At 64.7% G+C, this 57,160-nt stretch carries 52 protein-coding genes and 2 pseudogenes (1 of these 54 cut by a window edge); 36 read left to right on the forward strand and 18 right to left on the reverse strand.

What is annotated here, in order from left to right; genetic code table 11:
* The first annotated feature begins 92 nt into the window (after positions 1–92).
* The 11 genes from DC366_RS16465 to DC366_RS16515 are packed head-to-tail and all read left to right on the forward strand — an operon-like array spanning position 93 to position 9,278.
* A complete protein-coding gene (locus DC366_RS16465) occupies positions 93–1,358 on the forward strand; it encodes a 4Fe-4S dicluster domain-containing protein (RefSeq protein WP_207768756.1) in 1,266 nt (421 codons plus the stop codon).
* A complete protein-coding gene (gene nrfD / locus DC366_RS16470; RefSeq protein ID WP_108693317.1) occupies positions 1,355–2,686 on the forward strand; it encodes an NrfD/PsrC family molybdoenzyme membrane anchor subunit in 1,332 nt (443 codons plus the stop codon). Before DC366_RS16465 ends, nrfD begins: the two co-directional genes overlap by 4 nt.
* The gene (locus DC366_RS16475) at positions 2,683–3,195 is read left to right on the forward strand and encodes a DUF3341 domain-containing protein (protein ID WP_108693318.1); all 513 of its coding nucleotides are present in this window, start codon (positions 2,683–2,685) and stop codon (positions 3,193–3,195) included. The genes nrfD and DC366_RS16475 overlap by 4 nt, the downstream gene beginning before the upstream one ends.
* Positions 3,192–3,731: a c-type cytochrome gene (locus tag DC366_RS16480; RefSeq protein ID WP_243405187.1), complete on the forward strand. Its 540-nt coding sequence runs from the start codon at positions 3,192–3,194 to the stop codon at positions 3,729–3,731. Before DC366_RS16475 ends, DC366_RS16480 begins: the two co-directional genes overlap by 4 nt.
* Positions 3,721–4,707 (forward strand): hypothetical protein, encoded by a 987-nt coding sequence (locus tag DC366_RS16485; RefSeq protein ID WP_133176230.1) that lies wholly within the window; start codon positions 3,721–3,723, stop codon positions 4,705–4,707. Before DC366_RS16480 ends, DC366_RS16485 begins: the two co-directional genes overlap by 11 nt.
* Positions 4,697–5,005, forward strand: a complete 309-nt coding sequence (locus DC366_RS16490; RefSeq protein ID WP_108693320.1) for a hypothetical protein — start codon at positions 4,697–4,699, stop codon at positions 5,003–5,005. Before DC366_RS16485 ends, DC366_RS16490 begins: the two co-directional genes overlap by 11 nt.
* Complete coding sequence (locus DC366_RS16495; protein WP_108693321.1) at positions 5,002–5,715, forward strand: thioredoxin domain-containing protein; 714 nt, start codon at positions 5,002–5,004, stop codon at positions 5,713–5,715. Before DC366_RS16490 ends, DC366_RS16495 begins: the two co-directional genes overlap by 4 nt.
* Entirely contained in the window at positions 5,712–6,644 is a 933-nt protein-coding gene (coxB, locus tag DC366_RS16500; protein ID WP_108693322.1) for a cytochrome c oxidase subunit II, read from the forward strand. The genes DC366_RS16495 and coxB overlap by 4 nt, the downstream gene beginning before the upstream one ends.
* Positions 6,641–8,338, forward strand: coding sequence for a cytochrome c oxidase subunit I (locus DC366_RS16505; RefSeq protein ID WP_108693323.1), 1,698 nt, complete (start codon positions 6,641–6,643; stop codon positions 8,336–8,338). Before coxB ends, DC366_RS16505 begins: the two co-directional genes overlap by 4 nt.
* Complete coding sequence (locus DC366_RS16510; protein WP_108693324.1) at positions 8,335–8,961, forward strand: cytochrome c oxidase subunit 3; 627 nt, start codon at positions 8,335–8,337, stop codon at positions 8,959–8,961. Before DC366_RS16505 ends, DC366_RS16510 begins: the two co-directional genes overlap by 4 nt.
* On the forward strand, positions 8,958–9,278 hold the full coding sequence (locus DC366_RS16515; protein WP_108693325.1) for a cytochrome C oxidase subunit IV family protein: 321 nt from the start codon (positions 8,958–8,960) through the stop codon (positions 9,276–9,278). Before DC366_RS16510 ends, DC366_RS16515 begins: the two co-directional genes overlap by 4 nt.
* A gap of 5 nt (positions 9,279–9,283) precedes the next feature.
* Here DC366_RS16515 and DC366_RS16520 read toward each other — a convergent pair whose 3' ends face one another.
* From DC366_RS16520 to DC366_RS20490, 4 genes are all read right to left on the reverse strand, one after another.
* Positions 9,284–10,870, reverse strand: coding sequence for a DHA2 family efflux MFS transporter permease subunit (locus tag DC366_RS16520; RefSeq protein ID WP_207768757.1), 1,587 nt, complete (start codon positions 10,868–10,870; stop codon positions 9,284–9,286).
* 3 nt (positions 10,871–10,873) lie between these two features.
* Complete coding sequence (locus DC366_RS16525; RefSeq protein ID WP_108693326.1) at positions 10,874–11,959, reverse strand: HlyD family secretion protein; 1,086 nt, start codon at positions 11,957–11,959, stop codon at positions 10,874–10,876.
* A 112-nt stretch (positions 11,960–12,071) separates the two neighbouring features.
* Positions 12,072–12,182, reverse strand: a complete 111-nt coding sequence (locus tag DC366_RS20355) for a DUF4396 domain-containing protein (RefSeq protein ID WP_243405188.1) — start codon at positions 12,180–12,182, stop codon at positions 12,072–12,074.
* Positions 12,183–12,190: 8 nt separating this feature from the next.
* Positions 12,191–12,394: a DUF4396 domain-containing protein gene (locus tag DC366_RS20490; RefSeq protein WP_279305768.1), complete on the reverse strand. Its 204-nt coding sequence runs from the start codon at positions 12,392–12,394 to the stop codon at positions 12,191–12,193.
* Between the two features lie 286 nt (positions 12,395–12,680).
* Between DC366_RS20490 and DC366_RS20520 the strand changes: the two are divergent.
* The 3 genes and pseudogenes from DC366_RS20520 to DC366_RS16540 all read left to right on the forward strand — a co-directional run.
* Positions 12,681–12,872 (forward strand): annotated as a pseudogene (locus DC366_RS20520) (molybdopterin cofactor-binding domain-containing protein); the annotation flags it as partial.
* Positions 12,873–14,105, forward strand: a complete 1,233-nt coding sequence (locus DC366_RS16535; protein ID WP_341476704.1) for a xanthine dehydrogenase family protein molybdopterin-binding subunit — start codon at positions 12,873–12,875, stop codon at positions 14,103–14,105.
* 10 nt (positions 14,106–14,115) lie between these two features.
* Positions 14,116–15,099 carry an FAD binding domain-containing protein gene (locus DC366_RS16540; RefSeq protein WP_108693328.1) on the forward strand — a complete coding sequence of 328 codons (984 nt, stop codon included), beginning with the start codon at positions 14,116–14,118 and terminating at the stop codon, positions 15,097–15,099.
* A gap of 206 nt (positions 15,100–15,305) precedes the next feature.
* Here DC366_RS16540 and DC366_RS16545 read toward each other — a convergent pair whose 3' ends face one another.
* The 11 genes and pseudogenes from DC366_RS16545 to DC366_RS16595 form a co-directional block, all read right to left on the reverse strand.
* Complete coding sequence (locus DC366_RS16545) at positions 15,306–16,703, reverse strand: NADH-quinone oxidoreductase subunit N (protein ID WP_108693329.1); 1,398 nt, start codon at positions 16,701–16,703, stop codon at positions 15,306–15,308.
* 1 nt (position 16,704) lies between these two features.
* On the reverse strand, positions 16,705–18,183 hold the full coding sequence (locus tag DC366_RS16550) for a complex I subunit 4 family protein (RefSeq protein WP_108693330.1): 1,479 nt from the start codon (positions 18,181–18,183) through the stop codon (positions 16,705–16,707).
* A 1-nt stretch (position 18,184) separates the two neighbouring features.
* On the reverse strand, positions 18,185–20,080 hold the full coding sequence (locus DC366_RS16555; RefSeq protein WP_108693331.1) for an NADH-quinone oxidoreductase subunit 5 family protein: 1,896 nt from the start codon (positions 20,078–20,080) through the stop codon (positions 18,185–18,187).
* Positions 20,080–20,385 carry an NADH-quinone oxidoreductase subunit NuoK gene (nuoK, locus tag DC366_RS16560; protein WP_108693332.1) on the reverse strand — a complete coding sequence of 102 codons (306 nt, stop codon included), beginning with the start codon at positions 20,383–20,385 and terminating at the stop codon, positions 20,080–20,082. The genes DC366_RS16555 and nuoK overlap by 1 nt, the downstream gene beginning before the upstream one ends.
* A gap of 1 nt (position 20,386) precedes the next feature.
* Positions 20,387–20,989: an NADH-quinone oxidoreductase subunit J family protein gene (locus tag DC366_RS16565; RefSeq protein WP_108693333.1), complete on the reverse strand. Its 603-nt coding sequence runs from the start codon at positions 20,987–20,989 to the stop codon at positions 20,387–20,389.
* Complete coding sequence (locus DC366_RS16570) at positions 20,986–21,879, reverse strand: complex I subunit 1 family protein (protein ID WP_108693334.1); 894 nt, start codon at positions 21,877–21,879, stop codon at positions 20,986–20,988. The genes DC366_RS16565 and DC366_RS16570 overlap by 4 nt, the downstream gene beginning before the upstream one ends.
* Positions 21,876–22,748 (reverse strand): hypothetical protein, encoded by an 873-nt coding sequence (locus DC366_RS16575; protein WP_108693335.1) that lies wholly within the window; start codon positions 22,746–22,748, stop codon positions 21,876–21,878. Before DC366_RS16575 ends, DC366_RS16570 begins: the two co-directional genes overlap by 4 nt.
* The gene (locus DC366_RS16580) at positions 22,745–23,089 is read right to left on the reverse strand and encodes an NADH-quinone oxidoreductase subunit A (protein ID WP_108693336.1); all 345 of its coding nucleotides are present in this window, start codon (positions 23,087–23,089) and stop codon (positions 22,745–22,747) included. Before DC366_RS16580 ends, DC366_RS16575 begins: the two co-directional genes overlap by 4 nt.
* A 343-nt stretch (positions 23,090–23,432) precedes the next feature.
* Positions 23,433–24,026 (reverse strand): plasmid pRiA4b ORF-3 family protein, encoded by a 594-nt coding sequence (locus DC366_RS16585; protein WP_108693337.1) that lies wholly within the window; start codon positions 24,024–24,026, stop codon positions 23,433–23,435.
* Positions 24,023–24,256: pseudogene (locus DC366_RS16590) on the reverse strand (transposase domain-containing protein); the annotation flags it as partial. The pseudogene DC366_RS16590 and the gene DC366_RS16585, both read right to left, overlap by 4 nt.
* A gap of 224 nt (positions 24,257–24,480) precedes the next feature.
* A complete protein-coding gene (locus DC366_RS16595) occupies positions 24,481–25,386 on the reverse strand; it encodes a LysR family transcriptional regulator (RefSeq protein ID WP_108693338.1) in 906 nt (301 codons plus the stop codon).
* A 216-nt stretch (positions 25,387–25,602) separates the two neighbouring features.
* On the opposite strand from DC366_RS16595, the gene DC366_RS16600 reads away from it, so the two are divergent.
* The 21 genes from DC366_RS16600 (at position 25,603) to phoB (ending at position 53,510) form a co-directional block, all read left to right on the forward strand.
* Positions 25,603–26,325, forward strand: a complete 723-nt coding sequence (locus DC366_RS16600; RefSeq protein ID WP_108693339.1) for an isochorismatase family protein — start codon at positions 25,603–25,605, stop codon at positions 26,323–26,325.
* A gap of 107 nt (positions 26,326–26,432) precedes the next feature.
* Positions 26,433–28,505, forward strand: coding sequence for a hydantoinase/oxoprolinase family protein (locus tag DC366_RS16605; RefSeq protein ID WP_108693340.1), 2,073 nt, complete (start codon positions 26,433–26,435; stop codon positions 28,503–28,505).
* A gap of 14 nt (positions 28,506–28,519) precedes the next feature.
* Complete coding sequence (locus DC366_RS16610) at positions 28,520–30,295, forward strand: hydantoinase B/oxoprolinase family protein (protein WP_108693341.1); 1,776 nt, start codon at positions 28,520–28,522, stop codon at positions 30,293–30,295.
* Between the two features lie 64 nt (positions 30,296–30,359).
* A complete protein-coding gene (locus tag DC366_RS16615; RefSeq protein ID WP_108693342.1) occupies positions 30,360–31,865 on the forward strand; it encodes an NCS1 family transporter in 1,506 nt (501 codons plus the stop codon).
* Between the two features lie 216 nt (positions 31,866–32,081).
* The gene (locus tag DC366_RS16620; RefSeq protein ID WP_108693343.1) at positions 32,082–32,669 is read left to right on the forward strand and encodes an ImuA family protein; all 588 of its coding nucleotides are present in this window, start codon (positions 32,082–32,084) and stop codon (positions 32,667–32,669) included.
* A complete protein-coding gene (locus tag DC366_RS16625) occupies positions 32,584–34,068 on the forward strand; it encodes a Y-family DNA polymerase (protein ID WP_108693344.1) in 1,485 nt (494 codons plus the stop codon). The genes DC366_RS16620 and DC366_RS16625 overlap by 86 nt, the downstream gene beginning before the upstream one ends.
* Positions 34,065–37,370, forward strand: coding sequence for an error-prone DNA polymerase (locus DC366_RS16630; RefSeq protein ID WP_108693345.1), 3,306 nt, complete (start codon positions 34,065–34,067; stop codon positions 37,368–37,370). The genes DC366_RS16625 and DC366_RS16630 overlap by 4 nt, the downstream gene beginning before the upstream one ends.
* 348 nt (positions 37,371–37,718) lie before the next feature.
* Positions 37,719–39,356, forward strand: a complete 1,638-nt coding sequence (locus DC366_RS16635) for an amidohydrolase (RefSeq protein ID WP_108693346.1) — start codon at positions 37,719–37,721, stop codon at positions 39,354–39,356.
* Complete coding sequence (locus DC366_RS16640) at positions 39,353–40,294, forward strand: ABC transporter permease (protein WP_108693347.1); 942 nt, start codon at positions 39,353–39,355, stop codon at positions 40,292–40,294. Before DC366_RS16635 ends, DC366_RS16640 begins: the two co-directional genes overlap by 4 nt.
* Positions 40,291–41,184 carry an ABC transporter permease gene (locus tag DC366_RS16645; protein WP_108693348.1) on the forward strand — a complete coding sequence of 298 codons (894 nt, stop codon included), beginning with the start codon at positions 40,291–40,293 and terminating at the stop codon, positions 41,182–41,184. The genes DC366_RS16640 and DC366_RS16645 overlap by 4 nt, the downstream gene beginning before the upstream one ends.
* Before the next feature lie 25 nt (positions 41,185–41,209).
* Complete coding sequence (locus tag DC366_RS16650) at positions 41,210–42,784, forward strand: ABC transporter substrate-binding protein (protein ID WP_207768759.1); 1,575 nt, start codon at positions 41,210–41,212, stop codon at positions 42,782–42,784.
* A gap of 70 nt (positions 42,785–42,854) precedes the next feature.
* Positions 42,855–44,288 (forward strand): amidohydrolase family protein, encoded by a 1,434-nt coding sequence (locus tag DC366_RS16655; RefSeq protein WP_108693349.1) that lies wholly within the window; start codon positions 42,855–42,857, stop codon positions 44,286–44,288.
* Entirely contained in the window at positions 44,285–45,319 is a 1,035-nt protein-coding gene (locus tag DC366_RS16660) for an ABC transporter ATP-binding protein (RefSeq protein ID WP_108693350.1), read from the forward strand. The genes DC366_RS16655 and DC366_RS16660 overlap by 4 nt, the downstream gene beginning before the upstream one ends.
* Entirely contained in the window at positions 45,316–46,380 is a 1,065-nt protein-coding gene (locus DC366_RS16665) for an ABC transporter ATP-binding protein (protein ID WP_108693351.1), read from the forward strand. Before DC366_RS16660 ends, DC366_RS16665 begins: the two co-directional genes overlap by 4 nt.
* Before the next feature lie 63 nt (positions 46,381–46,443).
* The gene (locus DC366_RS16670; protein ID WP_108693352.1) at positions 46,444–47,499 is read left to right on the forward strand and encodes a sensor histidine kinase; all 1,056 of its coding nucleotides are present in this window, start codon (positions 46,444–46,446) and stop codon (positions 47,497–47,499) included.
* A 151-nt stretch (positions 47,500–47,650) separates the two neighbouring features.
* Positions 47,651–48,688 (forward strand): substrate-binding domain-containing protein, encoded by a 1,038-nt coding sequence (locus DC366_RS16675; RefSeq protein ID WP_108693353.1) that lies wholly within the window; start codon positions 47,651–47,653, stop codon positions 48,686–48,688.
* 75 nt (positions 48,689–48,763) lie between these two features.
* The gene (gene pstC / locus DC366_RS16680; RefSeq protein WP_108693365.1) at positions 48,764–49,975 is read left to right on the forward strand and encodes a phosphate ABC transporter permease subunit PstC; all 1,212 of its coding nucleotides are present in this window, start codon (positions 48,764–48,766) and stop codon (positions 49,973–49,975) included.
* Entirely contained in the window at positions 49,972–51,300 is a 1,329-nt protein-coding gene (pstA, locus tag DC366_RS16685; RefSeq protein ID WP_108693354.1) for a phosphate ABC transporter permease PstA, read from the forward strand. The genes pstC and pstA overlap by 4 nt, the downstream gene beginning before the upstream one ends.
* Before the next feature lie 15 nt (positions 51,301–51,315).
* The gene (pstB, locus tag DC366_RS16690; protein ID WP_108693355.1) at positions 51,316–52,113 is read left to right on the forward strand and encodes a phosphate ABC transporter ATP-binding protein PstB; all 798 of its coding nucleotides are present in this window, start codon (positions 51,316–51,318) and stop codon (positions 52,111–52,113) included.
* 3 nt (positions 52,114–52,116) lie between these two features.
* Positions 52,117–52,824, forward strand: a complete 708-nt coding sequence (gene phoU, locus DC366_RS16695; protein ID WP_108693356.1) for a phosphate signaling complex protein PhoU — start codon at positions 52,117–52,119, stop codon at positions 52,822–52,824.
* The gene (gene phoB / locus DC366_RS16700) at positions 52,824–53,510 is read left to right on the forward strand and encodes a phosphate regulon transcriptional regulator PhoB (protein ID WP_108693357.1); all 687 of its coding nucleotides are present in this window, start codon (positions 52,824–52,826) and stop codon (positions 53,508–53,510) included. Before phoU ends, phoB begins: the two co-directional genes overlap by 1 nt.
* 70 nt (positions 53,511–53,580) lie before the next feature.
* On the opposite strand, the gene DC366_RS16705 is transcribed toward phoB, so the two are convergent.
* From DC366_RS16705 to DC366_RS16715, 3 genes are read right to left on the reverse strand one after another with little or no spacing between them, the layout of a single operon-like run.
* Positions 53,581–54,582 carry a YcjF family protein gene (locus tag DC366_RS16705; RefSeq protein ID WP_108693358.1) on the reverse strand — a complete coding sequence of 334 codons (1,002 nt, stop codon included), beginning with the start codon at positions 54,580–54,582 and terminating at the stop codon, positions 53,581–53,583.
* Positions 54,579–55,022 carry a GNAT family N-acetyltransferase gene (locus DC366_RS16710; protein ID WP_108693366.1) on the reverse strand — a complete coding sequence of 148 codons (444 nt, stop codon included), beginning with the start codon at positions 55,020–55,022 and terminating at the stop codon, positions 54,579–54,581. The genes DC366_RS16705 and DC366_RS16710 overlap by 4 nt, the downstream gene beginning before the upstream one ends.
* 5 nt (positions 55,023–55,027) lie before the next feature.
* Positions 55,028–56,455, reverse strand: coding sequence for a YcjX family GTP-binding protein (locus DC366_RS16715; protein ID WP_108693359.1), 1,428 nt, complete (start codon positions 56,453–56,455; stop codon positions 55,028–55,030).
* A gap of 163 nt (positions 56,456–56,618) precedes the next feature.
* Between DC366_RS16715 and truA the strand changes: the two genes are divergently transcribed.
* A protein-coding gene (gene truA, locus DC366_RS16720) for a tRNA pseudouridine(38-40) synthase TruA (protein WP_108693360.1) crosses the window boundary here: on the forward strand, positions 56,619–57,160 show its 5' portion. It continues 268 nt past the right edge of the window; only the first 542 of its 810 coding nucleotides appear in the window; its start codon is at positions 56,619–56,621; the stop codon falls past the right edge of the window.

A 57,160-nucleotide genomic window follows, 5' to 3' on the forward strand; every position in this document is an offset into this window, starting at 1 on the left:
ATAATCAATCACACGAACGAGCCAGAGCCTCCAATGCTCAAGCCGCTCTGATGTCCCATTTTATTTGACGACGGACAGCCCTGCATGACGGCGTGGTCGCGGGAACAGGCCCGGAGGAGATCGCGGCACCCGCGTCTGCCGCTCCCGACCGGCGCGCGCCCCCTGCCGGCGCGTTGGAGGTCTCGCGCCGCCCCTCGCCCTCGGTCCTCGATGGCAGCTTTGCCGGCAACGCCTGGCTGCAGGAATGCCCCGATCCCGTCGCCAAGCAGGTCTGGGGCAATGCCGCCTGGCTCGCCCCCGAGGATGCGGAGGGCATCGAGGATGGCGATCTGGTGGAGCTGACGTCGGGCGGCGCAAGCGTCACCCTGCCCGCGATCGTGGTCGAGGGGCAGGCGCTGGGCTGCGTGACGCTGATGACCGGATATGGCCGCACCGCCGCGGGACCCATTGGCACTGGCATCGGGGCGCGGGTGCAGGATCTCGGCCCGTTCGTCACCCTGCGCCGCGCCGGCGGGCGCGAGGATCTGGCGCGGGTGCAGAGCGATTTCAGCCAGCACGGGCGCGAGCTGCTGAAACTGGCGCGCGACCTGCCGTCCGAACCGCCCCCGCCGCGGCCATCCTTTTACCCGCCCCGCGAAAGCGAGGGTTACGCCTGGGGCATGGTGATCGACACCGACGCCTGCATCGGCTGCAACGCCTGCATGATCGCCTGCCAGTCCGAGAATAACATCCCCGTGGTCGGCCCCGAGGAAATCCGCCGGGGGCGCAACATGCACTGGATTCGGGTGGACCGCTATGACCTCGATACCGGCGGCAGCGGCTTTCAGCCCGTGCCCTGCATGCATTGCGAACAGGCCCCTTGCGAGCCTGTCTGCCCGGTCGAGGCATCGGTGCATGACAGCGAGGGGCTGAACGTGCAGGTCTACAACCGCTGCATCGGCACGCGGTTCTGCCAGGCCAACTGCCCCTACAAGGTGCGGCATTTCAACTTTTTCGACTATGCCGACAAGCAGGCGTTCGAGAACCAGGGCGCCGACCTGCTGCAGGCGCTGCGCAACCCCGATGTCAGCGTCCGCGCGCGCGGCGTGATGGAGAAATGCACCTATTGCGTGCAGCGCATCTCGGCGGCCCGTCGCGAGGCGAAGACCGAGAACCGCGACATCGCCGAGGGCGAGGTGGTGACCGCATGCCAGGCGGCCTGTCCGGCAGAGGCGATCACCTTCGGCGACCTGAACGATCCCGGCGCCGCCGTCACCGCGGCCAAGGCCGATCCGCGCCATTACACGTTGCTGGACGAACTGGGCACGCGGCCGCGCACCACCTACCTGGCCCGGGTGGTGCCGGAGGAAGAGGGATGAGCCGCTACCTGCCCGACCTCGCGCCTGCCGCCATCACCGATGCGGTGGCCGCACCGCTCTTGGAGCCGCATTTCGGGCGCGGCTGGTGGACCGGATTCCTGATCTCGCTGGCGCTGACGGGGGTGATGGTCGTCAGCATCGTCTGGCTGCTGTGGCAGGGGGTCGGCATCTGGGGCGTGAACACCGCCAATGTCTGGGGCTTCGCGCTGGCCAATTACGTCTGGTGGATCGGCATCGGCAACGCCGGCACGCTGATCTCCGCGATGCTGCTGCTGACGCGGCAACGCTGGCGCGCGAGCGTCAGCCGCTTTGCCGAAGCGATGACGCTCTTTGCCGCCGCCATCGCCGGGCTGTTCCCGATCCTGCACCTCGGGCGGCCATGGCTGTTCTATTGGCTCGTGCCCTATCCCGACACGATGGGGGTCTATCCGCAGTGGCGCAGCCCGCTGGTCTGGGATTTCTTCGCCATCGCCAGCTACCTGCTGTTCTCGCTGATGTTCTGGTATACCGGCGCGCTGCCCGACTTCGCCACCATGCGCGACCGGGCCAGGACGCGTGGGCGGCAGGTGGTCTTCGGCCTCCTCGCCATGGGCTGGCGCAACTCGGCGCGGCACTGGAAGATCTACCAGAGCTATTACACCGCCATGGCCGCCCTCGGCGTGCCGCTGGTGGTATCGGTGCATTCGGTCGTCGGCCTCGATTTCGCCGCCGGGCTGATGCCGGGCTGGCAGGAGACGATCTTTCCCCCTTATTTCGTGGTCGGCGCGATGTATTCGGGTTTTGCCATGGTGGTGCTGCTGGCCGCCGCGATCCGGCGCGCGCTGGGGCTGCAGGCGCTGATCACGCGCGCGCATTTCGATGTCATGGGCAAGGTGCTGCTCTTCGGCGCGCTGGTGCTGTCGCTCTCCTATGCCAGCGAATGGTTCTTTGCCTGGTATGCGCAGGAAAAGGCCGACATCTATCTGGTCTGGTGGGAGTTCTTCGGCACATACGGGCCGATCTACATCGCCATGCTGGTCTGCAACTGCCTGATCCCCCAGCTGTTCTGGTTTCCGCTGTTCCGCCGGTCCCTGCCCTGGATCGTCGGCATCTCGATCCTGATCAATGTCGGCATGTGGCTGGAGCGGATCCTGATCGTCGCCGTCACCCCGGCCCGCGGCCATCTGCCGGCGCAATGGTCCATCTTCTGGCCGACGATCTGGGACTGGCTGCTGCTGGCGGGCTCGCTGGGGTTCTTCTCGTTGCTGTTCTTCCTGTTCGTGCGGCTGGTCCCCGTCGCCTCGATGCACGAGGTCAAGGCCCGCATCCATCAGGAGGCCGCGCCATGACCCGCCTGCTGCTGGTCTTCGACGATCCTGCGGCGCTGATCGCGGCGGCGCGGCAGATGCGCGACAAGGGCGTCGCGGACATGGCCGCGCATGTGCCCTTCCACATCCCCGATCTTGACGAACTGCTGGACCTGCCCGAGCCGCCCGTGCGCGCCATCATGCTGGCTGCCGGCGTGGCGGTGGGCGCGCTGACCTGGGGGGTGCAATGGTGGACCTCGGTGCAGTGGTATCCGCTCAATTCCGGCGGGAGGCCCGACAATTCCTGGCAGATCTTCACCTTTGCCGTGTTCGAGATGGGCATCCTCGCCGCCGCCTTTGCCGGGCTGGTCGCCCTGTTCGCCTGCTGCGGGTTGCCGCGCCTGCATCATCCGTTCTTTGCCACGACAGCGACCGAGCGGGCCAGCGATGACCTGTTTTACCTGAGCCTGCCGGACAATGACACGCTGCCGGACCGCATCGCGCTGTCGCGGCTTTCGGGCCTGCGCGAGATCGTCGAGGTGGCGTCATGATCCGCCGCGCGGTGATCCTTATTGCGCTTGCGGCCCTTTCCGCCTGCAAGGAGGACATGGTGGAGCAGCCGAAATTCACCTATCTGGAGCCTTCGGAGATCTGGGCCGATGGCGGCTCGGCGCGCCCGCTGGTGCCGGGCACCGTCGCGCGCGGCGCGCTGGCCGCCAAGGCCGCGCTGGCGGAGCCGCCCGAGATCACGGCGGAGCTGCTGGCGCGGGGACGCGGGCGCTACGACATCTTCTGCGCGCCCTGCCACGGGCTGACCGGCGCGGGTGACGGGCGCGTGGTGCAGCGCGGCTTTCCGGCGCCGCCCTCCTACCTGACGGCGCGGTTGCGCGCCGCCCCGGCGCGGCATTTCGTCGAGGTGATGACGAATGGCTACGGCGTGATGTATCCCTACGCGGACCGTGTGCCGCCGCGCGACCGCTGGGCGATCACCGCCTACATCCGCGCCTTGCAGGCCGCCGCGCCCGAGGTGCCGCCCGAAGCCCCGGCCCGCGCCGCCGTTCCGACCGGAGGGCAGGATGACCGCTGACTCGCGCCATATGCCCGGTCCCGCCGCAGCGGCCCTGCTGCTGCTCGCCGCCGCCGCTGCTATGATCGTCGCCGTCCTGACGCTCGATCCCGTCGCGCTGGCGCGCGGGGCGCTGGCGGGGTGGCTCTTCTGCCTGTCGGTTTGCACCGGCGCGTCGGTCTGGCTCCTGATCGGGGCGCTGACCGGGGGGCGGTGGCTGGTCCGCGCCGCGCCGGTGCTGGGCGTGCTGGCGCGCGGGACATGGGCGGTGGCGCTTTTGGGCGTGGCTCTGGTGCCGCTCGCACCGCTGCTGTTCCCGTGGTGGGAAGGCGAAACCGACCCGGCGCTGTGGTTCGACGTGCCCTTCTTTGCCCTGCGCGGCGCGGCGGTGCTGATCCTGTGGAGCGTTCTGGGCTTCGTCGCCATGCGCCCGCTGCCGCCGGTCCTCGCCGCGCTCGCGCTGACCTTGTATGCGCTGGCCGTGTCCGTGGCCAGTGCCGATTGGGTGCTGTCGCTCGATCCCGGCTTCGTCTCGACCGCCTTCGGCGCGCATCTGGCGGTGCTGCAACTGGCGCTGGCGCTGGCGGCGGTGGCGGTGCTCTCGGGCGGGGATGGCGACATCGGCGGGCTGTTGCTGGTCTGCGTCCTCGGGGTCTTCTACCTTGCCGCCATGGAATATGTCGTCAGCTGGACCGGCAACCTGCCGCACAAGGCCGCGTGGTATCTGGCGCGGCAAGACGGCTGGGGGCCGGGGTGGCTCTGGCTGTCGTTCATCGTCGGCATCGCGGGGCCGTTCGCGGCGCTGCTGTCCAGCCGCATCCGTAAAAGCGCTGCTGCGCTGCGGGTGATCGGCGGTGCCATGCTCGTCGGCGGGCTGGCGCACCTTGTCTGGCTGCTCGCACCAGAGTGCGGCGCGGTCGGCATGGTGGCGATTGCGACAGTTGCAGCGGCCCTGTCGCTGGCCCTCCTGATCGCGGGAGGGCGCCATGAGCGATGATGCGAGAAGCGAGCCGAACGTCTTTCCGGCAGGCTGGACCGTGACGGTGATCCTCGGCATCGCGGGTTTCGCGGGGCTTTGCGTCGCGCTGATCTGGCTGGTCTATCCCGCCGCGCGCGACATGCCGAACAAGGCGGCAGGTTTTGCGCCGCCGGGGCTGGAAACCTACCCGATCGAGGCGTTCCGCAGCTATGAGGCCGCCGAGCAGGCCCGCCTTGCCGGAGCCGGGGGACGCACCCCCATCGAGGACGCCATGGCCGAGGTCGTGCAACGCGGCACGCTGGAGGCCAGGCCATGATCCGCGCGATCCTCCTTCTGCTCGTGCTGGCCGGTCCCGCCGTGGCGGGGCTGACGCAGCAGCAGCTTGACCGGGTGCGCGTCGATCTGCCGGAAGATGCGGCGGTGAATTTCGCGCCCGGCCTGCCGACGGTTTTGATCCTTGCCGATTTCGATTGCAGCCATGTCTGCGATGCCGTGCTGGCGCAGACGGCCGGGCTGCTTGCGGAAGTCGGGCTTGCACCCGGCGAGGATTACGCGCTGATCGTCGTCGGCCTCGATCCGCGCGACGATTCCGCGACGGCGCAGGATTTTATCGCGCGCCAGACCCCGACCGGGATGCGTCCCGCCATTCGCGTCATGCAGCCGGACGGACCCGCGCTGGAGCGCATGACCGCCGCGCTTGGCTATGGCTATGCCCATGACGCGGAAACAGGCCAATTCGCGCATCCCGCCGCACGCTTCGTGCTACGCGCCGATGGCGGCGTCAGCGCGGTGCTGCCCGCCTTCGATGCCGCCCCCGACGCCCTGCGCCGCGCGATCCTCGGCGCGCGTTTCGGCACCGGCGCAATCGCCACGCAACTGATCGTCCTCTGCTACGGGTTCGATCCGGTGACGGGGCGCTATTCGCTGGCCATCTGGCGGGTGCTGAGCCTGCTGAGTGGTCTGACCCTGCTGATCCTCGGCGCCGGGCTGGGCCTCGCCTTCTGGCGTGAAAGGCGGGCGACATGAGCGGCGCATTCTGGTCGCGGGCGGGCGCCCATGCCGAGAGCTTCGACCGCCTCTTTGCGGTGCTGACGGGGTTCTCGGTGCTGATCTTGCTGCTCGTCGCAGGGCTGATCATCGGGTTTTCCATCCGCTTTCGCAGCGGCAGCAAGGTGACGCGCCACAAGGTGTCGCGCCTCGTCCACCGCGAGATCGAGATCGGCTGGATCGCCGCCACCGCCATCGTCGCGCTGTTCTTCTTCTGGTGGACCACCTCGGCCAACCTGCAACAGGCCGGCGCGCCGGCCGATGCGATGGAGATCCATATCGAGGCCAAGCAATGGATGTGGAAGGCCAGCCACCCGGACGGCACGCGCGAGCTTTCGACGCTGCATGTGCCCGCGGGCCGGCCCGTCGCGCTTTATCTCAACAGCCAGGACGTGATCCATTCCTTCTTCGTGCCCGCCTTCCGGCTGAAACAGGACGTGGTGCCGGGGCGCACCGCGACGATGTGGTTCGAGGCGGACAAGCCCGGCACCTATCCGCTGCTCTGCGCCGAATATTGCGGCACGGGCCACTCAAAGATGCTGGGCGAGATCGTGGTGATGGAGCCGGGCGATTTCGCCGCCTGGCTGGACAGTCGCCCGGAGGGCGCGGGGCTGATCGCGGCGGGCCGCGCGCTGTTCACCTCCGCAGGCTGTTCGGGCTGCCACGCGGCGGGATCGGCGGTCCATGCGCCGGAGTTGGCGGGCCTCTACGGGCGGCAGGTGCCGCTGGCGGACGGGCGGGTGGTGACGGCCGATGCCGCCTATATCCAGGATTCGATCCTGCTGCCCCGCCGCGACATCGTGGCGGGTTATGCCCCCATCATGCCCGATTTCGCCGACCTGCTGGACGAGGAGGAGGTCGCGGCGCTGGTCGCCTATATCCGCAGCCTGAAAGGGGACACCCCATGACCGATGCCGCCCATCCGGGAACCCCCGATCACGGCTATTCGCTGCCGCCGAGTTACCTCGGCGCGGGCACCACGCTGAGATCCTGGCTGCTGACCACCGATCACAAGCGGATCGGGCTGCTGTATCTCGCGTCGATCACCGTCTTCTTCCTGATCGGCGGCATCGCGGCGGCGGTGATGCGCACGGAGCTGATGACGCCGACGGGCGATCTGGTGTCGGCCGATACCTACAACCGGCTGTTCACCCTGCACGGCGTCATCATGGTGTGGTTCTTCCTGATCCCGGCGGTGCCGACGACGCTGGGCAATTTCATCCTGCCGATGGCCATCGGCGCGCGCGACGTGGCCTTTCCCCGGCTCAACCTTCTCAGCTGGTATCTCAACATCGCCGGCGGCACGCTGGCGCTGGTCGCGCTGCTGCTGGGCGGCGTCGATACCGGCTGGACCTTCTACACGCCCTATTCGACGCTCTATTCCAACAGCTATGTCACCCTTGCCGCCGCCGGGGTGTTCGTCGCCGGGTTCTCCTCCATCGCCACGGGGCTGAACTTCATCGTCACGGTGCATACGCAGCGCACCAAGGGCATGACATGGATGCGCCTGCCGCTCTTCGTCTGGTCGATCTATGCCACCTCGATCATCCTGGTGCTGGCCACCCCGGCACTGGCCATCGTGCTGGCGATGATCGTCGGCGAGCGGGTGTTCGACCTTGGCCTCTTCGATCCCACCCGCGGGGGCGATCCGATCCTCTTCCAGCACATCTTCTGGTTCTATTCGCACCCGGCGGTCTACATCATGATCCTGCCCGGCATGGGCGTCGTGACCGAGGTGCTGACCTGCTTTTCGCGCCGCAAGGTGTTCGGCTACGAGGCGATGGTCTTTGCCATCCTCGGCATCGCCATCTTCGGCTTCTTCGTCTGGGGACATCACATGTTCGTGTCGGGGCAGTCGACCTTCGCCAGCCTGATCTTCTCGCTGCTGAGCTTCGTCATCGCGGTGCCCTCGGCGATCAAGGTGTTCAACTGGTCCGCCACGCTCTATGGCGGGCATATCACCTTCGAGGCGTCGATGCTCTATGCGCTGGGGTTTGTCGGCCTCTTTACCATGGGTGGGCTGACGGGGCTGTTCCTTGCATCGGTGCCGGTGGACGTGCATGTGACCGACACTTATTTCATCGTCGCGCATTTCCATTACATCATGGTGGGCGGCATGGTCTCGGCCTTCTTTGCGGGGCTGCATTTCTGGTGGCCGAAGATCACCGGGCGCATGTATTCCGAAGGCTTCGCGCGCGCCGCCGCCCTTCTGATGTTCGTCGGCTTCAACGTCACCTTCTTTCCGCAGTTCATCCTGGGCTTCATGGGGATGCCGCGCCGCTACTGGAGCTATCCGCCCGAGTTCCAGATCCTCAACCTGATGTCGTCCTTCGGCGCGATGATCCTGGCGCTGGCCTATGCGCTGCCGTTCGTCTATTTCGCGCTGTCGCTCTGGCGCGGCCGGATGGCGGGCGACAATCCGTGGCGCGCGACGGGGCTGGAATGGGCGACCGCCTCGCCGCCGCCCCGTGAAAATTTCGCGGAGCCGCCGGTGGTGGACAGCGCGCCCTACGATTACCACCCGGCGCATGCCGAACCGACCGAGCGCGAGGATGCACGGGACCGCGAAGATCAGGACGACAGGCCGGAGGACCCTCGATGAGCGGCCTGAACGAGCCCTTCCAGACACTGGCCCGGCAACGCGGGGCGGCGGAACTCGGCATCTGGATCTTCCTTGCGTCCGAGCTGGTATTCTTCGGAGGGCTTTTCACGGGCTACTCCGTCTACCGCTTTCTCTATCCGGACGGCTTCCTGGCCGCGGGGGCCGAGACGAACCTGATCATCGGCACCGCCAACACCGCGATCCTGCTGACATCGAGCGCGACGATGGCCGTCGCCGTCTGGGCGGGCCGCGAAGGGCTGCGGCGGCATGTGCTGTGGGGGCTGTGCCTGACGTCGCTGCTGGGCGCCGGGTTCATGGTGCTGAAGGCGGTGGAATATGCCGAGGATATCCGCAAGAGCCTCGTGCCCGGGGCAGGCTTCGCCTTGCCCGAGCGTGGTGCCGAGATCTTCTTTTCCTTCTACTGGATCATGACGGCGATCCATGCGGTCCACCTGACCATCGGCGTCGCCGCCGTGTCCCTCGCCGCCTGGCGTCTCTGGCGCGGCAGGGTGGACTGGCGCGGCACCGCGTTCCTGCACGTGCTGGGACTCTACTGGCACCTGATCGACCTGATCTGGATCTTCCTGTTTCCCCTGCTTTACCTGTTGGGGAGGGGCGGATGACGGAAAAGACGCATCCCGGCCGCCTCTGGCGCAAGGCCGCACTGGTCTGGGTCGCGCTCAGCCTCGCGCTGGCCGCGACGGTGGTGGGGGCCTACCTCGACATCGGGGCGTGGAAACTGCCGCTGGCCATGGCGATTGCGGCATTCAAGGCGGCGCTGGTGGCCGCGATCTTCATGGAGCTGACCGGCGCGGGCGCCGGAACGCGCATCGCGGCACTGGTCGGCTTGCTTTGGCTCGCGCTGATGCTGTCGCTGACCTTTGCCGATGAGACGACGCGCGCGCAGTCTTCCGACGGCTTCACCCAAGGGGCCGAATGATCGGTTCAGGCGCTGTCCCTTGCCGGGCGCAAAATCAGGATCAGCGGCAGCAGGCCGATCACCAGCCACATCAGGACGTGATAAACCTCGATATACGCCATCATCGCCGCCTGCCTCTGGACCTGGGCATAGAGCAGGCCAAGTGCCGCATCGCGTGATCCGGCCGCCTCGGCCGCGCGGTGCAGCGCATCGGTGAAGGCCGGGTTCAGCTCGTTCAGCCCCTCGGTGACACGGGACTGGTGGAACTGTTCGCGCCGGACCAGCAGGGTCTGGGTGAGCGAGATACCGAAGGCTCCGCCGAGATTGCGGAAGAAATTGATCATCGCCGAGGCCTTGTCGGATTCGTCCGGCTTCAGGCCGACATAGGCGATCGTGGTGATCGGGATGAACAGAAACGGCAGCCCGATGGAGGTCATGAACCGCGCCCAGGCCGCATCGGCAAAGGTGCTTTGCAGGTTGAACCCGGCCAGCCACCAGAAGGCGACGGCCTGCATCGCAAAGGCGGGCAGCAACAGCGCGCGGGTATCCACCTTGCCTGTCAGCACCCCCGCCACCGGCATCATGAAGATCGAGATCACTCCGCCATAGGTCAGCGCAAGCCCCGCGTTGTAGGACGAATAGTGGTAAACCTGCTGCAACATCTGCGGCACGATCTGGATGGTGCCGAAGACAAGCAGCCCCAGGATCATGATCAGCACCACGCAGATCGCGAAATTGCGGTTTGCCAGCAGGTGCAGCGGCACGATGGGATCGGGGTGGTTCAGCTCCCATGCCGTCATCAGGCCAAGGCCGGCAGCGGCCATGATCGCGGTGGTGACGATCAGCGGGCTGTCGAACCAGTTTTCCGACTGCCCCCGATCCAGCGTGATCAGCAGCCCGGCAAGGCCGATGGCAACGAGGATGAAACCGACATAATCGATCTTCAGCCCGCCCTTGCGCAGCTTGCCGGTTTCCTCGACCAGGGCTTCGGGTTCGGCGACGATCAGCCCGACCAGCAACAGCGCCAGGATGCCGACCGGCACGTTGATGAGAAAAATCCAGTGCCACGAAACGACATCAGTGATGTAGCCGCCGATGGTGGGGCCGATGATCGGGGCGACCACGATCACGACGCCGAAGAAGGCGAATGCCTGACCGCGCTTCTCCTGCGGAAAGCTGTCGGCAAGCATGGATTGCTCGACCGGGGCAAGCCCGCCGCCGCCGATGCCCTGGAAGACACGCGCGATGATCAGCATCCCCAGCGAGGTGGACAGCGCGCAGACAAGAGACGACAGGGTGAAAAGCGCGATGGAGATCATGAAATAGCGCTTGCGCCCGATCGCCCGGGACAGAAAGCCGCTGATCGGGATGATGATGGCATTGGCGACGAGGTAGCTGGTGATGATCCATGTGCCCTGATCCAAGGACACCCCCAGCGAGCCGGATATGTTGGCCAGCGACACGTTGGCGATGGAGGTGTCGAGGATTTCCATGAAGGTGGCGATGGAAATCGTCATCGTCATGATCCACGGGCCGCCCATCCCCGCGGCCGATCGTGGCATATCGGGCGTGCCGTCCCGGGCGCGGCCGCCCTCTGTCTCTGCCACCGCCACGCGTCAGTCCTCCGGCCGGATGCGCGGGACGACGGACATGCCGGGCCCGATGGGAAAATCGGACAGCGGCGGGCTGTCGATGGAGATGCGCACCGGCACCCGCTGCACCACCTTTACGAAATTGCCCGTGGCGTTCTGTGGCGGCAAGAGCTGGAACGCCTGACCGGCACCATGCTGGATCGACTGCACCGTGCCCCTGAATTCGACATCCGGGAAGGCATCGACCTCGATTTCCACCTTCTGGCCCGGCCGGATGCGCCGCAGTTGCGTCTCCTTGAAATTGGCCGTGACGAACAGATCGTCCGGCACCAGCGCCATCACCTGCATTCCCGGCGTGACATAGCTGCCGGTATTGACATTCACCTGCACGATCTGTCCGTCAATGGGCGCGGTGATCTCGAGCTTTGCGGCCTCGACCTGCGTCTGTTGCACTCCCGCCTTGGCCGCCGCCAATCGCGCCTGAGCCGATTGCAGCCTTGCGTTGCTGGCGGCGACATCCGCTTCGGCCGTGGTGACGCCGGTCTGTGCGGTCGCAGCCTCGGCTTCGGCCTGTCGCGCGGCGGCGTTCAAATCGTCCAGGCTCTGGACCGATACGGCCGTCTGGCCGGATTTCTCGGCAAGTTCGTCATAGCGATCGGCCTTGGTCCTCGCATTTTGCGCCGCGACGCGGGCCGCGTCACGCTGGCTGCGCGCGCCCTCCGCCGCTGCCTCGGAATGTTTGATCGCGGCGTTCGCTTCGGCGGTCGCCGCCTCTGACTCGGCCACTTGTGCTCGTGCCGATGCGAGCTGTGCTGTGATGGTGGCATCATCGAGCCGTGCCAGAAGATCACCTTCCTGAACCCTGGCATTTCCCTCGACGGCAACTTCGGTCAGGCGCCCGGTCTGCTGCGCCGTGATGCGCACGATCTGCCCATCTATGAAAGCGTCATCGGTCGTCACATACGGCTTCTGATAGAAATAATAACCTATTCCTGCGACAATACCCAGGACGAGCACCGTAGCGACGACCATGATGGTGATCTTGCGTCGGTCTTTAGCGGACCCGCTGTCATCATCCTTGTCCGATGTGGATGTTTCGTTCTCGCTCATTCGCGGACCCACATGAATAATGGACTCCGGTAGCGAACATGGTGCTTGCAAATGAACATCATCTTCGGCCTTCCCTTTTCCAAACGCAAATCGAACGATATTGTTTCCGGTTCTACATCCGTTCCTTTATGCCTGCCCGGATCAGCCACCAGTTCACCAGATAGGTGACAAAACCCGCGAGCATCGTGATCTGCGTGACGAACCAGAGAACGGGATCGGTCACGTCTACTTTCACCTGCAATGCAGCATGCCGAAATGGGCAATCGCCATCAGGCCATACATGCCGATCTGCCGCGCACTCAGCGACAAGGCATCGGCCTTGATAGCAACCCGAGAGCCCTTGCGCATACCAAGTCTTCGCATCCGTACGATTGCAGAATACTGAAAAAGCCAAGCCGATCGCAAATGCGAAAACGTAATCGAGAACCCAAGCACCTGCGGCGAGAGAGGCCAGACTCAGACCTGTCAGCCACCGCGGAACCAAAGAACGTCCTTTTAGAATAACTTGTTTTCGTTACGACAAACGCGTCAACTCGCGGATCGTTCGCGTGAACACACAAAAATTCGGAAAAGCGGAAAGAAAAACCGGAACCTAAAGCCACTCGGTCGCGTTTTTACCTTCGACATTCGCGCGGGGTTGGCCAACGACGGCACTCTGACCGCCTTCGACGTCCGCGCGGTGCTTGCCAATGGCGGTTAAGCCAGCAGCGGCACGCCGGTAAATTCGACTGCCGTCGCAGCATTCTTCAACACCATCAAGACGCCCGCCTCGCGCTATACCGGTTATTCAGTTTACACCAACATGCCCGTGGGTGGCGAGATGCGCGGTTTCGGCGCGCCGCCCGCGTCCTATGCGCTGGCGCTGCACATGGACAAATGCGCCGAGGCGGTCGGCATGGACCCGATCGAGTTCATGCGCAAGAACTGGAAAAGCCCGGGCGACGTGGAAAAACAGGAAGGCGTACCGGATGTCACCATCGGTCCGAACGCGCAGGACGATTGCGTGCGGCTCGGGGCCGAGGCCATCGGCTGGGCCAAGCGAACGCCGCCCGAGGCCAAGTCCGGCCGGATCCGACGCGGGATCGGTATGTATACCGGCGCGCAGCATTCGGGCCGAGCCGACAGCGACGGACTTATCTGGCTCGACCGGCAAGGTCGGCTGCATCTGCCGCTCGGCACCGGCAACATCGGTTGCGCCGCGCATACCGGCATCGCCGGTGTGGCGGCCGAGGCGCTTGGCGTGGAATTGGATGCGATCGACGTGACCTGGGCGGACAGCGACAACGTCGCCTGGACCTTCGTGACCGACGCGAGCCGCTCCAGCAACTGCGACGGCAAGGCCGTCTACAATGCGGCGCAGGACCTGATAAACCAGTTGAAGACCCATGCCGCCGGAATGCTGGATATCCCGGCCGAGGATCTGACTATGCGCGAGGGCCGCATAGAGGGGCCAGACGGCACAGGGCTTGATCTGCCTGCCATCGCGGCGGCGGCGCCGAAACGGACCGAGTTCGCCCCTTACTACGACGCCGAAGCGGATCAGAGCCCGATGCTGAACGAGTCAACCGGCAAGATCGATCAGCATCCGCCGATGACCGTAAAGCCCGCGACACAGGCACTGGCCCAGGCGCTACAGGACAAGGGCGGCATCGTTGGCCTCGGACATTACGTCTGGAACCCCTCGACACAGGCGTGGGGCGCGAGTTTCGCCGAAGTCGAAGTGGACATGGAAACCGGTCAGGTGCGCGTGCTGAAATTCGTCAGCGCGCATGACGTTGGCCGCATCCTCTACCGGACCGGGGCCGAGGCGCAGATCCATGGTGGCGGCATCATGGGGCTGGGCTACGGCCTGACGGAAGGGTTGATGGTGGACCCGAACAGTCTCGTTCCGCTCAACCCCGGATATCTGGGGCTGCAACCGATGACAGCGCTGGATTACCCCGAGATCACGCCCATCCTGCTCGAGGCTCCCAGCGACGGCGGGCCTTACGGCGCGAAGGGCTTTGGCGAGAACCCGATGCTGGGCGGCGCGCCCGCAATCGCCAACGCCATCTACAACGCGACCGGCGTGCGAATGGATGAAATCCCGCTCACGTGGGAACGTGTCCACGACAACCTGCGCCGCGCCGGCAAGCTGATGGTATAGGAGGCGCCCGATGACACGCATGGCAATTGACGAACCGCGTCCCTTCACGTTGCACGAACCTGCAGAGGTTGACGCGGCATTGGCCTTGGCGGCCGAGCATTTCCGGGATCATGCCTATCTGGCCGGAGGCTGCGATCTTCTCGATCAGCTCAAGCGCCAGTGGCGTAACCGGGGTCATGTCATAAACCTGAAAGGGATTGACGCGTTATCCGGCATTCGACGGGCCGATGACAGGCTAAGGATCGGGGCGCTGACAAAGCTCTCCGCGCTGGAGCGCGACAGCGATCTGGCCGCGATGCATCCGGCGCTTGCGCTTGGAGCCGCTCGCATCGCCACCCCCCAGATTCGGAACATGGGCACCATTGGCGGCAACCTGTTGCAGGATTCGCGCTGCCCCTATTATCGGGGTCCGTGGTATTGTTATCGTCACGGCGGCATCGTCTGCGACGCGCATCACGGCATCAATGCCGAACATGCGATCTTCGGCGGCGACCGGTGTTATACCGTAACGCCTTCCGATCTTGGCCCGGTCGTCGTGGCACTTGATGCCATGATAGAAGTGGTTGGCCACGATGGCGCGAGAACGCTTGCCGCGCGGGACCTGTTCATGCCGCCGGGCGAGAACATCACCGTCATGCATCGTCTTCAAAATGGCGAAATCCTGACGGCGATCGAAATTCCCGTGCGCAAGGGTCAGCGCTCCGCCTTCGTCAAAAACGCGCCCCGCAACGCTTGGGATTTCTCGCGCGCGAGCGTGGCGATCACGCTGGAGCCTTTGGAAGGCAGAGCGCGCATCGTGCTCGGTGGCGTGGCGGCCATCCCATGGCGCTGCCATGCCGCTGAGCGCGTGATCGAAGGCGCGTCGCTCGACCAGAAGACCATCGACGCAGCCGCCATTGCCGCAACAGATGGGGCAGAGCCGTTGTCGCACAACGCCTACAAGGTGGGCCTGGTCCGCAAACTGGTCCGCGAGGCGCTGACACAGTTGGCGTGATCTATAGCAACCGCTTTCAACATCGGAGCGCTCGGCCAAGGGCAAAAGGACAGTCGGATTTGCAGCATTTCAGGTTGAGATCGCGCTTTCATGTTGGCCTCATCTCACGGCCGTTCCGGGGTCTGACCGCGTCAACGTCGCATTCAACAAAACGAACCGCAACGCGGAAGTCGACGCAGTCGAGGGTCGTCAGCTTGCCGTACTGTTCAGGGCAGGGCGACCTCTCCGAAAGCTTCGGCGAGGAACGGGCCGCTCAACAAACCCAAAGCCACCAGACCGGCTGCCGCAACCACCGCAACCGCACCGCTCGGCACGCCCAGCGTGGCGGGCGCATCGCCCTGCGGTGCGGCAAAATACATCGGCGCGATGACCCGCACATAATAGAACAGCGACACAACGGTGTTCAGCATCGCCGCAATTGCCAGCCACGCATAACCGCCGTCGATGGTGACCATGAACAACCCGAGCTTGCCCACGAATCCGATCAGAGGCGGGATGCCGACCAGCGACAGGAAGGCCAGGATCAGCGTCGCCGCCATCGCGGGCTGCGTGCGCGCCAGCCCTTTGTAATCCTCCAGCGCCGTGCGCCCGCGCAGATGGGCGATGACGGCAAAGGCCGTCAAGTTGGCCAGTGCATAGGCCGCCAGGAACCAGATCAGCGCGGGCAGCGCGTGCGGGGCAAGATCGGCCACGGCCACCGCCATCAGCGCATAGCCTGATTGCGACACCGACGACCAGCCGATCAGCCGGCGCGCGTCTTCCTGCCAGAGCGCGGCGAGGTTGCCCAAGGTCATTGTCAGAACCGACAGCGCCGCGATCAGCGGGCGCAGCATCTCGGCGTCGGGGAAGAGATGCACCAGCCGGTAAAGCGCCAGCGCCGCGCCGATCTTGGGCACCACGGTCAGGAAGGCAGCAGCCGGCACCGGCGCACCTTCGGCCACATCAGGCACCCAGGCATGGCCCGGTACAGCCCCCAGCTTGAAGGCAAGGCCGCTGACGATCAGGGCAAGGCCCGTCAGCGCCAGCGGCGACGAGACCTCCGCGCCCTCCAGCGCGGCGTAATCGCTGGTGCCGGCCATCCCCATCACCAGGATCACCCCGATCACCAGCAGCGCATTGGCCAGCGCGCCGATCAGGAAATATTTCATCCCCGCCTCGACCGACAGCGCCCAGTCGCGGTGCCAGGCCGCCAGCACATAGCCGGTGACCGAGGACAGCAGCACCGCCATGACCAGTTGCAACAGATCCGCCGCCCCCGCCATGGCGATGGCTCCGAGGGCGGAGAACAGCGTCATCGTATAGAACTCGCCATGCCGCCGGTCGGCCTCGAACCAGCGCGGCGCGAGGATCAGGCACAGCGCCGTCGCCGCCACGATCATCCCCCGCGCCCAGAACGTCACCCCGTCCAGCGCCCAGGTGCCCGAGAAGGTCAGCCGTGCGGCGTCCGCCTGCGCGAAAGCCCAGAGCGCGGCCACCGCCAGCGCGGCAAGGGCAGGGGCAAGGCACCAGCCCAGCCGTCGTTGCGGCAGCACCATCGCCAGCAGCAATGCGGCGATGGCGCCCGCGATCAGCGCGATCTCGGGGCCAAGATCGGCGACGGGCATCTCAGCCGCCCCCGAAGGCCAGCGTGGCACCGGCGCCGATCATGTCCAGCAGCCAAGCAGGCCAGACCCCGATCAGCACGACCAGCGCCAGCAGCGCGGCGAGGATGCCGATTTCCGTGCGCGACAGGTCGGCGAATCCGTCCAGCACGGGCGGCCGGTCGCCGAAGAAGATCCGTTGCAGCATGCCCAGGAACAGCGCCGCCGTGACGATCAGGCCCAGCAGGGCCAGCGCGGCCAGCCATGGCCAGATTGCAAAGGCCCCGATGAAGATCTGCACCTCGGCGACGAACCCCGCCAGCCCCGGCAGGCCCAGCGAGGCGAAACTCGCCAGCCCCATCGCCGCCATCATGCGCGGCGCGTTGCCCGCCAACCCGCCGTAATGGCCCAACTCGTATTCCTGCGTGCGCGCCCAGAATGCGCCCGCGATCAGGAACAACGCCCCGGTGATCAGCCCATGCGCCACCATCTCGACCATCGCGCCGGTCAGCGCCAGATTGCGCGCGGCCTCGTGCCCGGTGACGGCGGAACCCGCGACGGCGATGCCCAGCACCGCATAGCCCATGTGGTTCACGGAGGTATAGGCGATGCGCCGCTTCAGGTTCTCCTGCGCGAAGGCGACAATGCTGCCCCAGAGGATCGAGATGAGCGCGAGGATGCCGATGGCCAGCGCATAGGTGGCAAAGGTCTCGCGCATCATCTGCATGGCGATGCGCACAAGGCCATAGGTGCCCATCTTGAGCAGCACCCCGGCAAGGATCGCCGAGGCCGGCCCCGGCGCGTCCACATGCGCGGGCGGCAGCCAGGTATGCACCGGGAAAAGCGGCGTCTTGATCGCGAAACCGATGACGAAGCCCAGCAGGATCAGCCCGGCGCGCAGGTCCATTCCCGCTACCGGCTGCATGGCGATCAACGCACGCATATCAAAGGTCAGCGGATCGGTAATCAGCACCAGCGCGATGATCGCCAGCAGGATCAGCAGCGAGCCCGCCAGCGTGTAGAGAAAGAACTTGAGCGCCGCGCGCTGCGCCTCCCCATGCCCCCAGCGGCCGATCAGGAAATACATGCCCACCAGGCTGAGATCGAAGAACACGTAGAAGAGCAGCAGATCGAGCGTCAGGAACAGGCCCAGCGACGCGCCTTCGAGGAACAGGAACCACGCATAATACTGCCGCGCATTCACTTCGCGCTCCATCGGCCAGGCGATGGACGTGACGAACAAGAGCCCGCTCATCAGTGCCAGCGGCAGCGATATGCCATCGACGCCGACCCGCCAGGCGACGCCGAGTGCCGGGATCCACGGGATTTCCATCTCTGCCTGGAACCCGCCGCCGGGGGTAAAGCCCGCCCAGACCACGACCAGCGCCAGCAGCGCCAGCGTTGCCGTGACGACAGCGATGGCGCGCGACAGGCCCCCCGATAAGGGCGCAAAGGCCAGCAGCGTGGCGGCGGCAAAGGGCAACAGGATGGCGAATGTCAGCATGTCAGACCTTTCCGAAGATCAGGAACAGGATGGCCAGCGCCGCCCCGATCCCGAAGATGGCGTAATAATGATGCGACAGCCCGGTTTGCAGCCGCCGCGCGTCGGCGCCGGTTCGCCCGGTGATGCGCGCGGCGCCTTCGGGCAGGCCGTCGGCGAGGATTTCGCCGGGCTTGTCGCTCAGCCTTGCGAGGGCGCGGGTCATCGCCGCCACCTGCCATACGGCGGCATTGATGAGACCCCGATCGGCCTGCATCGCGCCCCAGGCATGCCGCCCGCCGCGCGCGATGTGCTGCGCGCCCGTCGCCGCGCCGCGCGGGATCGCGTCGAGCACGGCATCGTCCAGATGTGCGGCAAGGGCCGCGAGGCGCTCGAATGGCCGCACGATGCCGCGCCCGATCAGCGCAGGCAGGCCCAGCCAGTCGGCGGCTTGCGGCTCGGACGCGGTGTCGCGCCGCGCCAGCGTCAGGCCGGCCAGCAGGCCGATGGCGACCAGCGCCAGCGACGCGGCGATTTCTAGCGGCTTGCCCTCGGGCAGGCGCATGGACATTACCGCCTGCACCGGGACAAGCCACAGCAGGCCGATGGCGGCGCAGGCCAGCGCCAGCGCTCCGAGCGCGGCAATCTCGGGCCAGTGCGGTTTTGCCTGAGGCTTCGCGCCGCCCGGCCCGTAGGCCAGAAACCAGAACCGCACGGCATAGGCCGCCGAAAGCGCGCCCGCGACCATCACCACAAGGCCCAGCCAGAGGCTTTCGTGCATGGCAGCGGCGGCGATCTGGTCCTTGCTCCAGGCCGCGCCCATCGGCGGCACGGCGGCCAGCGCCAGCGCCGCCAGCGCGGTCAGCCCGGCTGTCCAGGGCAGGGCGCGCATATATCCCATTTCGCGCAGGCGATAGGTTCCGGCGGCCGTCCCGGCGATCCCGGCTGACAGGAACAGCGGCGCCTTGAACGCGGCATGCGTCACCAGATGCGCCACCGCGACACCGGCATAGCCCGCGCCGACCGCGATGAACATCAGCCCCAGCTGCGCCGAAGTCGACCCTGCCAGCAGCTTTTTCGCATGGCCCTGCATCACCCCGACGGCGCCACCCGCCAGCGCGGTGAACAGGCCGAGCGCGATCACTGCAAAGCTCCAGTAAGGCACGTCGGCGAACCACGGATGCAGCCGCGCCAGCAGATACGCCCCCGCCGCCACCATCGTCGCCGCATGCAGCAGCGCCGAAACCGAGGACGGGCCGTCCATCGCGCGGAACAGCCACGGCGCGAACGGCCCTTGCCCCGCCTTCGCCCCGGCGGCGATCAAAATCCCGAACGCCGCCAGCGCCAGCGGCGCACCCTCCAGTCGGCCGAGCGCGGCGTAATCGAGCGCCCCCGCGCCGCTCCATGTCGCCATCAGCGCGAGGAACAGGCCGAGATCGCCGAGCCGTGTCGTCACGAAGGCATAGCGCCCCGAGGCCATGTTCGCGCGGTCGCGCCAGTGATGCCCGATCAGCGCCCAGGAACAAAAGCCCATGACCTCCCAACCGATCAGAAGGGTCAGCAGGTCATCCGCCACGACCGCCATTTCCATCGCGCCGATGAATATCAACATCAGCCCCAGCAGCCGCGCCAGCCCGCGCGCATCCTCATGCGCGGCGGCGAAGACCAGAACCGCCAGCGCCACGGCGGGAACGGTGATCGCGACGGCAGCGGAAAGCGGCGTCAGCGCCAGGTGCAACTCCAGCCCGGCGCCCCACATGAATCCGCCCGTCCAGTCCTGCACCGCCGCCAGCAGTGCCAGGGCGAGCGTCCCCGCCGCCGCGCCGCCCGCCATCGCCCCGAGGCGCAGGCGCGATCCATCGCCCGACGCCCAGAGCGCCAGCCCGGCCAGCGCGGGAAAGAGGGGGAGCGCCCAGAGCATCAGTGCCTCATCGTTTTCAGGCTTTCGGTCATGTCCGCCTGCCGCTTGCGATAGACCGCGACGACAAGCGCGAAGCCCACCGCCATCTCGACCGCCATCACCGCCATGACGATGATCGCCAGAAGCTGCCCCTCGGGCGCGCCGCCAAGCGAGAACGACCAGAAGCCGATCACGGCCAGAATCGCGCCGTTCAGCATCAACTCCAGCCCCATCATCAGCATCACGAAGCTTTGCTGCGACAGCGCGCCGTAAAGCCCGATGCCGATCAGCGCGGCAGCGACGATCAGGACCGAAACCAGCGTCATTTCAATGCCCTCCGTGGTGATGGTGATGGCCGCCGCTATCCTCGGGCTTGCGCCCCGCCGGTTCGCCGCCTGGCGTCAGGCCGGGCGGCAGTGATCCGGCATCGGATGCGCCATAGCGTCCCGAATGCGCCGAGAGCACCACCGCGCCGATCATCGTCGCCAGCAGCGTCACGCCCGCGGTCTCGAAGATCAGCATCGACGGCCCCAGCAATTCGCTGCCCAGATCGCGCACCACATCGGCCCCTTCCGGCACCCGTTGCGCCGGCAGATTCGACAACAGCACCGCCGCCGAAAGCCCGGCAAAGGCGACGATCCCGGCCGCGACGGAAAACCGGTGCTGATGCACCATGACCATCGGGTTCAGCCCGGCGGGGTTCATCATGAACATGACCATGAACAGCGCCATGACCATCATCTCGACCGCCATCATGAAGATCGTGGCGATGCCAATATAGGGCGCGGCCAGAAGCACCGCGATCAGCCCCACGGCGATGAAGGACACCATCAGCTGGAACGATGCGCGCACCATCGAATCGACGCGGAAGACCCGCCAGCCCGACCAGATCGCCAGAGCCGAGAGCGTGAGGAACAGCGCATCGGTCATGGCAACACCTCCACCCCCACCAGCGCCAGACTGGCGAAGGACAAAGGCAGCAGCACGACCCAGAGGAAGGTCAGCATCCGCGCGGGCGGCATCCGCGCGAAGAAGCGCCCGGCGGCCACCGTCGCCGCCATCACGGCCAGAGTCTTGAGCAGCAGCCAGACCGGTCCCGGCAGCACCGGACCCAGATGGCCGCCCAGGAACGCCGTCGCCGCCATGGCGGAGAACGCAACCAGCATCGCCGCCCGCGCGAAGTGCCAGAGCGCCAGCGCAGGCCCGCTTTCCTCGGCGCTGGTGCCGCCGGCGAGTTCGGCGCCACCCGCGTAATCGAACGGGCCGCGCAGGGTGATCGCCAGCCCAAGCGCCATGAAGAGCGGCAGGCCGAGCGGCTGGCGGATGATGTTCCAGCTCTCGCGCTGCGCCTCGACCACCTCGACCACCGAGAGCGATTGCGCCGGCAGCGCCGCCCCGATCAGCACGAACATCGACAGGAGCATGGCCGGCAGCGCAATCGCGACATAGCGATAGGCGCCGATCAGCGGCAGCGGGGAATTAGGCGACCAGCCGTGCAGGAAGACGACCACTACCGTCAGCGCCTCGCAGGCGCCCCAGAGGACGAGGCCGGTGGAGATATCGCTGGCGACGACACCCTCGGCCAGCGGCACCACCGACAGGCCCACCAGCGCCAGCGCCAGATACCAGCCCGGCGCCAGCAGACGGTTCAGCCGGTCGGGCGCTTCGGTCGGTGTGTTCGGGCGCAGCAGCAGCGCCGCGCCGTTTTGCAGCGGGCCGATCAGGAGGGCGCCGCGCCCGGTGCCGATGCGGTCGAACATGGCGGCCACCCAGACCAGCGGCGGCAATGCCAGTAGCAAGGTGAGGGCGGCGGCGATCATGCGGCTTGCCTTTCCATGCAGGCGGCGCGCAACTGCGAGGGCGGGAAACTGGCCAGCCACAGCACCGCCTCGGCCCATTCCAGCCCGGGCAGCGCCTCGGACAGCGGTTTGGGCGTCTCGGCCACCGTCTCGCCCCGCAGCCATGCCGCCAGTCGGCGCCGCATCCCCGAGCCCTTGGGCAGTGCCATGAGCGCCCCGCGCGTCCGCGCTGCGCGCGGCCCGATCCCCATCAGCCGCAGCATCCGCGCGGCGCAAAGAGCGGGCGCATCGCCCTGCACCCCTTGCTCGAAGGGCGGCGAGACAACGCAGGCTGAAACGATCACGTCGCCCTGCAGGGTCAGATCCAGCGTCAAACCCGGCGGCAGCATCGGCAGGAACGGGCCGAACCGCGCGCTATAAGCGTCGAGCGCCAGCCCGTCGCGAATGTCCTCGGCTGTCATCGCCATCGGCCGACCGTAAGGATTGCCCCCCATCATGCCGCGCCCGCCTTGGCCGTGTGGACCCATCCCCTGCCAAGGGTGCGGCGGCACGTCGGGGCGCTGGTCGGGCTCGTCCGCCTCTGCCGCGGCCCGGATCGCGAACAGGGGATCGTCGCCCGCCACGGCCTCGCCCCGCTGGAACAGCCGCGGCGCCCGCCACCAGACGGTGCCGCGCGGGGGCGGAAGCTGCGCGTGCAGCCGCTCCAGCGCCGTCTTGTGCGCCGCATCCACCGCCCCCGAGACCAGCAGGACGCGGGCGTGGCGGGGGCTGTCAACCAGCCGCAGGCCGGGCCGGCGCCGCAGCCCTTCGACCGGCGCCAGACCCTGTGCGCCAACCACCGCAAAAACCGGGATCTCGGCGCCGCGCGCCAGGGCGGAAAGCCAGTTCATTGCCACCGGAACACCCCCTCGCGCCAGCCATAAAGGATGCCGATGGACAGGATGCCGAGGAACATGCCCATCTCGGCCAGCGCCACAATGCCGGTTTCCACATAGACCACGGCCCACGGATACATGAACATCATCTCCATCTCGAAGGCGATGAACAGCAGCGTCATCGGGTAGTAGCGCACATGAAACCGCTGCCATGCATGGGTTTCCGGCAATCCGCCCCCGAGGAACGGCGCGCGTTGCGGCCATGTCGCATCAGTCCGTCCGCCGATCCGCTGCATCGCGACTGCGAAAAAGACGGCAAACAGGACAAGGATAAGCGGCATCGCGATGTTGATCATTGTCCGCTTCCGTTCACGTTTCGTCGGCGGCATTCCCGATGCTTCACCGCACACCTTGAACGGCCCCCATGGCGGGAAGGATATCATGCCCCACTGCATTCTTGTCAAATCTGATTGCGAGACTGGAAGATGAGATTGATTACGCCCTTGACGTCCATAAATCCGCTGAAGACCGAATTACCCTGATCGCGCGCCTGAAAAGTGATGTGTCAATCAGGTCTTCCGGCGAGGTCGCAACCGCGGCACTGACGGCGAATGAGAAGAAGAAATTCACTGCGGAGGAACCTGACTGCAAATCGAAACGCAGTAACCATCCGGCGTAGGCCGCGGACCTTGGCGTCTCTCAGATCGTAGCCTTGGGCTTGCGAGGCTGCGGGGCCCATTTTTTCGCAAGCCGCTCGAAGCGTTCGATGATGGTGTCGGCCTTGGCATCCTCGGCGTCGAAGTCCCCGCCCGACCTGTGGACCATGTCATCGTGCTGCTCGTGATCGGGATCGGCGAGGGCTTCGAGGAACTCCTCGTAGCCCCAGGCGCCGCCGACGTCTTCGGGTGGACAGGCCCCCGCGGCCTTCAGCAGCCGCGGATAGGTCACGCCCCGGGTGGCTTCGCCCACCCGCTCGATCCGGATGCTGTGGTCCCAGTCATCACCGAAGTCGTAGACATACTGGATCGTCCTGGTGGCGGTCTGGTCGAGCAGCTTTTTCAAGGTCATCTTCTTCGCGTCCATGGGGCCGTCGTAGAACCCGTCCGGGTCGGGCATGCCCCAACCGGCATCACCCACCCGGAACTCGTAGAGATGGGTGTCAGTCCAGCCCATGGCCGCTTGGATGACCTCATGCAGCCAGTCGAGCCTGATCTTCAGCGGCACCTCGATGTGGCGCATCGGCATTGGCTCGACGTCGTTCAGGATGATCCGGAGGCGGGCGATCAGGGTCATGCGGCCATCCTTTGCCGTGTCGGGGACCAATTCCAAGGCAGTAGATCCGGCACCCGGGAGGCTGTCGTGCCAGCCAGCCGGGCGAGGATGTCGCCGAGCCAGGCCTGGGGATCGACATCGCTCATCTTCGCGCTGACGATCAGCGAATACATGAAGGCGGCGCGGTCACCGCCGCGCTCGGAGGCGACGAAGAGCCATGACTTCCGGCCAAGGGCCACACCGCGAAAAGCACCACAACCGCAGACAGAACATAGAGAGGCGTGCCACCATAGATGGAAAAAAAGCAGCGCCGCGCCAAGAAACATTCGTGAGGTCAGCGCCGTTTTCCGAAAGCTGATCAGCCCGCCCGCGACAATCCCGCATCCTCCATGGCGTCCGGTTCGGCATCTTTCTGCGGGAGTTTACGCGGCGGCTGACGCCGATCCAACGTCAGCGTTTCCAGTTCAACCGACGATCACGCGGTGCTTTCGGCGGCGATCCTCTTGGCTGTATTGACGAAATTTATCAATGCGGGCGTCTTGTAGGCGCGGTTCCATGCGAGGATCGTGGAAATGCGCGTGTCGCAATCTGAAATCGGTTTGGTCATGATGTTTCGCGGCTGGAGCCGCATGATGCCCTCGGCGTATATCGACAGGCCCAGGCCGTGTCCGACCAACCCAAGAATACCCAGTGCATTGGACGCCTCATACCGGATATCAACGCTATGCCCCGCGCGGTGGAACAAGTCGTCGATCATCAGGCGGAACGTCTCCCACTGCTCCATGTTGCCCAGGACAAGAGGGCAGTCGGCGACCTCGGCCAATGTCACCGCGCTGCGCGTCGACAGGCGATGATCGAACGGCAGGATCGCGACATACCGCTCCTCGAGCATCTGCGCCGTTTCGATCTGCGGATGACGGAACGGGCCGAGCATGAAACCCAGATCGATGTTGTTGCGCGACAGTTCGATCTTCTGGCCTTGCGTGCGGATATATCTCAGATCCAGCTCGACGTCCGGATAGCGCCGGGTATATTCGCGCACGATCCTTGGCATCAGGTCGATCGCCGAAAACGACATGTAGCCGACCCGCAGGATGCCTTTCTTGCCTTCCGCCGCGATGCGCCCGGCCTGAACCGCGGCCTCGATCTGCGATGCGATGAGGCGGGTGCGCTCGTAAAATTCCTCGCCCGCGGAGGTCAGCGACACTTCGCGCGTGGTGCGCCGGACAAGCTGATAGCCCAGCATATCCTCAAGCTGCCTGATACGGCGACTCAGGGCGCTTTGATCAATGGCCAGCCGTTCCGCCGCGCGGCGGAAACTCAGCTCCACTGCCACCATCTTGAACGCTTCGATGTCGCGAGTCTGCGGAGAGATGGTCACTCTGAAGAGCCTTTCGTGAGGCTAAGTCGGGCATTCAGAACATTAAATGGCATTGATGCAAAAATCGCAATGATAATGGCTGACACGGCGATTGTTTGTCGTCCGGGCGGGTGGAAAGCTGAGCCTTGTGAGCAACAGTCACACGAAACGATATCGCCAATATTGTCATGCGGCGCAGCGCCGAACGACGCGATCAGACAAGAGGATCATGAGAACATGAGTGAAGTAGACAACGCCGAACTCGACCGGATGCTGAGCCAGGCTTTCGACGCGGCATCCAAGCTGTACAAGGAACGCGGTTTTCAGCGTCGTGTCGGTTTCGGCAAGAAACCGGCGCTGGTCAGCGTCGATCTGGCCAATGCTTGGACGCGTCCGGGCAACCCGTTCACCTGCGATCAGGACAAGATGGACAACGAGATCATCCCCGGCATGCAGCGCCTGCTGGAGGCCTGCCGCGCCAATGGCCATCCGGTGATCCACGTCACCACGGCCTATGAGATCACCGACCGCAACGCGCCCTTTACCGACATGGGCCTGTGGCATGACAAGATCCCGGTCGACGTCGTCGATCTGGCGGACGAAGAACTGTGGGCGATCGACAGCCGCATCGCGCCGGTCAAGGGCGAGTACACGCTGCTGAAAAAGCGCGCCAGCTCGTTTCACGGCACCGAACTGGCCGGCATCCTGCGCGCCAACGGCGTGGATACGATCCTCGTGACCGGCGTGACCGCCTGCGCCTGCGTGCGCCAGACCATTTGCGACGGCATCGCGGACGGCTTCCGCACCATCGCGGTTAAGGAGGCGATCGGCGACCGGGTGCCGGGCGCAGTGGCCTGGAACCTTTTCGACATCGACGCCAAGTTCGGCGATGTCGAGACGGTCGACACCTGCGTCGACTACCTCAACAACGTGGCAGGCAAACAGGCCGCGGCGGAATAACAATACCAAGGGCACTCCATGTGGGTGCCCTTTTTACATTCCTCTGCGGAACATGCCGACCTTAGTGGACACCGCAGTCATCAAAAGCAAAGACAGGGATATTCAAGATGGCAAGAATTGGCGTTGACGTCGGTGGAACCAACACCGATCTCGTGCTGGAATGTTCGAAAGGCACCTTTTTCCACAAGGTGCCCAGCACGATCACGGACCAGTCTATCGCGGTGGTCGATGGCATCCACCAGATTTGCGACATCGCCGGAATTGCCAAGGAGGATATCGAGGTCATCAACCACGGCACCACCGTGGCGACCAACATCACCATCGAGCATAACGGCGCCGAGGTCGGCATGCTGACATCGCGGGGCTTCCGCGACATCCTGCATATCGGCCGTCACAAGCGGCCGCATAACTTTTCGCTGCATTTCGACGTGCCGTGGCAGAGCCATCCGCTGGTCAAGCGCCGCAACCGCATCCCGATCACCGGGCGCATCCTGCCCCCCACCGGCGAGGTCGAGACCCCGCTGAACGAGGATGAGATTCGCGAGGCATGCGCGCTCTTCCGCAAGCGCGACATCAAATCGGTCTGCGTGGGCTTCATGTTCTCGTTCCTCAACGACGAGCATGAAAAGCGCGCGGGCGAGATCGTGCAGGAGGAGATGCCGGACGTCTATCTGTCGCTGTCCTCGCAGGTGGCGAACGTGATCCGCGAATATGAACGCTTTTCGACCGTCGCGATGAACGCGTTTGTCGGCCCGCAATCGGCCCTGTATCTGCGCAACCTCGAACAGAAGGTGCGCGACGGCGGCATTCCCGCAAAGCTGCGGGTGATCCAGTCGAACGGCGGAATCTCGACCATCGACGGCTGCGCCAAGAAACCCGTCGGCATCCTGATGAGCGGCCCCGCCGGCGGCGTTCTGGGCGCGCTGTCCGAGGCGCGTCTGGCCGGAACCACCAACATCCTGACCGTCGACATCGGCGGCACCTCTGCCGACATCTCGACCATCGCGGGCGGCGAGCTGCGGATCAAGAACCCGCGCGACACGCTGGTGTCGGGCCATGCGGTAATGGCGCCGATGATCGATCTGGAAACCATCGGGGCCGGGGGCGGCTCGATCGCCTTTCTCGATGAGGCGGGCGGCTTCAACGTCGGGCCGCGCTCGGCCGGGTCCGAGCCGGGCCCGTCCTGCTATGGGCGCGGCGGCTGCGAACCTACCGTGACCGATGCGCAGGTGGTTCTGGGCCGGATGGATGCCGACAAGTTCCTGGGCGGCGATCTGCCGCTGGATTCCGCGCTGTCGCACAAGGCAATCAAGGAGCATATCGCCGATCCCCTGGGGATCAGCGTGACCGATGCCGCGCTGGGCATCATCAAGATCGTCAACAATAACATGGCGTTGACCATCCGGTCCAACTCGGTCGCGCGTGGCTATGATCCGCGGGAATTCTCGCTGATGCCATTTGGCGGCGCGGGTCCGTTCCACGGTGTCGCTCTGGCCGAGCTGGTCTCGGCGCGCGATATCCTGGTGCCGATCGCGCCGGGTATTACGGCGGCGATGGGTCTGCTGGGAAGCGATCTGCAATACGAGCATACGCGGTCTGTCATCACCAACCTCTTTACCGCCGATCAGGCGGCGCTGGACAAGGCAAACGGCGTGGTGGCGGAGCTGACCGACTGTGGCAGGTTGGATCTGGACGCTGACGAAATCCCCGAAGATTTGCAGAATTTCGAGGTGATCGCCGAAATGCGTTATCACGGGCAAGGCTTCGAGCTGCGCGTGCCGATGCCCAAGGGCGGGCTGACCTTGGACAACAAGGCGGACGTGATCAACGCCTTCCACGCGGCGCACAAGCAGGATTACGGCTATTCCTTCGATGATGCGCTGGTCGAGCTTTACAACGTCCGCGTCATTGCCACGGCCAAGGCCCGGCATCTGGAATTGGCCAAGCTGCCGAAGGGCGCATCAAACGATGTGGAAAACGCCTTCATGTACGAGCGGCTGACCGTGTTCGACGATGGCCAAAGTCATGTCACCCCGCGGCTGGACCGTGGCAAGCTGGGTGCAGGCACGCGGGTGGAAGGCCCGGCCATCATTATTCAGCACAATTCCACAACCCTTGTACCACCCGGCTATAGCGCCGTGGTTCAGGACTACGGCAGCCTTCGGCTGACCAAGATTTAAGGGAGGAAACGAACATGCCGAAAGACGTAGCAACCATCGACCCGATCACGCTTCAGGTGATCCGCGGATCCATCGAAACCATCGCCGAGGAAATGGCCCATGTGCTGTTTCGCATGTCCTTTTCCTCGATCATCCGCGAATCCGAGGATCTGGGCGCCGGGCTTTTCGACACCGAATTCAACACGCTCTGCGAGTCGGAATCGACGCCGATGCATATCGGGTCGATCCCCGGATACCTGCACGGGATTCAGGACACCCTCGACGATGGCGAGTGGTATGAGGGCGACGTCGTCGTCCACAACCACCCTTATCACGGCTCATCGCATACGCCCGATCTGGCGATCGTCATCCCGATCTTTCACAAGGGCGAGCTGGTCGGCTATTCGGCCAATACCGCGCATCACATCGACATCGGCGCGGCCACGCCCGGCCTGATCATCGACGTGCCGGACGTCTACGCCGAGGGCATGCTGTTTGCCGGCACCAAGCTCTACCGCAAGGGCAAGCGCAACGAGACGATGTGGCGCTTCATCCGCAACAACAGCCGCGCGGCACGCCAGTTGGTCGATGATATCGAGGCCCAGATCTCCTCGGCCCGGCTGGGGGTCAAGCGGTTCAACGAGTTGCTGGATCAGTACGGCAAGGAACTGGTCTTCGGCGCCTGCAACCAGCTGATGGACTACTCCGAAAAGATGCTGCGCCAGCGCATCGCGGATATCCCCGACGGTGAATATCGTGCCGAGGGCTGGCTGGACGATGACGGGCGCAACCGGGGCCAGCAACTGCCGGTCAAGGTCTGCGTGCGGGTCAGCGGCGATTCCATCACGGTCGACCTGACCGGGTCCGCCCCGCAGACGCCCACGGCCTATAACGTACCCTTCGAGGGCTCGACCAAGGTCGCGGCCTTCGCCGCCTTCCGCAAGCTGCTGCTGGATACGGCGACGTCCGACACGCGGGTGCCGTCCAATCAGGGATCGTTCCGCCCCATCGAGGTGATCGCGCCCAAAGGCTCGATCTTCAACCCGATCTCGCCCGCCGCGGCCGAGGCCCGCTTTACCCAGTGCAACTACATGATCGACCTCATCATGAAGGCGATGGCGCCGGTTCTGCCCGAAGAAATCATCGCCGGATCGTCGGCGTCGATCTCCTTCGCGTCCTATGCCGGGGTGCGCGAAAGCGGCGACTACTGGGTGTTCCTCGAGGTCAACGAGGGCGCCTATGGCGGGCGGCCGAAATCCGACGGGCCAGACGCCATCGACAACCTGATGGCCAACACCCGCAACAACCCGCTGGAAGATCTGGCGATGCATATCCCGATGGTCTGCGAGCGCTACGAGCTGCGCGACGACGTGATGCCGGGCGCGGGCAAATACCGGGGCGGCATCGGCGTGGTCAAGGCGCAGCGGATGCTGACCGACGGCATCATTACCCACGAAAGCGAACGCCACTCCAACGTGCCGTGGGGCATTTTCGGCGGCACCGAGGGGGCGGCGGGAAAATGCGACATCTACAATGTCGGCAGCAATGAGGCGCCGGAGGTGATGCACTCGAAATTTCACGGCAAGGAAGTCCGCAAGGATGACGTGATGGCCTATTACAGCCCCTGCGGCGGCGGATATGGCAGCCCGCTGGAGCGCGCGCCGAACAAGGTGCTGGACGATGTTCTGGACGGCTTCTGCTCACCCGAACACGCCCGCGACGTCTATGGCCTGGTGTTTGATCTTGAGGCCGAGACGGTCGATCTGGCGGCGACACAGAAGCGCCGCAAGGAGATGGCAACGGCAAGTTAAGGCGAACCGCATGGCCGGCCCGCATGGCGGGTCGGCCCCATTCAACAACAGGGAAAAATAAAAAATGGCAGCAACAGAACAAACTCGCCATGTGGAGGCTGAACGCACCGGCCTGATCGAGGAATCGATCCTTCCGACATTGCTGGGACAACGCCCCATCGGCCTGATCGGCTATGCCTGGATCTGGGTCGGTATCGCCGTCATCATCGCAACCTATTCACTGGGCGCCACGGGCGTCGGCGGCGGCGTGCCGCTGTCCACGGTGATCCTGATCATCTTTCTGGCCAACCTCGCGATCGGGGCCCTGATGGTGCTGACCGCCGACATCGGCACGGAACACGGCCTGCCCTTTGCCGTCTACCTGCGCGCCCCTTTCGGTATCCACGGAACGCATCTGCCGGCAATCTCGCGCGGGCTGATCGCGGCCATGTGGTTCGGGATCCAGACCTATCTGGGCGCGCTGGCGCTCAACGGGATCGGCGAGTATTTTCTGGGCTTCGACAACTGGTTCGTCTGGTACGTGCTTTTCGGCATCCTGCAGGTGGCCAACACCGCAATGGGCATCAAATCGGTTGAAAGGCTGGCCTCGCTCGCGGCGCCCGCGATCATCGCCATCTCGATCTGGATGTATTTCACTCTGGAAGGCGTGGCGAAGACAAACGGCATCAACCTGTGGAACTTCCAGGGCGCAGGCGAAATGTCGTTGATGGTGCTGTTCATCGCCAATCTCAGCTTCTGGTCGACGATGGCCATCGACGTCCCCAACCTGACGCGCTTCGTTAAGACGAAAGCCGGTGCGCGCGGCTTTGCAGCCCGCAACCGCAACGTCTTTCTTGCACAGCTTATCGCGCTGCCGGTGACACAGGCGCTGATTGCCGGCATCGGTGGCGTGTCGTTCATCGCAACCGGCAACTGGAACCCGATCGAGGTGATCCAGGGCGAAGGGCAGGGGTTCTCGCTGGTGATCCTGCTGGCACTGGTGGTTCTGGCGCAGTGGTCCACGAACAACTCGGCCAACCTGATCCCCTCGGCGCTGACCTTCATCAACCTCGCGCCGCGGTACATCAACTACAAACTGGCGGTCGCATTGGCCGGCATCGTCGGCACGCTGTGCTTCCCTTGGGCGATCCTGGACAACCTGTTCGTCTTCCTGGGGTATTACGGCGCGTTCCTGTCGGCGATCGGTGGGATCATGGTCGCCGATTACTATGTGCTGCGCAAACGGCGCCTCAACGTGCCTGACCTTTACAGCCACACGGGCCAGTTCCGCTATACGGGCGGCGTCAACATCGCGGGGCTTCTGGCCTGGCTGATCGCGGGCGCGGTGGCGGCATGGTACTCGCAATATGCCTTCGTCATCGGGTTCCCGCTGGGCTTCGTGCTCTACCTTATCCTGATGAAGCTGCTGGTGCTGCCCGGATATCCGCAGGCCGAGATCACGTCGGGCTACTCGGACGAATACCTCGCCACCAGCGAAGGCCTCAGCTGGGCCTATCTCGGTCAGGGCCAGTTTCGCCGTATGACCCCCGAAGAGGCGGATGGCGAAGGCATCGGTCGCGAGGATCTTTGATCTGACACGTGCTCCCTAAACTTGCCCGCATCCCTTTCGGGGGGTGCGGGCCTTTTTCGGTCTTGCGCATAGGTGTTACATCGGGAAAGGCGAGGTAGCAGCATCGATTGAACCGATCATCACAAGCAGCCATTCGCGCAATGCACTGATATTTCTGACCTGGTATTCCCATCTCAATTGTTTGAAGCCTTCGGGACTTGCTGTCATGTTGCGGCCATGGCGCCTGATTCCTTTAACAGCTTTCCCTTGCGAAACGCACGTGTCCACGAGGTCTTCGGCCCCAGCGCGTTTGGCTTTGCAGCCATTGTTGCCGCGCAGATGGCCGGTGATTTCATGTGGGTGCGCGAGGCGTGGCGCGGGGATATTCTGCATCCTGTCGGCCTTGCCACCATCTGCGGGCCCGAAAAGCTTCTGGCGGCGCAAACGGCCAATCAGACCGACAGCCTCGCCGTCGCCGAAGAGGCGCTCAAGGATGGCGCGCTGTCGCTTGTCGTGATCGAGATCACACGCCCGCTCGATCTGCGCGAGGGACGGCGTTTGCAGCTTGCCGCAAAGGCGGGAAACACGGTCGGGTTATGCCTGATCCCTGAAGGCATGGGCAGCAACGCCGCCGAAACCCGGTGGCGCGCCACCCCGGTGTTTGACGCTGAAAGGGAGGGCTCGACTCTGATGCGGTGGGAAATTATTAAGAACAAATCAGGAACGGTTGGGGCTTGGGATGTTCGCTGGGACCGGGAAAATCGTCGTCTCCATGTGGTTTCCCCGCCTGTCCAGCGAGCGGGCTCTCAGGATATGGCCGGTTGATGCGCCTTTTGCTCTGACGCTCAGGCAAAACAATACCGAACAGGTTTATTGCCTCAACGCACAGGCGGAAAAGCTGGGGCTTCATCGCGGGATGAGCGTGGCGGATGCCCGCGCCTTTTGCCCCGATCTGGTGACCCGCCCCGCGCGTCCCGATCTGGATGCGCGCTTCCTGTCTGCGCTGCGCCGCTGGGCCACGCGCTATTGTCCCTGGGTCGGGCGCGATGGAACAGACGGGCTGGTGCTTGATGTTACCGGCTCCACGCATCTTTGGGGCAGCGAGGCGAATATGCTGGAGGACATGCGCAGGCGCGCAGGGCGCGCAGGGCTGACGGTGCGGCTGGGTCTGGCAAACACACGCGGCGCGGCATGGGCGCTGGCGCATTACGGCAATGGTGCCACCTTGGCGCAAGAGCCGCAAAAGGCGCTCGCGCATCTGCCGGTGGCGGCGCTGCGGCTTGATGAGACCATGAGCACCGCCTTGCAGCGGCTGGGCCTGAGAACCATCGGCGATCTTTGCGCCACCGCCCGCGCACCGCTTGCACGTCGGTTTGGGCCGAAATTGATGCTGCGTCTCGATCAGGCGCTGGGGCACAGCCCGGAAACCGTCAACCCCGAGGCCGATCCGCCCCATTATGGCGTGCGCCTGACATTTCCCGACCCCATCGGTCTCATGGCGGATGTGATGGCGGCCACCTCCCGGCTGCTTGGCCCGCTATGCGACAAGCTCAAGACACATGAGGCGGGCGCGCGCGCGTTGACCCTGACCTTGCGGCGCGTCGATCAGGGCAGCCAGCAGGTCGAGCTGCGTCTTGCCGCCGCGATGCGCGATCCCCGGCGTATTCTGCCCCTGTTCGAGCGCGGCCTGAGCGAGGTGGATGCGGGCTTTGGCATCGACCAGATGCGACTGGTGGCCGCGGTGGTCGAACCGCTGCCGGTGCAGCAGATTGGCGCGGCCTCGGCAAGATCTTCCGGCCCTGACCGGCTGAACGATCTGATCACGCGCATCGGCACACGGATCGGGCTGGAGAACGTGCAGCGGTTCCTTCCCGCCGACAGCCACATCCCCGAGCGCAGCTTTATCATCGCGCCTGCCGCCTACAGCACGGCTGAAAACGGCTGGTCCGTCGGGCGACCGCGTCCCTTACGCCTTTTCCCGCCCGAACCGATTGCGGGCACAGGGCCGCGCCCGCCCGAGCGTTTTCGCTGGCGGCGCATGGCGCTTGCGACGGCGCGCACCACGGGGCCTGAACGTATCGCGCCGGAATGGTGGCTCGATGACGAGGGCTGGCGCACTGGCATGCGGGATTACTGGCATGTGGAAACCCGGCAAGGCCGCCGTCTTTGGCTGTATTACACACCGCAAAACCCAGGCTGGTTCGTGCAGGGAGAATTTGCATGAGCTATGCCGAGCTTTGCGTCACGTCGAACTTCACCTTTCTGACCGGGGCATCGCATCCCGAAGAACTGGTGCTGCGCGCCGCCGAACTGGGTCTTGAGGCTGTCGCGATTACGGACCGCAATTCCCTCGCAGGCGTGATGCGGGCCTATAGCACGCTGGAAGCCTTGAAAAAGGATGTCAAAGAGGCGCTGCGCATCCGCTCGACGCATCAGATCGACTCCTGTTCGCGCCAAGAGGTCGGCCTGCCGCAGGATTTGGCCGTTCCGGACGATCTGCACCTGCCAAAACTCATCGTCGGCACCCGTCTGGTTCTGCGCGATTGCACGGTGGAATGGATCGCCCTGCCCACGGATCGCGAGGCTTATCATCGGCTCTCGCGGCTTCTGACCCTTGGCAAGCGGCGGGCCGGAAAGGCGGAATGCCTTCTTGATCTGCGCGATCTGGAGGAGGGGTGTCAGGGCATGATCCTGATCGCCCTTCCCCAAGACGGCCTGCAAACGGCCGCCCCCGATATCCAGAAACTTCAAAGGCGCTTTCCCGGCTACGTGTTTACCGGCGCGGCACCGCGTTATGACGGCTCGGATCAGGCCTATCTGAACGCCTGTGCGCGGCTTGCCCGGAAAACCTCGGCGCCCATGGTGGCGGTGGGGGATGTGCTGATGCATCGCAGCAACCGTCGCCAGCTGGTGGACGTTCTGACCTGTCTGCGTGAGGGCATCACCATCGATGAGATCGGCACGCGCGCCCTGCCGAACGCCGAGCGGCGTCTGAAGGGCCACGAAGATATGGCCCGGGTGTTTCACGCGCATCCCGCCGCATTGCGCCGCACGGTCGAGATCGCCGCGCGGTGCAGTTTCTCCCTTGGCGAGCTGAGCTACGAATACCCTGATGAGATTTCTTCGCGCGAATCCCCGCAGGCGCGGCTTGAGCGATTGGCGCATGAAGGGATGCGGTGGCGCTATCCAAACGGCGCGCCCCTGCGGGCAAACGCCTTGATGGAAAAGGAGCTCGGCCTTGTCGGCGAGCTGGGCTATGCCGCCTATTTCCTCACCGTCCACGACATCGTGCAGGAGGCACGCTCGCGCGGCATCCTCTGCCAGGGGCGGGGCTCGGCGGCCAATTCGATCCTGTGCTATCTGCTGGGCATCACCGATGTCAGCCCCGACATGATCGGCATGGTGTTCGAGCGTTTCATCTCGCGCCATCGCGGCGAGCCGCCCGATATCGACGTGGATTTCGAACATGAGCGACGCGAGGAAGTGATCCAGTGGATTTACGAGAAATACGGCCGCCACCGGGCCGGGCTGTGTGCCACCGTGATCCATTTCCGCACCCGCGCCGCGATCCGCGAGGTGGGCAAGGTGATGGGCCTGTCCCAGGACGTCACCGCCAGCCTTTCAAGCCAGATCTGGGGCCAGTCGAACAAGGGGGCCGATCCCGAAAGAGTGCGCCAGCTGGGCCTTGATCCGGACGACCGGCGCCTGTCCCAGACCCTGCGCCTGATCGGCGAGATCATCGGTTTTCCGCGCCACCTGTCGCAACATGTCGGTGGTTTCGTAATCACGCGCGGGCGACTGGACGAGTTGTGCCCAATCGAGAATGCGGCGATGGAGGAGCGCACGGTAATCGAGTGGGACAAGGACGATATCGACGCCCTCGGCATCCTCAAGGTCGATATCCTGAGCCTCGGCATGCTGACCTGCCTGCGCAAGAGTTTCGAGCTTCTGGAGCAGCACGAAAAGACGGCGCTGACCCTTGGCACCGTGCCGCAGGAGGACAAGGCGACCTACCGGATGTTGCAGCGCGCCGATGCCGTCGGGGTGTTTCAGGTCGAAAGCCGGGCGCAGATGAATTTCCTGCCCCGGATGAAGCCTGTGACCTTTTACGATCTGGTGATCGAGGTCGCCATCGTCCGCCCCGGTCCCATTCAAGGCGGCATGGTCAAGCCCTATATCCGGCGCCGCCAGGGGCTGGAGGAGCCGGAACCGTTCGGCCCCGCATTGGCGGACGTCACCCGCAAAACGCTTGGCGTGCCCTTGTTTCAGGAACAGGCCATGCAGATCGCCGTGGTCGGTGCAGGCTATTCCGCCGAAGAGGCCGATCAGCTTCGCCGCTCGCTTGCCTCTTTCCGCCGCATGGGCACGATCGGCGCGCATCGCGAGCGGTTCATCGACGGGATGCTGGGCAACGGCTATACCCGAGAGGTCGCGCAGCAATGCTTTGCCCAGATCGAGGGCTTTGCCGATTATGGGTTTCCAGAAAGCCACGCGGCGGCGTTTGCCATGCTGACCTATGTCTCGTCATGGCTGAAATGCCACCACCCGGCGATCTTTGCCTGCGCGCTGCTGAATTCTCAGCCCATGGGGTTCTACGCGCCCGCGCAGATCGTGCGCGATGCGCGCGATCACAACGTCGAAATCCGCCCGATCTGCGTGAACAGCAGTGCATGGGACAATATTCTGGAGCGCCGCGCCGATGGGCAACTGGCGCTTCGGCTGGGATTTCGCCAGATCAAGGGCTTTCGCGAGGAGGACGCGGGATGGATCGTGGCCGCGCGGGGCAATGGTTATACCGACCCCGAAAGCCTCTGGCTGCGGGCCGGCATCCTTCCCGCAGTGCTCGAACGTCTGGCCGAAGCGGATGCGTTTGCCGGAACAGGTCTGACGCGCCGCGATGCATTGTGGAAAGTGCGCGCAATCCGTGCGCCCAAACCGCTGCCCCTGTTCAGCGACCCGCTTGACGGCGAGGGCGTGCGAGAGCCGGAGGTAAGCCTGCCAACCATGCATCTGGGCGAAGAGGTCGTCGAGGATTACATCGCCATGCGCCTGACCTTGCGCGCTCATCCGATGGAGCTGTTGCGCCCTGCAATCCCTGACCTTACGCCCCATGATCTTTTGCCCACAGCCCCGCTCAAACGCACAAGCGTTTGCGGCCTCGTCATCACCCGCCAACGCCCCGGAACGGCATCAGGCGTGATTTTCCTGACGTTGGAGGATGAAACCGGCGTGTCCAACGTAGTGGTCTGGAAAAAGGTTTACGAGCGATTTCGCCGTGTGGTGATGGGGGGGCGTCTGTTGCGCGTGACCGGGCGGCTGGAACGCGAAGGCATCGTCGTGCATCTGATTGCCGAGCATATCGAAGACCTCTCTCACCACCTCTCAAACCTTGGCCACCCGATGGACGACGCCGTCGGCGTCACCTATCCCCAGGCCGACGAGACCCCGCGCCCACGTCATTCGCCCCGTGCCAGACATCCTCGCGAACAGGCAAAACGGTTGTTTCCAAGCCGGGATTTTCATTGAAATCGGGCATTGAGGATATGGTGCGCCGCCAAGCGTTGGCGCTTTCGCTTTCCATTTTCGGATTTCGAAAACAGAAAAATTCAGCTGTCACTGACTAACCTGTATCCAATCACTATTCGCTGGCCCGGCATCGGGGCGCGGCCTCATGGCCAACAGGCAGCGGTCATCGCGGGCACCGTCGGCGCATTCAGTCGCTAAAAACTTCCCTCCCGAGATTGACTACTGCTGCAAGCTGTCGCAACCTAAGTAAAGGTTAATACTGCCTTTTGAGAGTTGTGGCCTCGGACACTGCCACAAAAGAAGGATCGCTGCCATGAAATCTTTTGCAATTAGCTACCGGTGTCTATCATGACGCCGACGATCGAAGCTGACACCGTCCTGAGCGGCGGAAGGATCTGGTTGGGCAAAGGGCTCGGCTTTGCCGAGGCGGCGGCGCTTTGGGGTGGCCGCGTTCTGGCCACGGGCACCGCGGCAGAGATCTCGCCGTTGATCGGGGCCGAAACGCGCGTGATCGATCTGAAGGGCCGCTTGGCAACGCCGGGGCTGAATGACGCCCACATGCATCTGATCCCCTATGGCACCGCAATGGCCGAAGTCGATCTGCGGCCCGCTGCGGCCCCTACGCTGAAGGCATTGCTGGATGCCGTGCGCCGGAACGCTGCCGAAAAGCCAAAGGGCGAGTGGGTGATCGGGCGCGGCTATGACCATTTCAAGCTTGATACAAAACGCCATCCCAGCCGCGAGGAACTGGACGAGGCGGCCCCCGATCATCCGGTGTATATCGTGCGCACCGACGGGCATCTGGCGGTTGCAAATTCGCTGGCCCTGAAAATGGCCGGGATCGACGAAAGCACGCAGTCGCCCAAAGGTGGATTGATCGAGAAGAAGGATGGCAAGCTGACCGGCCTTCTGGCGGAAACCGGGCGCGAAAAGCTGATGGCGGTCCTTCCCGATGCCAGCGTCGAAGACCTTGTCACCTCCATCGAGCGGGCGGGCGCCGATCTTTTGTCCTACGGCATAACCTCCTGCATGGAAGCGGCTGTCGGCATCCGCGACGGCTGGACCGAGATGCTGGCCTATCAGAAGGCCCATCGCGAGGGGCGGCTGCCGCTGCGGGTCTATGCGGTGCTGATGGGCGACAAGGGCAACAGTGTTCTGCCCGAGGCGATGGCCGCGGGCATGGTCTCGGGCGGCGGCAATGACATGTTCCGCATCGGGCCGGTCAAGATCTTCACCGATGGCAGTGCCGGCGGGCGAACGGCCGCGATGACAAAGCCGTATATGAACGGCGATGCGGATGATACCGGCCTGCTTTTGCTGACGGATAACGAGCTGACCTCGATGGTGGCCGACATCCACAAGCAGGGCTACCGCCTGGCCGTTCACGCCATCGGCGATGCGGCGATCGAGCAGATCCTGAAAGCGACCGAAGCGGCCCTGGCCGACAATCCCGACCCGGACCGCCGTCACCGGATCGAGCATTGCGGATGGCTGCGCCCCGATCAGATGGAGCGCATGAAGAAGGCGCATATCCTGCCCGCGCCGCAGCCTGCGTTCCTGTATTACTTCGGCGATCTCTATCTGACCTTGCTGGAGCAAGAGCGCGTCGCCGCCAGCCACCCGATGCGGACCTGGATCGATGCGGGCCTGCACCCGTCGGCCAGCACCGATTGCCCGGTGGTGGAGATCAACCCCTTTGCCAACATCTACACCATGGTCACGCGCAAGACCGAGAATGGCACCGTTATCGGCGCCGATCAGGCGCTGAGCGTGGAAGAGGCCCTGCATGCCTGCACCTATGAAGGCGCCTACGGCTCGCATGAAGAGGACATCAAGGGGCGTCTGGTGCCCGGCCAGTTGGCGGATGTGGCGGTCTTCGACACCGACTTTTTCACTGTCCCTGCCGAAGATATCCTGAACACGCGCTGCGACGTGGCCATCCTCGGCGGCAAGGTTGTCTACGAACGGGAGGGCGCAACGCCATGATGGCGCAGATCACCCGGCGGTTGCTGATTTCGATCCCGGTATTGCTGGGCGTGCTGCTGCTCGGGTTCGGGTTGTTGATCCTGGTGCCGGGGGATCCCGCAACGGTGCTGGCCGGGCCGATGGCCACGCCCGAAGTCATTGCCAAGATCCGCACCGATATGGGCCTGGACGAGCCTTTGGCCGTTCAGTTCGGACATTACCTGCTGCGCATGGCGCATGGCGATCTGGGCCGCTCGCTGATTTCGAACAAGACTGTCGTGTCAGAGCTTCTGGCGGCCATCGGCCCGACCGCCGAGCTGATGTTTGCGTCCCTGATCTGGTCGGTTCCGGTCGCCATCGGGCTGGGCACGCTGGCGGCGGTTCTGCGTGGCAGCCTTCTGGACCGTGCGATCATGGCCATCTCGGTTGCCGGGGTGTCGCTGCCGATTTTCTTCATCGGCCTGATGATGATCCACTTTGTCGGCGTGAAATGGCAGCTGCTTCCGTTTCTGGGACGGGGCGGCCCCCTTTGGACGGTCGAGGGCCTGAGGCACATCATCCTGCCGGCCGTGTCCTTGGGGATGATCCTGGTCGGGCCGGTGGCACGGATGACGCGAACATCGGTGCTCGAAGTGCTCAAGCTTGACCATGTGCGCACCGCACGGGCCAAGGGATTGTCCGAAACGAGCATCATCCTGCGCCACGGCTTGCGCAATGCGCTGATCCCTGTGGTGACGCTGATCGGCTTGCAGGCCGGTTATCTGCTGGGCGGCGCCGTGGTCACGGAAAGCATCTTTTCCTATCCCGGCATCGGTCGGCTGGCGGTGGGCGCGATCCTGTCGAGCGATTTTCCACTGGCCCAAGGCACGATCATGATCCTCGCCCTGGCGTTCATCCTGATCAACATGACGGTTGATATCCTCTATGCCCTGCTAGACCCGAGGATGCAGACACAATGACCAGCATCGACGCCGCAGCGGCAGTGGACGAACAGGCACCGCCGGCAATTCAGCCCTGGTGGTCGCGGCTCATGCGGGATCCGATCGCGCTCTTTGCGACGGCCGTCCTGCTGGCGATCATCATATGCGCCATCGCCGCCCCGCTCATTTCCCCCCATGATCCGTTCGCCACATCCCGCGCGGTGATGAAACCGCCGATCTGGAATGCCGGCGGCAGCTGGGACCATATCCTGGGGACGGACGGGCAGGGCCGGGATATGCTGAGCCGTCTTTTTTACGGAACGCGCCTGACGCTGATCATCGGCGTGGTCAGCGTGGGGCTGGGCGGAACTTTCGGCTCCTTCATAGGGCTGCTTGCGGCCTTCTACCCAAAGCTTGAGCCGTGGGTGATGCGCCTTGTCGACGTGATGCTGAGCTTTCCGGCGATCCTTCTGGGCCTTGCGCTGGTTGCGGTTTTGGGATCGGGCGTCACGCCCGTTGTCATCGCCTTGGCCATCGCGTCGATCCCCGATACCGCGCGCATTGCCCGCTCCATCGCGGTGAGTGTGATGAAGCAGGAGTTCATCGAGGCGGGCCGCGCGGTCGGCCTGTCCGATATCGCGCTGTTCACGCGCTACCTTCTGCGCAACTGCATATCGTCGATCATGATCTTCATGAGCCTGCGTTTCGGGCAGATCATCCTGATCGGCGCCGCGCTCAGCTTTCTGGGGCTGGGCGCAAGGCCGCCGACGGCGGAACTGGGCATGATGGCATCCCAAGGGCGCGATTTCCTGCTGTTCGCGCCGCATATCGCGGTGATCCCGTCGGTGATGATCTTCATCATCGTTCTGGCGACGAACGTTCTGGGGGATGCCTTGCGCGACGTTCTGGACCCGCGTTTGCGGTCATGAATCCAACATAAACGGAGGAAGAAAAATGAAAAAGATCCTGATGACGACGGCGGCTTTGGCGCTTGTCTCTGCACCGGCGCTGGCGGCGGGCGAAATCACCGTTGTGCGCGCGATTGACGCCAACAACTACGATCCGCACAAATCCACGGCGCAGGCCAATGCCGAGATCATGTTCATGCTCGGCGATACGCTGGTGTCGCTGGCGCCCGACATGAAGACGATCGAGAGCGGGATCGCAAAGGAGTGGGAGGTCTCGGATGACGGGCTGACCTACACGTTCCGCCTGCATGACAATGTGCAGTTCTGCGACGGCAAGAAGCTGACCGCCGATGACGTGGTTTATTCGATCGAGCGCTGGATAGATCCCGAAACGAACTCGCCCGTCGCCTGGCGCGCGGGCGAGGTCGAAAGCGTGACCGCAATCGATCCGTTCACCGTCGAATACAAGCTGAAAAGCCCGTTCTCCGAGCTTCTCTACCAACTGGCGCAAAGCTTTGGCACCATCATCGACAAGGATACCGTCGAGGCACTGGGGCCCGATTTCGGTGTCGCCGGTTTCAACGGCACGGGCCCGTTCTGCTGGGTCGAGTGGACGCCGCGCGACAAGATGATCATGGACAAGCACGAGGCCTATACCTGGGGCGCGCCGTTCCACAAGAACACCGGCCCCGCCTCGCTGGACCGGATCACGTGGCAGATCGTGCCTGAGGAAAACACCCGGACAGTCGCGGTGATGACCGGCCAGTCCGAAGTCTCGCCCTACATTCCGGTCATCGCGCTGAAGCAATTGGAGTCCGCTCCGGGTGTCGAAGTGGTGCGGTCCGATCTTGCCCCCTACACCTATTACATCGGCTTCAAGATCGACAAGGAGACGGTGTCGGATCCCGTCGTGCGCCGCGCGATCAACCTGGCGGTCGATCAGGAGGCGATGGCCGAGGACCTGTTCTTCGGCGAGGTGGAGCCAGCCTATAGCTATGTCACGCAGGACGCGCTGGACTGGAACCATGATCTTGACGATACGCTTCTGAAGTATGACCCCGAAGCGGCCAAGAAGATGCTGGACGAGGCGGGCTGGGTTCCCGGCGACGACGGCGTGCGCGCCAAGGGCGGCGTGCGGCTTTCGCCGCTGATCTATACCTTTGCCGAGTCGACCTATGGAAAGCAGGTCGAGGCGGTGCAATCCTATCTGCGCGAGATCGGCATCGACCTGCAGATCGAATCCTTCGATGCGACCGTGGTCTGGGGCAAGCTCGCGACGCAGGAATTCGACATGTACACGATGGGCTATCCCTACGTTTCGTCCGGGGACGCGCTCAACCTCTATTTCCGGTCCGAGAATATCCCCACGCCCAACCGCATGAACTGGAATGACGAGAAGACGGATGAGCTGCTGGATGCCGGCGCAGCCGCCACCGACGACGCCGAGCGCGCGAAAAACTATGGCGAGGTTCTGAAGATGGTCCATGACGCCGCCGCGTGGCTGCCCTTGTACCATGACCCCATGGTCATTGTGCAATCCACCGATCTGGAAACGATCACGCCGCACAACCTTTATGGTGCCGGTCTCTACAAGGGGCTTGACCTCAAATTCAAGGAGTGACGCGCCCTTGATATCCGGGCGGGCCGCGATGGCCCGCCCTTTCCCGAGTCCCCCGGAATACGGAGTTGTCATGTCTGTCACTGTGATCCGCAATGCGGCATGGATCGTCGCCTGGGACAAGGCGGCGGAAGCGCACCGCTATGTGCAGGATGGCGATGTCGCGTTCGATGGCGACAGGATCGTGCATGTCGGCGGACGCTACGAAGGTCCGGCGGCGACCGAGATCGACGGGCGCGATCGGCTGGTGTCACCGGGATTGGTGAACATCCACTCGCACCCTTCTTCCGAGGCGATGAACAAGGGTTTTCTGGACGAGCTGGGCAGCCCCCGCCTGGGCATGTCGTCGCTTTACGAATTCATGCCCTTGTTCGGCCCCGATGACGAGGGGCGGCAGGCCTGCGCCGAGGTGACCTATTCGGAGCTTCTGCTGTCGGGCGTCACAACGCTGGTCGATCTGTCGCCGGCCTGGGATGGCTGGCTCGATACCTTTGCCGCATCGGGGCTGCGCGGCATCGCGGCGCCCATGTATCGCTCGGCCCGCTGGTTCACCGACAATGGACATGAGGTGAAATACGAATGGGACGAGGCGGCGGGCAGGGCCGCGATGGATGCGGCGCTCGATCTGGTCGACCGGGCAGGAAAACACCCCTCGGGGCGGCTGTCGGGCATGGTCTCGCCCAGCCAGATCGACACATGCACGCCCGAGCTGATCAGGGACAGCTTCGCTGCTGCGCAGGATCGCGGAGTGCCGTTTCAGATCCATGCGGCGCAATCGGTGGTGGAGTTCACGGAGATCACGCGCCGCCATGGCATGACGCCGCTGGAATGGCTGGACTCGCTTGGCGTGCTGCGGCCCGGCGCCATCATCGGGCATGCCATTTTCCTGAACGATTATGGCCATGTCTTCTGGCCCGAGGCCAATGATTTCAAGCTGTTGCAGGACAGTGGCGCGGCGGTGGCGCATTGCCCGACCGTATTCCAGCGGCGCGGCATCACCATGAACACCGTCGGCCGCTACATTCGCGGCGGAATTCCCGTGGGCCTTGGCACTGACACCTACCCGCACAATATGCTGGAGGAGATGCGCAACGCGCTTTATCTTTCGCGGGTGGTGTCGCGAAATCCGTATGATCTGCGCACGCATGACATCTTTGATGCGGCAACGACGGGTGGTGCGGCGATCCTGGGCCGCGACGATATCGGCAGGCTTGAGGTGGGCGCCAAGGCCGATCTTTTCCTTGCCGACATCACAGCGCCCGCGATGATGCCCCTGCGCGATCCCTTGCGCTCGCTCATCTATGTCGCCGCCGAACGGGCGGTGCGCGATGTCTTTGTCGATGGCCGCCACGCGGTTGTCGCCGGCAAGGTTCAGGCCTTTGATCTGGAAGCGTCGCTGGAGCGTCTGCAACAGGCTCAGCGCCGCGCCGAAAAAGCGTTCCAGGGTCTGGACTATGCAAACCGCCAACATGATGAGGCATCTCCAATGGTCTATCCGTTCGCATGACTACCGCAACCCTCCCAACCAGCGCTGCCGAGGCGCGCGGCAAGCAATCCGTCCCGTTCCTGGAAGTGCAGGATCTGGAAGTGGAGTTCCATGTCAGCGGCACGGTTCAGCGCGCCGTTCAGGGCGTCAGCTTCACGCTGGATAGGGGCCGAACGCTGGGCGTCGTGGGCGAATCGGGGTGCGGTAAAAGCGTGACCTCGCTTTCGATCATGCGGCTCGTGCCGCAACCGCCGGGCCGATACGCCGGCGGGCGCATCCTGCTGGAGGGCAAGGATCTTCTGCAGGTGCCGGAGGCCGAGATGCGCGCCCTGCGCGGCGGGCGGATCGGGATGATCTTTCAGGAGCCGATGACATCGCTCAACCCGGTCTATACCTGCGGCGCGCAGATCCGCGAAAGCCTGTCGGTCCATTCGGGGCTGAGCCGGGCCGCCGCGCGTGACCGGGCGGTGGAATTGCTGGATCTGGTGGGCCTGCCGTCGCCGAAACAGCGCGCGGACGATTATCCGCATCAGCTGAGCGGCGGTCAGCGCCAGCGGGTCATGATCGCGCTGGCCCTGGCCAACGATCCCGATCTGCTGATCGCGGACGAGCCGACCACGGCGCTGGACGTGACGATCCAGGCACAGATACTGGATTTGATGGGCGACTTGCGCGAACGCACCGGGGCTGCCGTGATGCTGGTTACTCATGATCTGGGCGTGGTCGCGCAGACATGCGACGATGTCGTCGTCATGTATGCCGGCCGCGTGGTCGAGCGGGCGCCGACCAAAAGCCTCTTTGCCGATCCGCAGCACCCCTACACGATCGGCCTTATGGCGGCGGTGCCCCGCATTGATGCGGCAATCGGGCGGCTGGCGACGATCCCCGGCGCGGTGCCGCCCCCGTGGAAGCGCATCACCGGCTGCCGCTTTGCGTCGCGTTGCCCTCTGGCAACCGAGCAGTGCCGGACGGAGGATCCGCCATTGCGCGAGCTTTCACCGGGCCACGGCGTGGCCTGCTGGCGCGCCCCTATCGAGACGGTGATGTCATGACGGCTATGCTCGAAGTTCGCGGACTGACCAAACATTTCTACATGCGCCGCGGTATTCTGCGGCGGATCGCCGGCACGGTGCAGGCGGCAAACGACATCAATTTCGACGTGAACGAGGGCGAGACGCTGGCCATCGTCGGCGAATCGGGCTGCGGCAAATCCACGATCGGGCGCACCTTGCTGGGATTGACACCCGCCACCGCCGGCACTGTCAGCCTTGACGGAGAGCAGGTCCTGACGCTGGACAAGACAGCCATGCGGTCGATGCGCAGGAAGATGCAGATCATCTTTCAGGACCCCTACGGCTCGCTCAATCCGCGTATGACGGTGGCCGAGACGCTGGCAGAGCCCCTCTTGCTGCACGATCTGGCCACGCCCGCCGACGTGTCGCAGAAGGTGGCCGAGCTGCTGGACATCTGCGGGCTTCAGCCTTGGCATGCCGGGCGATATCCGCACGAGTTTTCCGGGGGCCAGCGCCAGCGTGTCGGGATCGCCCGCGCATTGGCGACGCGGCCGCGCGTCATCGTCTGTGACGAGCCTGTGTCGGCCCTCGACGTCAGTGTCCAGGCGCAGATCATCAACCTGCTGGAGGATCTGCAGCGCCAGTTCGGCATTGGCTATGTCTTCATCAGCCACGATCTGGCCGTCGTCCGGCACGTGGCGACGCGGGTCGCCGTCGTCTATCTGGGCCGAATCGTCGAAGAAGCGCCCACCGCGGCCTTGTACGCGCAGCCGCGCCATCCTTACACGCTGAGCCTTATCAAGGCCGCGCCGCGCCCCGATCCGTCGGTTGAACAGATCAGCGCGCCGGTTCAGGGCGATCTGCCAAGTGCGCTGAACCCGCCTTCGGGCTGTGCCTTTCATCCGCGCTGTCCGATGGCGCAGGACCGCTGCCGCAAGGAACGCCCCGAGCTGCGCCCCCTCGACGGCGGAAAGGTCGCCTGTCATTTTGCCGAGCAGATCCAGGAAGGCGGCTTTGGCGAGCCGACCCCGGTGCCACCGATGTTGCAACGGCGTCTGGATGTATTGGAGCGCGCAAGGGCGCAATCGGGCGCGGAGTAAGGTAGATGCCCGCCCCGGTGCTGTTGACCCGCGCGCCATGCGAAGACAACCAGAGCGAAAATCATGCCCAACAATGACCTTGACGCGGCCCCGTCGGTTCAGGACCTGATTACAGCGTTTCCCTTGCCGACGCTGGTCATTGGGCGCGACGAAAAGATCGAACGCCTGAACGCCGCGGCTGGGACGCTGCTAGGTGAAAACTTGGTCGGGCGGCATTTCACCACGGCGCTGCGTCATCCCGCGCTGGTTGACGCGGTCGAGCGTTGCCTGCGCGATCACACGCCAAGAGAAGTGTCCTATCAGGTCGTTGGCGGCGCGAACGACGCATTCTATGACGTGCACCTTCAGCCGGTTGCAGCCAGCGCCCTGTTGTTACTCAGCTTTCAGAACGCCACGGATCTGGCCCATGCCGAAAAGATGCGCCGCGATTTTGTCGCCAATGTCAGCCACGAGTTGCGCACACCGCTCACCGCGCTGATGGGTTTCATCGAAACCTTGCGCAGCTCTGCGCGAGACGACGCCAAGGCACGCGACCGCTTTCTTGGCATCATGTCGGATGAGGCGGAGCGCATGAACCGGCTGGTCGGTAAACTATTGTCCCTCAGCCGGGTCGAAGCGGATCAACATGTGCGCCCGACGACAGAACTCGACCTGCGGGTTGTCCTGCGAAGGGCGCAGGAAAATCTTGCGCAACTTGCGCGCGATGGTCGCGTGGACGTGCGGCTGGATTCGGGACAGGCGCCCTTGCAGGTGATCGGTGATGCCGATCAGTTGCTGCAGGTCTTTACCAACCTTTTGGAGAACGCCATCAAGTATGGCGGCAATGACCGGACCGTGGACATCATCACGCGGAAATCTGCGCATGATCCGGTTCTGCGCGGCCCCGCGATGGAAATCGTGATTGCCGATCAGGGGCCGGGCATAGACCCGATTCACCTGCCACGCCTGACCGAACGGTTCTACCGCGTTGACGGCCACCGCAGCCGCGAACTGGGCGGGACCGGCTTGGGCCTTGCCATCGTGAAACATATCCTCAATCGCCACCGCGGCCGGTTGAAGATTGCCAGCCAGCCGGGAAAGGGCGCGCAATTCATCGTTGTCCTGCCGCTTGACGCATGATGCGAAAGGACCTGCTCGCGCCAAACGCGGCGGGCGGCCGATCTGTCATGAAACTGTAACATACCTGTCGCAAAACCGAGACACCCGGCGCCGATAAGCGTGTCGGGATCATCAAGGGATGGTCCGTGATCCGGATTTGACAGGAGTTTTCATGTCCCTCGCAAACCTTACCGCACCGACGCTTGCCATCGCGGCCCTGTCGGCCACCGCTGCTGCAGCCCGCGACAACGTGCAGGTCGCAGGATCCTCCACCGTGCTGCCCTATGCGGCCATCGTTGCCGAAGCCTTTGGTGAGAATTTCGATTACCCGACACCGGTAATCGAATCGGGCGGCTCGTCTGCCGGGCTCAAGCGGTTCTGTTCGGGTGTGGGCGCCAACACGATCGACATCGCGAATTCCAGCCGCGCGATCAAACCGCCGGAAATGAAAATATGCGCGGAAAACGGTGTGACGGGCATTGTCGAGGTGCGCATCGGCTATGACGGGATCGTCTTTGCCAGCGACATCAACGGCAACAGCTTCGCCTTTACGCCCGCCGATTGGTATCTGGCATTGGCCGCGGACCTGCCCGTGGACGGAGCCATGATCGCCAACCCCAACACCAACTGGAACATGATTGACACGGATCTTCCCGATCAGTCGATCAAGGCGTTCATTCCCGGCACCAAGCACGGCACGCGAGAGGTATTCGAAGAAAAGGTTCTGCTGCAAGGGTGCAAGGACAGCGGCGCAATGGGCGCGATCCTGCAGATCAACGGCGCGGACGAAAAGGCGGCCGAGGCGGCCTGCATGGCGGTGCGCACCGATGGTCTGTCGGTCGATATCGACGGCGACTATACCGAAACGCTTGCACGGATCGAAGCGGATCCGAACGGCATCGGTGTGTTCGGCCTGTCGTTTTATGAAAACAACACCGACCGCCTGCAAGTCGCGACAATGTCTGGTGTCCTGCCCGGCACGGCGAGCATCGCGGCGGGGGATTATCCGGTCTCGCGCCCGCTGTATTTCTACATCAAGGCGGCGCATCTGGATGAAATACCCGGTTTGCAGGAGTTCACCCAGTTTTTCGTCAGCGACGAGATTGCCGGCCCCGATGGGCCGCTGGCCGAATATGGGCTGGTTTCCGACCCCCAACTGACCGCGACGCAGGATGCGGTCAGCAATCGCGCTCTGCTTGGCGGCATGTAGGGCAGGGTGCGGAGCCGGCCTTGCGTCTGCTCCGCGCCGACCCAAGGAGAAACGGACATGATCCGGAACCTTGATATGGCGCCCTCTCTGCCCGCACTGGTGATCGGTCTGGCGGTCTTGGCGTCTTTCGCCGCGCAGATGCGGGCACGTGCCGCGTCGGGCGGGGATCTGCGCAATCTGGCATCCCTGCCCGGGCCGCATGGCGCGAACGCCTTTCTCAGTGTCCTTGTTCCGGCGATCGCCAGCTATGCCGCCCTGTCACTGGTCAGGTTGATCGGTGACCGGCAAGGGGTCGAGCTGCTTTCCGCCCATTCCGTGCCCGTGGCGGTGCTGGTCGTCGCCGCACTTGGGTGCGGTGGCGCAATCTCGGTGTCCACAGCGCGGTTTCGGGCCCGCGCAGCATTCGAGTGGTGGATCAAGTCGCTCCTGATCGCCGCCGCCGCAGTGGCGGTCCTGACCACGCTCGGCATCGTGCTGTCGATGCTGTTCGAAGCGGTGCAGTTCTTTCAACAATACCACTGGCGCGATTTTTTCCTGTCCAGCAAGTGGTCTCCCAACTTTCGCGGCAACAGCGCGCTGGGCATCCTGCCGCTGCTTTGGGGCACGCTATACATCAGCTTCATCGCGCTGCTGCTTGCGGTGCCTGTTGGGCTGTTTGCCGCGATATACCTCTCCGAGTATGCAGGGCGGCGGATGCGAAATGTCGCCAAGCCGCTGATCGAAATCCTCGCAGGGATCCCCACGATCGTCTATGGGCTGTTTGCGTTGACCACGATCGGGCCGGTCCTGCGGGACTATTTCGCGCAGCCGCTTGGGTTGGGCGACAGCGCGTCGTCGGTGATGACGGCGGGGCTGGTCATGGGGATCATGCTGATCCCGTTCGTGTCGTCGCTGTCGGATGACGCCATCAATGCGGTGCCGCAGGCGATGCGCGACGGATCCTATGCGCTGGGCGCCACGCGGTCCGAAACGATCCGGCAGGTGGTGATCCCGGCTGCCTTGCCGGGCATCATGGGCGCCGCATTGCTGGCCGCCAGCCGCGCCATCGGCGAGACGATGATCGTCGTTCTGGGCGCCGGAGCCGCCGCCCGCCTGTCGCTGAACCCGCTTGAAGCGATGACGACCATCACCGTGAAAATCGTCAGTCAACTGACTGGTGACACCGATTTTGCCAGCCCTGAAACATTGGTGGCCTTCGCGCTTGGGCTGACGCTTTTCGTCTTTACGCTGGGGCTCAACGTGCTGGCCCTGATGATCGTGCGCAAATATCGGGAGCGATACGAATGACACCTCCGGCGCATTCCCTGCTCAAAAGCGATGATCGCACCAGGCGGCGGCGCGCGTCCGAGGCGCGGTTCCGCGCGTGTGGACTGGCCGCGATCGGCATTGCGGCGCTGGCGCTGGCCGTGTTGCTGACTTCGGTTCTCGCCAATGGCGCAGGGGCGTTTCGCCAGACCTATATCAAACTGCAGATCCCCTTGCCCGAAGCCAGTCTGGACAAAGCCGGCCAGCGCGATCCGGCCGCGATGGCAAAGGTCTCGACCTTCGGCTATGCGGCGCTGCTGCACGCCGCCCTGCTGGACCGGATCGCCGCGTTGCAGATCGAGACGGAACTGGCCGACCAGGACGTCGCAGCAATGATCAGCAAGGAGGCGGCCGCCACCTTGCGCGATCATGTGCTCGCGAACCCTCATCTGATTGGCGGCATGGCGGCGATGGATGTTCTGGCGGCAGGTCGGATCGACGGGTATTTCAAGGGCCGCGTGACCCTGAAAAGCGCGGCGATGGACGGCAATACCTCACCTCAGGCCCTGCAGCTTGCCCGCAAACTGGCCGATGCCGACGTGATCGAGACGCGTTTCAACTGGCGGTTTCTGACCGCGCCCGACGCCAGCGACCAGCGGCCCGAGGCCGCCGGTCTGGGTGTTGCGATGCTGGGATCGCTTTACATGATGCTGGTGGTGCTGGCGCTGGCCCTGCCGGTCGGGGTGGCGGCCTCGATCTATCTGGAGGAATTCGCGCCCCGGAGCAGGATATCCGATCTGATCGAGGTGAATATCAGCAATCTGGCCGCCGTCCCGTCCATCGTGTTCGGCATCCTCGGGCTGGCGGTTTTCATCAACTTCGCCGGGATGCGGCAATCCTCGCCCCTGGTCGGCGGGCTGGTTCTGACGCTCATGACGCTGCCGACGATCATCATCTCGACCCGCGCGGCGCTCAAATCGGTGCCGCCGTCGATCCGCGATGCTGCATTGGCCCTCGGGGCCAGCAGGATGCAGGCGGTGTTTCACCATGTCCTGCCGCTTGCCGCGCCGGGCATACTGACCGGCACCATCCTGGGGCTCGCGCAAGCGCTGGGCGAAACCGCGCCCCTGCTGCTGATCGGCATGGTGGCTTTCGTGCGCGACTATCCGGTGGCGTATAGCGATACGGCAGGGCTGTTTGGCGACGCGGCCACGGCGCTGCCGGTGCAGGTCTTCAACTGGACCCAACGGGCCGATCCGGGTTTCGCCGAACGCGCATCGGGCGCGATCATCACGCTGCTGGTGTTTCTGGCCGTGATGAACACGGCGGCCATCCTGCTGCGCCGCCGCTTTGAACGTCGCTGGTAACGAGAGGGGAATGCCATGAAGGACATCGATGTAATCGAGCGCTCGCGTGCAGGGGCGCGGCAGAAGATATCGGCACGCAACGTGCAGGTTCGCTATGGGCACACGGCCGCGATCAAAAATGTGTCGGTGGATATCGCCGCCGACACGGTGACCGCGTTCATCGGCCCGTCCGGCTGTGGAAAATCCACATTTCTGCGCTGCCTGAATCGCATGAATGACACGATCGACACTTGCCGCGTGACGGGGGAGATCCGCATTGACGACGAAGACATCCACGACCCCAAGGTCGATCCAGTGCAATTGCGCGCCAAGGTCGGTATGGTGTTTCAAAAGCCCAATCCCTTTGCGAAATCCATCTATGACAACGTGGCATATGGCCCGAAAATCCACGGATTGGCCCGCACCAAGGCCGAGCTGGGCGACATCGTGAAGGTCGCGCTGGAAAAGGCCGCGCTCTGGGACGAGGTCAAGGATCGGCTCGACAGTCCGGGAACGGGGTTGTCTGGCGGTCAACAGCAACGATTGTGCATCGCGCGTGCCATCGCGACCGCGCCGCAGGTTCTGCTGATGGACGAGCCGTGCTCGGCCCTCGATCCTATCGCCACAGCGCAGATCGAAGAGCTGATACACGATCTACGCCGGAACTATTGCGTCGTGATCGTCACGCATTCGATGCAGCAAGCCGCGCGAATCAGCCAGAAAACGGCGTTTTTCCACCTTGGCAGTCTGGTGGAGTACGGCGATACCGATCAGGTGTTTACCGCGCCCCGCGATTCAAGAACCGAAAGCTACATCACCGGCAGGATTGGATAACCCATGGAAAACGAGCATATCTCTTCGGCTTTCGATACCGATCTCGAAGCGGTCCAGTCGCAGATCATGAAAATGGGCGGACTGGTCGAAAACGCCATCCAGCTTGGCATGAAATCCCTTGAAACCCGCGACGCGGAACTGGCCCGGCAGGTGCGCGTCGCGGATGGGGCCATCGACGCGCTCGAAGAGGCCATCAACGAGGGTGCCGCGCGCATCATTGCGCTGCGCGCCCCGACGGCGGTCGATCTGCGGCTGGTCCTGTGTGTGATCAAGATCAGCGGCAATCTTGAGCGGATCGGCGATTACGCCAAGAACATGGCAAAACGGACCGAGGTTCTGTCTCGCGCCGCGCCGGTCGGCAATGGCATGGGCACGCTGCGCCGCATGACACGCGCCGTCGAGGTGATGCTGAAGGATGCGCTTGATGCGTATATCCATCGCGACGTCGCTTTGGCGGCTGATGTGATTGCGCGCGATGTCGATGTCGATCAGATGTATAATGCGCTGTTCCGGGAGCTGCTGACATTCATGATGGAGGATCCGCGCAACATCACCGCGTGCCTGCATCTTCATTTCATATCCAAGAATACCGAACGCATGGGAGATCACGTGACTTCGATTGCCGAACAGGTGATATATCTGGCCACCGGCAAACAACCGGACGAGGCCCGCCCAAAGGCGGACACGACCACGAGCGCGGGGGCTATGTGATGACATCCATGCAGGCGCAGGTGCTGCTGGTCGAGGACGAGGCGGCCCAGCGTGAGGTGCTGACCTATAATCTGAAAGCCGAAGGATTTGCCGTGCGCTGTGCCGAAAACGGCGAGGAGGCGATGTTGATGATCGCCGAGGCAGTTCCCGATCTGGTGATCCTGGATTGGATGATGCCGCGGGTGAGCGGTCTTGAGGTCTGCCGCCAGATCAAGACCCGTGACGACACAAGGCATATTCCGGTCATCATGCTTTCGGCCCGCTCCGAAGAGGTCGATACCGTTCGGGGCCTGGAAACCGGCGCGGATGATTACGTGATCAAGCCGTATTCGCTGAACGAGTTGATGGCGCGTGCCCGCACGCAGTTACGCCGCAACCGCTCGGGCTCAGTTGCCATTTTGTCGTTCGAGGACATCACCCTTGATGCCGAAAGCCACCGGGCCAGCCGCAACAATCAAGAGCTGAAGCTGGGACCGACGGAGTTTCGCCTTCTGGCCAGGTTGATGGAACGGCCGGGCCGTGTCTTCAGCCGCGAGCAGCTGCTGGATCTGGTGTGGGGCCAGGACATATTCGTGGAGTCGCGGACGGTGGATGTCCATGTTGGGCGGCTGCGCAAGACACTCACGCGGTTCGGCGGCAGCGATCCGATCCGCACCGTGCGCGGTGCCGGATATGCGCTGGGATGATCGCAAATCGCGGCAGCCCTCGATGATGGCGCGGTGATCGCGGCGCCACGCCTATATGTCGCGAAACGCGTTAACTGGGAAACAGGCCGCTCAGCGCCGTGGTCAGGAGCCTGCGCACCTTCGGGCGTTTTCCGGGCGAGAAGGGCAGGGGGCGGCAGACCTCCATCGCGGCGACGCCGACGCGCGCGGTCAGGGCGCCGTTGACCACCCCTTCGCCGAACCGGCGCGAGATCTTCGACAATAGGCTGCCGCCCGCGACGCTGGAGATCACGTCGTCGCCGACCGCCACGGCGCCGGTCGCCACCAGATGCGTCAGCACGGCGCGGGTCAGGCGCAGGCTGCCCAAGGTGCCGGAGCGGCCGCCATAGATTTCGGCGATCCGGCGGATCATCCGCAGATTGGCGCTGAGCGCGACGACCACATCGGCCAGCGCCAGCGGCACCAGCGCGGTGACGGCGGCAACCTGCCGCGCCGCGCCCTCGACCTGGCGAAGCGCGGCGGCGTCGAGCGGGGTCAAGAGCTCGGCCTCGGTCAGCGCCAGAAGGGTGCGCGCGTCGAACTGGTCGCCGCGCTGCTCGGCCAGGCGCTCGCGGCCCCAGCGGGTATCCTCGCGGCCCGCGTAGAGCTTTACCAGATCGTCGGTCAGGCGCCGCGCGGCGGGCAGATCATCGTCGGCCAGCGCCGCATCGGCGGCGCGGTGCAGCGCGTCGATCCGGCCGAGGCGCGCAAAGGCGGCCAGCTCGCGCAGGGCGATGGCCAAGAGGACCAGAACCAGCGCGATCAGCAGGCCCGACACGACATAGCCCAGCAGCGGAACGCTGGCGACCAGCCCGGCGGCGAAATTCCACGCCGCCAGCGATATGGCAAGGGTCAGCAGGGTACCCAGCAACCCCCAGAAGAGGCGCGCCAGCCGCGAGGGGCGCCGCGCGGCCAGCGCGGCGACGGTCTGCATCGCGCGGCCCTCGGGCGGCGGCGGCAGGTCGGGATCGGGCACTGGCGGCGCCTCGGACGGGGCGGCGCGGGGGGTGTCCTCGTCCAGATCGAACAGGATGGGGCCTTTGGGGCGGCTCATGGCGCAGGGCTCCTTTGCCAGATCATGTGGATGTCGGGCAGGCGCTCGTCATTGCCCGCGCCATCGCTGCGCCCCGCCTCGGCAAAGCCGTGGGCGGCGTAGAAGCTGCGCGCAGCCTCGTTCGCCTCGGCGACGAAAAGCTCCAGCCGGGGCTGCGCGCGTTTGGCCTCCTCCAGCAGCGCGCGGCCCATCCCGCGCCCCTGCGCGCGCGGATGCACGTAAAGCGCATGCACCAGCGCCCCGTCGCGCGCGATGAAGGCCGCAGGCCCGCGCGCGTCGCGCAGCACACGCACCCAGCCTGCTCGCGTGATCTGCGCCATGACGCGCAGATCGGTGCGATAGGGGCGCACCCGCGGCAGCCACGCCGTGCGGTGGATGAACCCCCACAGGATCGCCAGCATTTGCGGCACATGCCACAACCGCGCGCGGATGGGTTGCAAGGCGCTCACAGCCTGTCGCCGATCAGGAACTGCGCCGCGCGGTCCAGCCGGATATGCGGCGGGCCCATGCCGGGCTTCAGGCTCAGCGGCGCGGGGGCGAATTTCATCACGCGGTAATCCTGATCGAGCCACGCCTCATGCCCCTGCCGCGCCGCCGCGATCAGCGATGCGGGGCTGTCCGGCAGATCACCGGGATGAAAGGCGGCCTCGCGCCCGCGGGTGCCGCCCGGCTCCAGAAGCGTGCCGCGCACGCAGTGGAACGCCTCGCCGTCCTGCTCGCGCGTCTCCTCGACCGTGGCACGCAGGGAGGCGAGCGCGATCGACGCCGTCTCGGCCCCCTGAAAATCGGCGCGGGCGCGGGCCTCGGCGGTCAGCGCTTCCATGAAGGCCGTGAGGCGCGCATGCTGGGTATGGTGCAGATGGTCCGCCTTGGTCGCGGCAAACAGGATCTTTTCCACCCGGCGCCCCAGTAATAGGCGGCTGAGAAACGCGTTCCGGCCGGGGCGGAACGCCGACAGGATCTCGGTCATCGTGTCCTGCAGATCGGCCACGGCGGGCGGGCCTGCATGGATCGCCTCCAGCGCGTCGACCAGCACGATCTGCCGGTCGATCCGCGCGAAATGATCGCGGAAAAACGGTGCGACGACCTGGGATTTATAGGCGTCAAAGCGCCGCTCCATCTCGCGCCAGAGGCTGCGGCGGCCGGGGCGGTCCGGCTTCGCGATCGGCGCAAAGGTCAGCGCGGGCGAGCCGGCCAGTTCGCCCGGCAGGATGAACCGGCCCGGCGCGATGCCGCTGAGCCCCTTCTGCCGCGCCGCGTGCAGATAGGCGGTGAAGGCGTCCGCCAGCGGCCTGATCTGCGGCTCGTCCCATGCGGCGGCGCCGTCGGTGGCGCCCGCTTGGGCAAGGTAGGGCGCGGCGATCCCGCGCCGCTCCATGGTGGCCAGCGTCGCGGCGGACCAGCCCTCGTAGGTCTTGTCCATCAGCGCAAGATCCAGCAGCCATTCGCCCGGATAATCCACGATGTCGATATGCACCGTCCGCGGCCCCGTCAGCCCGGCCAGCAGCCCGGCGGGGCGCACGCGCAGCGACAGGCGCAGCTCGGATATGGCGCGGGTGCTTTCGGGCCAGTGGGGCACCGGCGCTGTGAGGGCGGCCAGATGGCTCTCGAAGTCGAAGCGCGGCACGGTATCGTCGGGCTGCGGCTGTAGGAAGGCGGCGGTGATACGCCCCTCGCTGGCCGCCACGAGGCCGGGCATGCGCCCGCGCTCCAGCAGGTTGGCCACCAGCGAGGTGATGAACACCGTCTTGCCCGCGCGCGAAAGGCCGGTGACGCCGATGCGGATGACAGGCTCGAAAAACGTCTCCGACAGGCTGCCGGAGACCCGCTCGGCCCCGCGCGCCAGCCCGTCGGCCAGTGTCGAGATCCCCAATGTGCCGCCCTTTCGTGATTGCCTTGAGCCCATAGATAACCGCGCGGTGCAGGCGTTTCCAGTAGGCGGCGCGCCCAGGCGGCCGGGTTGCCATGAGTATTTTTGCCAAGATGAAGGATCGCGGCGCTTTTCGCGCGGCGCCGATTGGAGTAAGCGCTGGGCCATGCCGAGATTTGCGCTGAAAGTCGAATATCACGGGGGGCCGTTCTCGGGCTGGCAGCGCCAGCGCGATCAGCCATCGGTGCAGGGTGCGATCGAGGCGGCGCTGGCGCGGCTGGAGCCGGGCGCCCACACCATCGCCGCCGCCGGGCGCACCGATGCGGGGGTGCACGCGCTGGGGCAGGTCGCGCATTGCGATCTGTCCAGGGACTGGGCGCCCTTTCGGCTGATGGAGGCGCTGAATTATCATCTCAAGCCGCAGCCGGTGGCAATTGTCGATTGCGCCGCCGTCGCCCCGAACTGGCACGCGCGATTTTCGGCGCAGGAGCGGCGCTATAGCTTTCGGCTGCTGATGCGCCGGGCGCCCGCGACGCATGATGCCGGGCTGGTCTGGCAGGTGCCCCATATGCTGGACCTCGCAGCCATGCAGGAGGGCGCGACGCATCTGGTGGGGCACCACGATTTCACGACGTTCCGCTCCTCGATCTGCCAGTCGGCAAGCCCGGTCAAGACGCTGGACATGCTGGAGATCCGCGACGTGGCGGG

This window comes from Pelagivirga sediminicola (genome assembly GCF_003072125.1).
In the GTDB taxonomy this organism is placed as follows: domain Bacteria; phylum Pseudomonadota; class Alphaproteobacteria; order Rhodobacterales; family Rhodobacteraceae; genus Roseovarius; species Roseovarius sediminicola.

What these genes read in the sequence shown, in the direction of transcription:
- DC366_RS16630 (WP_108693345.1), top strand. Translation starts at nt 34,065, where the DNA reads ATGAGCTATGCCGAGCTTTGCGTCACGTCGAACTTCACCTTTCTGACC.
- DC366_RS16665 (WP_108693351.1), top strand. Translation starts at nt 45,316, where the DNA reads ATGACGGCTATGCTCGAAGTTCGCGGACTGACCAAACATTTCTACATG.
- DC366_RS16645 (WP_108693348.1), top strand. Translation starts at nt 40,291, where the DNA reads ATGACCAGCATCGACGCCGCAGCGGCAGTGGACGAACAGGCACCGCCG.
- DC366_RS16550 (WP_108693330.1), bottom strand. Translation starts at nt 18,183, where the DNA reads ATGCTGACATTCGCCATCCTGTTGCCCTTTGCCGCCGCCACGCTGCTG.
- DC366_RS16570 (WP_108693334.1), bottom strand. Translation starts at nt 21,879, where the DNA reads ATGATCGCCGCCGCCCTCACCTTGCTACTGGCATTGCCGCCGCTGGTC.
- DC366_RS16620 (WP_108693343.1), top strand. Translation starts at nt 32,082, where the DNA reads ATGGCGCCTGATTCCTTTAACAGCTTTCCCTTGCGAAACGCACGTGTC.
- pstA (WP_108693354.1), top strand. Translation starts at nt 49,972, where the DNA reads ATGACACCTCCGGCGCATTCCCTGCTCAAAAGCGATGATCGCACCAGG.
- DC366_RS16490 (WP_108693320.1), top strand. Translation starts at nt 4,697, where the DNA reads ATGAGCGATGATGCGAGAAGCGAGCCGAACGTCTTTCCGGCAGGCTGG.
- DC366_RS16655 (WP_108693349.1), top strand. Translation starts at nt 42,855, where the DNA reads ATGTCTGTCACTGTGATCCGCAATGCGGCATGGATCGTCGCCTGGGAC.
- DC366_RS16580 (WP_108693336.1), bottom strand. Translation starts at nt 23,089, where the DNA reads ATGATCAACATCGCGATGCCGCTTATCCTTGTCCTGTTTGCCGTCTTT.
- DC366_RS16535 (WP_341476704.1), top strand. Translation starts at nt 12,873, where the DNA reads ATGCGCAAGAACTGGAAAAGCCCGGGCGACGTGGAAAAACAGGAAGGC.
- DC366_RS16510 (WP_108693324.1), top strand. Translation starts at nt 8,335, where the DNA reads ATGAGCGGCCTGAACGAGCCCTTCCAGACACTGGCCCGGCAACGCGGG.
- pstB (WP_108693355.1), top strand. Translation starts at nt 51,316, where the DNA reads ATGAAGGACATCGATGTAATCGAGCGCTCGCGTGCAGGGGCGCGGCAG.
- DC366_RS16650 (WP_207768759.1), top strand. Translation starts at nt 41,210, where the DNA reads ATGAAAAAGATCCTGATGACGACGGCGGCTTTGGCGCTTGTCTCTGCA.
- phoU (WP_108693356.1), top strand. Translation starts at nt 52,117, where the DNA reads ATGGAAAACGAGCATATCTCTTCGGCTTTCGATACCGATCTCGAAGCG.
- DC366_RS16610 (WP_108693341.1), top strand. Translation starts at nt 28,520, where the DNA reads ATGCCGAAAGACGTAGCAACCATCGACCCGATCACGCTTCAGGTGATC.
- DC366_RS16480 (WP_243405187.1), top strand. Translation starts at nt 3,192, where the DNA reads ATGATCCGCCGCGCGGTGATCCTTATTGCGCTTGCGGCCCTTTCCGCC.
- nrfD (WP_108693317.1), top strand. Translation starts at nt 1,355, where the DNA reads ATGAGCCGCTACCTGCCCGACCTCGCGCCTGCCGCCATCACCGATGCG.
- DC366_RS16615 (WP_108693342.1), top strand. Translation starts at nt 30,360, where the DNA reads ATGGCAGCAACAGAACAAACTCGCCATGTGGAGGCTGAACGCACCGGC.
- DC366_RS16475 (WP_108693318.1), top strand. Translation starts at nt 2,683, where the DNA reads ATGACCCGCCTGCTGCTGGTCTTCGACGATCCTGCGGCGCTGATCGCG.
- DC366_RS16545 (WP_108693329.1), bottom strand. Translation starts at nt 16,703, where the DNA reads ATGCCCGTCGCCGATCTTGGCCCCGAGATCGCGCTGATCGCGGGCGCC.
- DC366_RS16525 (WP_108693326.1), bottom strand. Translation starts at nt 11,959, where the DNA reads ATGAGCGAGAACGAAACATCCACATCGGACAAGGATGATGACAGCGGG.
- DC366_RS16705 (WP_108693358.1), bottom strand. Translation starts at nt 54,582, where the DNA reads ATGAGCCGCCCCAAAGGCCCCATCCTGTTCGATCTGGACGAGGACACC.
- DC366_RS16495 (WP_108693321.1), top strand. Translation starts at nt 5,002, where the DNA reads ATGATCCGCGCGATCCTCCTTCTGCTCGTGCTGGCCGGTCCCGCCGTG.
- DC366_RS16635 (WP_108693346.1), top strand. Translation starts at nt 37,719, where the DNA reads ATGACGCCGACGATCGAAGCTGACACCGTCCTGAGCGGCGGAAGGATC.
- DC366_RS16555 (WP_108693331.1), bottom strand. Translation starts at nt 20,080, where the DNA reads ATGCTCTGGGCGCTCCCCCTCTTTCCCGCGCTGGCCGGGCTGGCGCTC.
- DC366_RS16675 (WP_108693353.1), top strand. Translation starts at nt 47,651, where the DNA reads ATGTCCCTCGCAAACCTTACCGCACCGACGCTTGCCATCGCGGCCCTG.
- DC366_RS16605 (WP_108693340.1), top strand. Translation starts at nt 26,433, where the DNA reads ATGGCAAGAATTGGCGTTGACGTCGGTGGAACCAACACCGATCTCGTG.
- DC366_RS16505 (WP_108693323.1), top strand. Translation starts at nt 6,641, where the DNA reads ATGACCGATGCCGCCCATCCGGGAACCCCCGATCACGGCTATTCGCTG.
- DC366_RS16600 (WP_108693339.1), top strand. Translation starts at nt 25,603, where the DNA reads ATGAGTGAAGTAGACAACGCCGAACTCGACCGGATGCTGAGCCAGGCT.
- nuoK (WP_108693332.1), bottom strand. Translation starts at nt 20,385, where the DNA reads ATGACGCTGGTTTCGGTCCTGATCGTCGCTGCCGCGCTGATCGGCATC.
- DC366_RS16575 (WP_108693335.1), bottom strand. Translation starts at nt 22,748, where the DNA reads ATGAACTGGCTTTCCGCCCTGGCGCGCGGCGCCGAGATCCCGGTTTTT.
- DC366_RS16565 (WP_108693333.1), bottom strand. Translation starts at nt 20,989, where the DNA reads ATGACCGATGCGCTGTTCCTCACGCTCTCGGCTCTGGCGATCTGGTCG.
- DC366_RS16625 (WP_108693344.1), top strand. Translation starts at nt 32,584, where the DNA reads ATGTTCGCTGGGACCGGGAAAATCGTCGTCTCCATGTGGTTTCCCCGC.
- DC366_RS16540 (WP_108693328.1), top strand. Translation starts at nt 14,116, where the DNA reads ATGACACGCATGGCAATTGACGAACCGCGTCCCTTCACGTTGCACGAA.
- DC366_RS16515 (WP_108693325.1), top strand. Translation starts at nt 8,958, where the DNA reads ATGACGGAAAAGACGCATCCCGGCCGCCTCTGGCGCAAGGCCGCACTG.
- coxB (WP_108693322.1), top strand. Translation starts at nt 5,712, where the DNA reads ATGAGCGGCGCATTCTGGTCGCGGGCGGGCGCCCATGCCGAGAGCTTC.
- phoB (WP_108693357.1), top strand. Translation starts at nt 52,824, where the DNA reads ATGACATCCATGCAGGCGCAGGTGCTGCTGGTCGAGGACGAGGCGGCC.
- DC366_RS16660 (WP_108693350.1), top strand. Translation starts at nt 44,285, where the DNA reads ATGACTACCGCAACCCTCCCAACCAGCGCTGCCGAGGCGCGCGGCAAG.
- DC366_RS16670 (WP_108693352.1), top strand. Translation starts at nt 46,444, where the DNA reads ATGCCCAACAATGACCTTGACGCGGCCCCGTCGGTTCAGGACCTGATT.
- DC366_RS16585 (WP_108693337.1), bottom strand. Translation starts at nt 24,026, where the DNA reads ATGACCCTGATCGCCCGCCTCCGGATCATCCTGAACGACGTCGAGCCA.
- pstC (WP_108693365.1), top strand. Translation starts at nt 48,764, where the DNA reads ATGGCGCCCTCTCTGCCCGCACTGGTGATCGGTCTGGCGGTCTTGGCG.
- DC366_RS16640 (WP_108693347.1), top strand. Translation starts at nt 39,353, where the DNA reads ATGATGGCGCAGATCACCCGGCGGTTGCTGATTTCGATCCCGGTATTG.
- DC366_RS16485 (WP_133176230.1), top strand. Translation starts at nt 3,721, where the DNA reads ATGACCGCTGACTCGCGCCATATGCCCGGTCCCGCCGCAGCGGCCCTG.